We start from the raw sequence: 56,488 nt of genomic DNA on the forward strand, positions 1-56,488 counted from the left end.
CTCGACGTCCGTGCGGAGGATCAGCCCGTCCCGTCCGGAACCCGCCAAATCCCGCAGGTCCAGGCCGTGTTCCCGGGACTCCGCGCGCGACTCCCGGCGGTTGTCGCGGAAGGTGTTGACCCGCCGGGCGGTCGCGAACAGCGGGATCATCGCGCCCAGGACCACCTGGAGGGAGCAGCCGGTCTGCAGCAGCAGCTGACCACCGGGAGCGTCCAGCGCCCAGGCGGCGAGCATGCCCATGCTGAGCACGATCCAGCTGAGCATCGCCACCGCGAGGCGGCCCCGCGGCTTGGGGTACTCGACCCGGCTCACCATCAGCCAGGCCACCCCGATGATCGCCAGCAGCGTCGGCAGGAACGGCAGCTCCAGCAGCACGATGGCGACGACGGTCAGGGCGCCGAACGGGCTCGGCATGCCCTGGAAGATCCCGTCACGCAGCGTGACACAGGAGAACCGCGCCAGCCGGAGCACCACCGCCAGCAGCACCACCACCGCCGCGACGACCGACACCCGCTGGTGCGCGTCCTGGGCGACCATGCCCCAGGTCACGACGAAGTACGCGGGCGCCAGGCCGAAGCTGATCAGGTCGGAGAGGTTGTCGAGCTCCGCCCCCATCGCCGAGGCCCGCAGCTTGCGTGCCACCAGCCCGTCGAAGAGGTCGAAGACCGACGCGAGCAGCATCAGGATCACGGCCATCGCCGCGCTGTGCCGGGCCATCCCGCCGTCCTCGTTGCCCGTCAGATGCGGGATGAGGACGCCGGTGGTGGTGAAGTACACGGCCATGAAGCCGCAGATCGCGTTGCCGAGGGTGAGGGTGTCCGCTATTGACAGCCGCGTGGACAGCGGCATGTCGTCCTCGTCCTCGTCGGTCTCCGGCGCCCAGCCGGCCTGTGTCTCCGGATCAATCACGGTCAAGGCGAGTCACCCCCGCGGTAGTGGCCTGGCCGACCTCGACCGCCGCCTCGACGCCCTCCGGGAGGTACACGTCGACCCGCGAGCCGAAGCGGATCAGTCCGATCCGCTCGCCCTGCTCGACCTTGGTGCCCTGGGGCACGTACGGGACGATGCGGCGGGCGACCGCCCCGGCGATCTGCACCATCTCGATGTCGCCGAGCTCGGTGTCGAAGTGCCAGACCACCCGCTCGTTGTTCTCGCTCTCCTTGTTGAACGCCGGAACGAACCCGCCGGGGATGTGCTCCACGGAGGTCACCGTGCCGGCCAGCGGCGCACGGTTGACGTGAACGTTCAGCGGGCTCATGAAGATCGCGACGCGGGTCCGTCCGTCCTTCCACGGCATGATGCTCTGCACCACGCCGTCGGCCGGGGAGATGACCCGCCCCTGAGCGATCTCCCGCTCGGGGTCGCGGAAGAACCACAGCATGCCCGCCGCCAGTGCGGTGGTGGGCACGGCAACGGCGGCCCAGCGACCCGACCGGCGGGACCGGGCGAGGCTGACCGCTGCCGTGGCAACGGTCGGCAGGAGCCACGGCGACGCTCCGCGCGCGAGGCGGACGCGACCGCGTGGTGCAGGAGATTGGCTGTGGGGCATGGATGACCTTCGTAGCGGAGGATGCCGCTTAGGGATACGGGGGACGGCGGCTTTCCATGGATGCTATCGGTTACGAGCGGCAACTGGCCAAGAGCCAGAGCCAATCCGTGGCCGAAGAACGATGACGGGGTGTGATCTTTGTCTAGGCCAAAAGGGCCCAAACGGGACGTTCACCCCTGGATTCGGTACTCCTCCAGTAGCCGTCGGCCAATGATCATTTTCTGGATCTCGGCCGTACCTTCACCGATCAGGAGCATCGGGGCCTCGCGGTAGAGACGCTCGATCTCGTACTCCTTCGAGAAGCCGTAGCCACCGTGGATACGGAACGCGTCCTCCACCACCTCCTTGCAGTACTCGGAGGCCAGGTACTTCGCCATGCCGGCCTCGAGGTCGTTTCGCTGGCCCGAGTCCTTTTTGCGAGCGGCGTTAACCATCATGGCATGGGCCGCTTCGACCTTTGTCGCCATTTCCGCCAGTTTGAACTGGATGGCCTGGTGCTGGGCGATCGGCTTGCCGAAGGTGTGGCGCTGCTGGGCGTACGAAACACCCAGTTCGAAGGCGCGCTGTGCGACACCGCAGCCGCGCGCGGCGACGTTCACCCGGCCGACCTCGACGCCGTCCATCATGTGATAGAAGCCACGTCCGGTCTCGCCGCCGAGCACGCGATCGGCCGGGATGCGCAGCCCGTCCATGATCAGCTCGGTGGTGTCGACACCCTTGTAGCCCATCTTGTCGATCTTGCCCGGAATGGTCAGGCCGGGCCGCACCTCACCGAAGCCGGCCTCCTTCTCCACGAGGAAGGTCGTCATCGACTTGTGCGGCGCGGTGCCCTCCGGGTGGCCCTCGTCCGTACGGCACAGGACCGCGACGAGCGTGGACGAACCGCCGTTGGTGAGCCACATCTTCTGGCCGTTGAGGACGTACTCGTCGCCGTCCCGCACGCCCTTGGAGGAAATGGCCGAAACATCCGAGCCCAGTGCGGGCTCCGACATCGAGAAGGCGCCCCGGATCTCACCGGCCGCCATCTTCGGGAGGAAGTAGTCCTTCTGCTCCTGCGTGCCGTGCTGCTTGAGCATGTACGCCACGATGAAGTGGGTGTTGATGATGCCGGAGACGCTCATCCAGCCGCGGGCGATCTCCTCCACGGTGAGCGCGTAGGTGAGCAGGGACTCACCCAGACCGCCGTACTCCTCGGGGATCATCAGGCCGAACACGCCGAGTTCCTTGAGGCCCTCGACGATCTGCGACGGGTACTCGTCGCGGTGCTCCAGTTCCGTGGCGACCGGAATGATCTCCTTGTCCACGAAATCGCGGACGGTGGAGAGGATTTCCCGCTGGATGTCGGTCAGGCCCTCGGTCTGCGCGAGACGGGTCATGGCTACTTCTCCTTCTTGGCCGGCGGGGCCTGCAGCTCAGGGCGGCCGGGCTGCTCGCCGCCGCGCTCCTTGATGTAGGTGGCCGTGGGGACCATGACCTTGCGCCGGAAGACGCAGACCAGGGTGCCGTCCTGCTTGTAGCCCTTGGTCTCGACGTACACGATGCCGCGGTCGGACTTGGACTTCGACGGGGTCTTGTCGAGCACCGTCGTCTCGCCGTAGAGAGTGTCGCCGTGGAAGGTGGGCGCCACGTGCCTCAGCGACTCGATCTCCAGATTGGCGATGGCCTTTCCGGAGACATCGGGCACCGACATGCCCAGCAGCAGGGAGTAGATGTAGTTCCCGACGACGACGTTCTTTCCGAAGTCGGTGGTCTTCTCCGCGTAGTTGCTGTCCATGTGCAGCGGGTGATGGTTCATCGTGAGCAGACAGAAGAGGTGGTCGTCGTATTCGGTGACGGTTTTCCCGGGCCAGTGCTTGTACACATCGCCGACGGTGAACTCTTCGTAGGTGCGGCCGAACTGCATCGCGCTTATGCCTCCGGGGCCTCGAACTTGGATGTGCGGATCATGCCGGCGGCCCGGCCCTTGCCGGCGACGACCAGTGCCATCTTCCGGCTCGCCTCATCGATCATCTCGTCGCCGAGCATCGCGGAACCCTTGGCTCCGCCCGCCTCCGAGGTGTGCCACTCGTAGGCGTCCAGGATCAGCTCGGCGTGGTCGTAGTCCTCCTGGGAGGGCGAGAACACCTCGTTGGCGGCCTCGACCTGGCCCGGGTGGAGGACCCACTTGCCGTCGAAGCCGAGGGCGGCGGCGCGCCCGGCGACCTCGCGATAGCCGTCAACATTCTTGATCTGAAGGTACGGGCCGTCGATCGCCTGCAGATCGTAGGTGCGTGCCGCCATCAGAATGCGCATCAGAATGTAGTGATACGCGTCCGCCCCATAGCCGGGCGGCTGCTCGCCGACCACCAGGGACTTCATGTTGATGGACGCCATGAAGTCGGCCGGGCCGAAGATGATGGTCTCCAGGCGCGGCGACGCGCCGGCGATCGCGTCGACGTTCACCAGACCCTTGGCGTTCTCGATCTGTGCCTCGATGCCGATCCGGCCGGCCTCGAAGCCCATGGTCTTCTCGATCTGCGTCAGCAGCAGGTCCAGCGCCACGATCTGCTGGGCGTCCTGGACCTTCGGCAGCATGATGCAGTCGAGGTTCTGCCCCGCGCCCTCGACGACCGTGATGACGTCCCGGTACGTCCAGTGCGTCGTCCAGTCGTTGACCCGTACGACCCGTGTCTTGCCGGTCCAGTCGCCCTCGTTCAGCGCCTCGACGATGTGGTGCCGGGCGCCCTCCTTGGCGAGCGGCGCGCAGGCGTCCTCCAGGTCCAGGAAGACCTGGTCCGCCGGGAGGCCCTGGGCCTTCTCCAGGAAGCGCGGGTTGCTGCCGGGGACCGCGAGGCAGGAGCGCCGCGGCCGGCCGCCGGGCGGGCGGTTCGCCTGGGTCATGCGGGGACCTCCAGAGGGTCGAGCTGGTTCGCTTTCCGGATCTCGTCGACGATACGGCCGATGATCTCCGTAATACCGAAGTCCTTGGGGGTGAACACGGCCGCCACTCCGGCTTCCCGGAGGGCTGCCGCATCGGCGGAGGGAATGATGCCGCCGACGATGACCGGCATGTCGTCGACACCGGTGCGGCGCAGCCGGGCCAGTACGTCCGGCACCAGCTCGGCGTGCGAGCCGGACAGGATCGACAGCCCCACACAGTGCACGTCCTCGGCGACCGCGGCCGAGACGATCTGCTCCGGGGTCAGCCGGATGCCCTGGTAGATCACCTCGAAGCCGGCGTCCCTGGCCCGTACGGCGATCTGCTCGGCGCCGTTGCTGTGCCCGTCCAGGCCGGGCTTGCCGACCAGCAGGCGCAGCTTTCCGCTGCCGAGTTCGGCGGCGGTCTTGGCGACCTTCTCGCGGACCGCGGCGAGCGGGCTGCCCTCCTCGGCGGCGACCGCCAGCGGGGCGCTGGAGACGCCCGTGGGGGCCCGGAACTCGCCGAAGACGTCCCGCAGCGCCCAGGCCCACTCGCCGGTCGTGACACCGGCGCGTGCGCACTCCAGGGTGGCCGCGAAGAGGTTGCCGTCGCCCGCCGCGGTCTTCTTCAGGCCCGACAGGGCGTCCTGGGCGCGGGACTCGTCGCGGTTGTCCCGCCACTCGTGCAGTGCCTGGACGACGCGTGCCTCGTTGGCCGGGTCGACGGTCATGATCGCCGTGTCGAGGTCCGCGGTGAGCGGGTTGGGCTCGGTGCCCTCGAAGCAGTTGACGCCGACGATCTTCTCCTCGCCGGCTTCGATCCGGGCCCGCCGCTCGGCGTGCGCGGTGACCAGCTGCGACTTGAGGTAGCCGGACTCGACGGCGGCCATCGCGCCGCCCATCTCCTGAATCCGCTCGATCTCGGTGAGGCATTCGGTGACCAGGGCGTCCACCTTGGCCTCGATGACATGCGAGCCGGCGAAGATGTCCTCGTACTCCAGCAGGTCGCTCTCGTGGGCGAGGACCTGCTGGATACGCAGGGACCACTGCTGGTCCCAGGGGCGCGGCAGCCCCAACGCCTCGTTCCAGGCGGGGAGTTGCACCGCGCGGGCGCGAGCGTCCTTGGAGAGCGTGACGGCCAGCATCTCCAGGACGATCCGCTGGACGTTGTTCTCCGGCTGCGCCTCGGTCAGGCCGAGCGAGTTGACCTGGACGCCGTAGCGGAACCGGCGCTGCTTCTCGTTCTCGATGCCGTAGCGCTCGCGGGTGATCTTGTCCCAGATGCGGCCGAAGGCGCGCATCTTGCACATCTCCTCGACGAACCGGACACCGGCGTTCACGAAGAACGAGATACGGGCCACGACATCGCCGAACTTCTCCGGCGGTACCTGCCCGGAGTCCCGCACCGCGTCCAGCACCGCGATCGCGGTGGACATCGCGTACGCGATCTCCTGGACCGGCGTGGCGCCCGCCTCCTGCAGGTGGTAGCTGCAGATGTTGATGGGGTTCCACTTCGGGATGTGCGCCACCGTGTACGTGATCATGTCGGTGGTGAGCCGCAGCGAGGGGCCGGGCGGGAAGACGTGCGTCCCGCGCGACAGGTACTCCTTGACGATGTCGTTCTGCGTCGTCCCCGACAGCTTGGAGATGTCGGCGCCCTGCTCCTCGGCGACCACCTCGTACAGCGCCAGCAGCCACATGGCCGTCGCGTTGATGGTCATCGAGGTGTTCATCTGGTCCAGGGGGATGTCCTGGAACAGCCGTCGCATGTCACCGAGGTGGGACACGGGGACCCCGACCCGGCCGACCTCGCCGCGGGCGAGGATGTGGTCGGGGTCATAACCGGTCTGCGTCGGGAGGTCGAACGCGACCGACAGGCCGGTCTGGCCCTTGGCGAGGTTACGTCGGTACAGCTCGTTGGACGCCTCGGCGGTGGAGTGGCCGGCGTACGTCCGCATCAGCCACGGACGATCCTTCTGACGCTCAGTCATATCAGGCCCGTATCTTCGTGGTCCGGTGTCCGAGTTGCCTCAGACGTTCCGGAACCGGTTGATGGCGTCGAGGTGCTTGGCGCGCATTTCCTCGTCGCGCACGCCCATCCCCTCCTCGGGGGCCAGTGCCAGCACGCCGACCTTGCCCTGGTGGAGGTTGCGGTGCACGTCGTACGCCGCCTGTCCGGTCTCTTCGAGGGTGTACGTCTTCGAGAGGGTCGGGTGGATCTTGCCCTTGGAGATCAGGCGGTTGGCCTCCCACGCCTCGCGGTAGTTGGCGAAGTGCGAGCCGACGATCCGCTTCAGCGACATCCACAGGTAGCGGTTGTCGTACTGGTGGTTGTAGCCCGAGGTGGAGGCGCAGGTGACGATGGTGCCGCCCTTGCGGGTGACGTAGACGGACGCGCCGAAGGTCTCCCGGCCGGGGTGCTCGAAGACGATGTCCACGTCCTCGCCGCCGGTCAGCTCGCGGATGCGCTTGCCGAAGCGCTTCCACTCCTTGGGGTCCTGGTTGTGCTCGTCCTTCCAGAACTTGTAGCCCTCGGCGTTGCGGTCGATGATCGCCTCGGCGCCCATCTTCCGGCAGATCTCCGCCTTCTGGTCAGAGGAGACCACGCAGATCGGGTTGGCGCCACCGGCCAGCGCGAACTGGGTGGCGTACGAGCCGAGTCCGCCGCTGGCGCCCCAGATCAGGACGTTGTCGCCCTGCTTCATTCCGGCGCCGTTCTGCGAGACGAGCTGGCGGTAGGCGGTGGAGTTGACCAGACCGGGCGACGCCGCCTCCTCCCAGCTCAGGTGCTTGGGCTTGGGCATCAGCTGGTTGGACTTGACCAGGGCGATCTCGGCCAGGCCGCCGAAGTTGGTCTCGAAGCCCCAGATGCGCTGCTCGGGGTCGAGCATCGTGTCGTTGTGGCCGTCGGAGGACTCCAGCTCGACGGACAGGCAGTGCGCGACGACCTCGTCGCCGGGGCCCCAGGCGTTGACGCCGGGGCCGGTGCGCAGGACCACGCCGGCCAGGTCGGAACCGATGACGTGGTACGGGAGGTCGTGCCGCTTGGTGAGCGGGGAGAGCTTGCCGTAGCGCTCCAGGAACCCGAACGTCGACACCGGCTCGAAGATCGAGGTCCACACGGAGTTGTAGTTCACGGAGGAGGCCATGACGGCCACCAGTGCCTCGCCCGGGCCCAGCTCGGGCACCGGAACCTCATCGACGTGCAGCGACTTGCGGGGGTCCTTCTCCTTGCTGTCGAGGCCGGCGAACATCTCGGCCTCGTCCTTGTGCACGGTCACCGCGCGGTAGGACTCGGGGATGGTCAGGCCGGCGAAGTCGGCGCTGGTGGTGTCAGGCGCGAGGATTGCGTCCAGGATTTCGTTCACGGGGTGCCTCCGGCGAAGCGCGTCGGGGAAACGGCTTGAGGGAACGTCGGGGTGGTGCGGGAGGTGGTGCCGTCGGTTCGGCCGGGGTGGCGCCGTTGCCGTCGCCTCTGCGGGGGTCGCAGAGCCGTCGGCCGCGGTGCCTGGCAGCGCTGGGTGAGCGCGGTGCCCAGCGGCTGCTGGGAGGTGCCTGTGACGCAGGCGTCCGGGCGGACAGCCACGTAGGGCTGGTGGGACAGCCGGCGCGCGTGGGTTCTCAGCACGCCGGCCGCCCGGACACCCTCAACGTATGACACCGCGTGCCAGTCGACAAGACACTGAGTGCCAAGAATTTCTCTCAGATGTCATCTGGTCGGCACGCATGAGCAAAAGAAGGCCGATGGGAGGCCTGGGGGTGACGCAAAGGAAGGGAATATGCACGGAGAGTGCGGGGTGTGGGGGTTACGCCATCCGGGTCGCGGCCCGGCCCGCCCATGGGCGCCGGGCCGCGTACTGCCCTGATCCGGCCGGAGGGCCGCTACCCGCGTTCTTTGATCGCCTTGCGGATGGTGCGCATGACCTCGTCCAGCGGGGCGTCCGTACGGGCCACCGCCACCAGCACCTCGCCCTCGCGCGAGACGGACGCCGCGGGGGTCTCGTCGCTGCCGGTGCGGCCCGCGCCGATACCGGCGCCGAAGGTCTCCCGGACGATCTCGAAGGCGTGGTCCAGCTGGGCCTCGACATCGCCCTCCGCGCCGGCCCGCAGCCAGCGCCGCAGCACGTGGTTGTGTGCGGTGACCACGGCGGACGCCGCGACCTCGGCGAGCAGCGGGTCGTCGTCGCCCTCGCGGTGCGCGCCCTCGTCGAAGTGGCCCAGGAGGTAGCGGGTGAACAGCCGCTCGTAACGGGCCACCGAGGCGATCTCGGCCTCGCGCAGCGTGGGGACCTCACGGGTCAGGCGGTAGCGGGCCACCGCGACGGCGGGGGAGGCCGCGTACATCCGCATGACCTCCTTGATGCCGCGGCAGACCGTGTCGAGCGGGTTCTCGTGCGGCGGGGCGGCGTCCAGGACGGCCTCCGCGCGGACGAGGGTGTCGTCGTGGTCGGGGAAGATCGCCTCTTCCTTGGAGCGGAAGTGGCGGAAGAAGGTCCGCCGGGCGACGCCGGCGGCGGCCGCGATCTCATCGACCGTCGTCGCCTCGTAGCCCTTGGTCGCGAACAGCTCCATCGCCGCGGCCGACAATTCACGGCGCATTTTGAGCCGTTGCGCGGCCGCCCGGCGGGTGCCGGGAGTCGCGGTGTCGGGGTCGGCGGACTGCGTACGAGCGGGCTGGGACATGTGGGGACGGTACTGCATATTTACGCGACCTGCGGCATGAGGTGCCACCTCCGCCCCGGTGAGCGGGGGTGGACCGCCGTCGGGTTCCAGCAGTCCACCCCATCCTCCCCCCGCAGGGCGGGGGTGCCGCCACGCCTCAGCGCCGGGCGTACTCACGGAAGCCGCGGCCGGTCTTGCGCCCGAGGCAGCCGGCGGCGACGAGGTGCTCCAGCAGCGGCGACGGGGCCAGCCCCGGGTCGCGGAACTCCGCGTGCAGCACCTTCTCGATGGCCAGGGACACGTCCAGGCCGACCACGTCGAGGAGTTCGAACGGACCCATCGGGTAGCCGCCGCCGAGCTTCATGGCGGCGTCGATGTCGTCCAGGGTCGCGTAGTGCTCCTCGACCATCTTGATCGCGTTGTTCAGGTACGGGAACAGCAGCGCGTTCACGATGAACCCGGCCCGGTCGCCGCAGTCCACGGGGTGCTTGCGGACCTTGGCGCACACCGCCCGCACGGTGGCGTGCACGTCGTCGGCCGTCAGGACCGTACGGACCACCTCGACCAGCTTCATGGCGGGCGCCGGGTTGAAGAAGTGCATCCCGATGACGTCCTGCGGGCGCGAGGTGGCGCGGGCGCAGGCCACGACCGGCAGCGACGAGGTGGTGGTGGCCAGGACGGCACCCGGCTTGCAGACCTTGTCCAGGGTCTTGAACAGCTCCTGCTTGACCGCCAGATCCTCGGCCACCGCCTCGACCGCGAGGTCGACGTCGGCGAACGCGTCCAGCGAACCGGCCGGGGTGATCGCCGCCAGCGCGGTGTCCCGGGCCTCGGCGCTCATCCGGCCCTTGTCCACCGAGCGGCCCAGCGACTTGGCGATCCTGGCCTTCGCCTTCTCGGCCTTCTCCAGGCTGCGGGCGGCCAGCACGACCTTGTAGCCCGCCTTGGCGAAGACCTCGGCGATGCCGCTCGCCATCGTCCCGGAACCGGCCACGCCGACGCCGGTGACATTGCGTCCGCCGGCCTGCTCGTCGGCGGCCGCCGGGCTCTCCGCGTCCGGCACGGCCGTGGCGCTGCCCGGCGCGTCGTAGGTGTAGAAACCGCGGCCCGCCTTGCGGCCGGTCAGCCCCGCCTCGGCCAGCTGGCCCAGGATCGGCGCGGGCGCGTGCAGCCGGTCCTGGGACTCGGCGTACATCGCCTCCAGGACCGTACGGGCGGTGTCCACGCCGATCAGGTCCAGCAGCGCCAGCGGGCCCATCGGCAGACCGCAGCCGAGCTTCATGGCGGCGTCGATGTCCTCGCGGGTGGCGTACCTGGACTCGTACATCGCCGCGGCCTGGTTCAGGTAGCCGAACAGCAGGCCGTCCGCGACGAAGCCGGGGCGGTCACCCACCGCGATCGGGTCCTTGCCCAGGTCACGGGCGAGTTCGGTGACGGCCGTGACCACGGTCGGCGCGGTGAGCACCGAGGAGACCACCTCGACCAGCTTCATGGCCGGCGCGGGGTTGAAGAAGTGCACGCCGAGCACCCGCTCGGGGCGCTGGGAGTCGGCGGCCAGCCGGGTCACGGACAGCGCGTTGGTGCCGGTGGCCAGGATGGTGTCGGGCCGGACCACCGCGTCCAGCGCGGCGAAGACCTGCCGCTTGAGCTCGTAGTCCTCGGGCACGACCTCGATGACGAGGTCGGCGTCCGCGGCGGCCTGGAGGTCGGTGAAGGTGCGGAAGCGGGCCAGGGCGTCCTGGCGCTCCTGCTCCGTGAGGCGCTCGCGCTGCACGGCGCGGGCGGTGGTGGCTTCGAGGGCCGCGACGGCGTGCCGGGCCGCGGCTTCGTCGGTGTCGATACCGATGACCTCGCGGCCGGCCCGGGTCAGCACCTCGGCGATGCCGGTGCCCATGGTGCCGAGACCGATCACGGCAACGGTGGAAAGGGACAGCGAGGAGGCGGGAGTTGAGAGATCAGGGGTGGACTGAGGGTCCATCGCGAGACTCCTGAGGGTGTTCCCCGAGAACAGGGGAGAAGTGACGACTGAGGGGTATCCGCGCGGACACGGGGCCTGCGGTCGCAGCGGCGGCAACGCGGCGGATAGCCACGGGGAGCCGCAGCGCCGTAGGGGCGCCGGCGGTGCGGGAGACCCGGCGAAAGCCCTGTCCCGGGGCCCTGCCGTGTGCTCCGTACTGTGTCGTGCTGTGCCGAACCGACTTCACTCTGTGGCGGCTGCGTCACCAGGCCGCCCGAGCAGTGGTGCTGCTCGTTCCAGCAGGTTAACCGGTGAGTAACCAGAGCGCCAGGGGTAGCGGGGGTCACTAGGCTGTGGCGCGGGCCACGTCGCGGGAACCGGGGCGGCCCGGCGGGAGGGGAGCGGCAAATGGAAGAGGAATTCCACGAGTTGACCGACCGGGTGCGGGCCGAACTCCGCTCCCCACAGGATCTGGTCGCCTACGAACGGTTGCTGGGACTGGCCCGCAAGAACACCCCGGCCGGCCGCGAGGAACTGGCCCGGATGCTGGTCGCCGTCGAACGTCCGCTGTGGGCCCGGGAGATCGCCGCGTTCGTCCTCGGCTGCGCCGGCGACAAGCGGGCCTTCGAGACGCTCGTCCTGTTACTGAACCACCGCGACCCGGCGCGCTGTGCCACCGCCGCACACGCGCTGGGGCGGCTCGGCGACCCCCGCACCGCCCGCGCCGCGGCCGCGCTCGCCACCAACCCGCTGCGCACCGCCTACGCCCTGTATCCGGTCCGGCTGCTCGCCGAACTCCGCGCACCGCAGTCCGTCCCGGCGCTGATCGCGACCCTGGAGCGGCTGCTGACCCCGCACAACCCCTACTGGCGGGTGGCGCTCGCCTGCGTCGAGGGCCTGGGCGCCCTCGGCGACCGGCGCGCCGTCCCCGCGCTCACCACCGCCGCCACCCACCCCCGGCTGGCGGCCGCCGCGGCGGCGTCGCTGGCACGGCTGGGAGTGCACGAGGACGTGACGGCGGCGGACGGGGCCGGGACGGCGGACGGGGCGGAGTAGCGGCGGGACGGCCGCGCGGCCCTCTGCCGGAACGGGCCGGGGGCCCGGCCGGGCGGTTGGGTGCGGGGCCGGGCGGCGGGCGGCAGCTGTCCGGCCGGCACGGAACGGCCCCGGCCGACGGACGTGGCCGGGGAGCCTGCGGCCCGCACCGCGACACTCCGCCGCCGGGCCGCTCCGGCCGTCGGATGTCAGTGCCGGAGGCTATAAGTGGGAACCATGACCGCAACCCCGCTGCACTGGAAGCTCGTCGTCGACGCCCACGATCCGCACGCCCAGGCCGACTTCTGGGCGGCCGCGCTCCACTACGAGGTCGAGGACCACAGCGTCCTCATCGGCAAGCTCCTCGGCCTCGACGCCATCCCGTCCGAGATCCTCATCGCCCACCACGACCGCCGCGCCTGGCGGGACGCCGCGGCGGTGCGCCACCCCGACGACCCCTACGACCCGGAGAGCGGCACGGGGCTGGGGCGCCGGCTGCTCTTCAACCGCGTACCGCGGACGGAGGAGAAGACCGCCAAGAACCGCCTCCATATCGACCTGCACGGCCCCGCGGGCGAGCGGGTCAGCGAGGTCGAGCGCCTCCGCGCCCTCGGCGCCCGGGTGCAGAGCGAGGTCAGCGAACCGGCCGGCGAGTGGGTGATCATGACGGACCCGGAGGGGAACGAGTTCTGTGTGCACTAGGGGGCGAGCTCGGACCCGTCCGGGGTCAGCGAGCGCCGGTAGCGCAGTTCGGGGACGTTGCTGCCGCCCACCTCGTACGCCTCCTGGGCGCCGTCCGGGGTGAAACCGGCCCGCTCGTAGAAGCGGCGGGCGCGGGTGTTGCCGCGTACCACCCAGAGGTACAGCGTGTGGAAGCCGTGCGTCCGGGCGCGGGCGGTGCCGGCGGAGAGCAGGGCGCGTCCGATGCCGGTGCCGATCAGGCCGGGCGTCACATAGAGGGCGAGGAGTTCGCCCGCGGTGGGCCTGGGCGCGGGCAACTCCTCGGCTCCTGGGGCGATATCGGGGTCGCGGGCCGGGCCGACGCAGGCCCAGCCGACGACCTCGCCGTCCCGCTCGGCCACCAGGTCCGACACCTCCGGGGACCGGCGGCCGAACCACGACCGTCGCTGCTCGGCGTCGGCCGTCACGCTCATCACGTCCAGATACGTCTGTGGCATCAGCCCGCGGTAGGCCGCCTGCCAGCCGTGGACCCGGACCGCGGAGACCGCGTCGATATCGGCCTCGGTCATCTCCCGTATCCGTACGGGGTGCGGCGGCGGTGCGGGGGTGCGCTGAACGGTCCCATCCATGCCGGAGAGGTTAGGAGCCTCGTCAAGGGGTTTTGCCGTAGGCGGGTGCCGGTCACACAGGGCAGGGGGTGGCGGCCGGGCGGATCAGAGGCGGGCCGGAGGGGGCGGGAGCCGGGGGCGGATCGGGGCGAGGTCGGGGTCAGATCAGGGTCAGCTGGGTGGGTTCCGAGGGTTGGGGGGAGGCGGGGGCGGCGGCCGGGCCGGGGGCGGTGTCCGGTGGTGGAGTCCTGCGGGCCCCGCCGGGCCGGGCGGGCCCGATGCCGTACTCGGTGGCCAGCTCGTGGACCTGGCGGGTGATCCGCCGCTGGTACCACTTGGGGGCGTAGGCGCCGTCCGCGTACATCGCCGCGTAGCGCCGCACCAGATGCGGGTGGTGCCGCTCCAGCCACGCCAGGAACCATTCGCGGGCGCCGGGCCGCAGATGCAGCACCAGCGGGGTGACGGAACCGGCGCCGGCCTCCGCGATGGCCCGGACCGTGGCCCGCAGCTGCTCCGGTGCGTCCCCGAGGAACGGGATCACCGGCGCCATCAGCACACCGCACGGGATGCCGTGCGCGGTGAGGGTCCGTACCACGTCCAGTCGGCGGTCCGGTCCGGTGCGGGCGTGCCGGGCTCGACGGTGCGCCACAGCTCGTGGTCCAGGAAGCCGACGGAGACCGAGATGCCGACGTCGGTGACCGCGGCGGCCTGCTGGAGCAGCGGCAGATCGCGCAGGATGAGCGTGCCCTTGGTGAGGATCGAGAACGGGTTGGCGTGGTCGCGCAGGGCCGCGACGATGCCGGGCATCAGGCGGTAGCGGCCCTCGGCGCGCTGGTAGCAGTCGACGTTGGTGCCCATCGCTATGTGGTCGCCGCGCCAGCGGTGCCCGGCCAGCTCGCGGCGCAGCAGCTCGGGGGCGTTGACCTTCACCACGATCTGCGAGTCGAAGTCCAGCCCGGTGTCCAGGTCGAGATAGCTGTGCGTCTTGCGGGCGAAGCAGTAGACGCAGGCGTGGCTGCAGCCGCGGTAGGGGTTCACGGTCCATTCGAACGGCATCCGGGAGGCGCCCGGAACGCGGTTCACGATCGAGCGGGCGCGCACCTCGTGGAAGGTGATTCCGCGGAACTCGGGGGTGTCGATGGTCGTGCTGACGACATCCGTGCCGAACAGCGCGGACGGGCTGTCGCCGAGATTGCTCCAGCGCATCGGGCCTCCTTCTGATCCTGCCGGGCCCCCCTTCGCAATAATAGAACAGATGTTCCCATCGGGGTCGAGGCCCCTGGATTTGGGCGCGTCGCCGCGGGGTGGTTGGCTGGGCGGCGCATCGCAGGACCGGCAGGGCCGACTACTGGAGGAAGACGCACATGGCGCAGGTCGAGGCCATCACGCAGCGCGAGATCGCGGCGGACGCGGAGGACGTGTTCGACGCGCTCGCCGACTACACCGGCACCCGCCGGCAGCTGCTGCCCGAGCACTTCAGTGAGTACGAGGTCCGCGAAGGCGGCGACGGCAAGGGCACCCTCGTCCACTGGAAGCTCCAGGCCACGAGCAAGCGGGTGCGGGACTGCCTGCTGGAGGTCGACGAGCCGACCGACGGCCAGCTCGTCGAGAAGGACCGCAACTCCTCGATGGTGACCACCTGGGTCATCACCCCGGCCGGTGAGGGGCGCGCCAAGGTCGTCGTCACCACCACCTGGCAGGGCGCCGGCGGTATCGGCGGCTTCTTCGAGCGGACCTTCGCCCCCAAGGGGCTCGGCCGGATCTACGACGCCCTGCTGGCCAACCTCGCCACCCACGTGGAGAAGTGAGCGGCGGTCACTTCCGTCACCCGGCATGCATGCCGTCACACTCACCGGTTCGGGTGGTTTCCGGTGAGCCGACGGGTAAGGCCCGCCGGGCCGCGTCCGTACGGAAAGCCCTGATGGGAGCCCAAGAGGCGCTCCAGGCACCGTACTTGACGCCCGGTCCCGCCCCGCCCGCACCCCTTTGTCGCGCTTGATCGGTGTTGTCGCCCAATGCGAGAACTTGGGCGGCAACAGGCGTGACGAGGGGAGCAGCACGTGGGCGGGACCACCCTGAGCGATCGGGTCGGGCACACCGGTCCGCCCGTATCCGGTGCGGCAACGGCACCGGAGCCGGCCGCCGCGCCGCCGGCCCCGAATCCGGCCCCGAATCCGAGTCGGGCCCCGGCCGCGTCTACGGATCAGGCTTCGGTCCCGGCCCCGGCCGTGAGCGGAGGGCCCGAACGGCCCGCCCCCGGTGCGCCGTTGCCGGCCGGTCCCCGCCGCCCCCGCCTGGCCTTCGCCGGTCTGCTGCTCACGCTGCTGCTCGCGGGCCTCGGCCAGACCGTCGTCGTCACCGCGCTCCCGGAGATCGCCGGTGAGCTGCCCGGGCCGGGCGCGACGTCCTGGGTGGTGACGTCCGCCCTGCTCGCCTCGGCGCTCGGACTGCCCCTCCACGGCAGGCTCGGCGACCGCTTCGGCCGTAAGCCCGTCTTCCTCTTCGCCCTCCTCGTCTTCACCGCCGGCTCCGCGCTGGCCGGCTGGTCCCGGACCATGGACGAACTGATCGCCTTCCGGGCCGTCCAGGGCTTCGGCGGCGGCGGACTGGTCATCGGCGTCCTGGCGATCCTCGACGCGACCGTTCCGCCACGGGCCCGCGGCCGCACGCTGGGCCTGGCCGCCGCCTTCGGTCTTGCCGCCGCGGCCGGACCGCTGCTCGGCGGCCTCTGCGCCGACCACGCGTCCTGGCGCTGGGCTTTCCACCTCACCGTCCCGCTCGGTGTGCTGACCTTCCTGCTCCTCGCCGCCGTGCTGAGACTGCCCCGGCCCGCGCGGCGCGGCAGGCCGGACCTCGTCGGAGCGCTGCTGCTCGCCGCGTGCGCCGGCTGTCTGGTCCTGCTGGCCGGTTGGGGCGGCACCGCCCACGCCTGGAACTCGCGGGTCGTCCTCGGCCTCGGCGCCGGAGCGCTCGGCACCGCCCTGCTGTTCCTCACGGTCGAGCACTTCGTCACCGAACCGCTGCTCCCGCTACGGCGGTTCCGTGACACGGTCTTCCATGTCACCGGGCTGACCGGCGCCGCCCTCGGCCTCGCGCTCTTCGGCGCCGTCGGCTTCCTGCCGGCCTTCCTCCGGTGGGCCGACGGCGTCACCGCCACCGGGGCCGCACTGCTGATGCTGCCTCTCACGGGCGGCCTCGTCCTCGCCTCTCTCGTCTCCGGCCGACTCCTCAGCCGCACCGGCCACCGCTGGGTCCTCCCCGTCCTGGGCTGTGCGCTGGCGGGGGTGGCGATGTGGCTGCTGACGCGGCTGCCGCAGGACACCGCGCCGGAGGTCCACAGCCTCTGGGCGGGCCTCCTCGGTCTCGGTACCGGCTGCGTGCTGCCGGTGCCGGTGCTCGCCGTGCGGAACTCCGTACGGACCGCCGGCTCCGGCACCGCGACCCGCGCCACCCGCTCCGTCCGGCGGCTCGGCGGCTGCGTGGGCGCGGCCCTCTTCGGCCTCCTCCTCGCCGACCGGCTGATCCACCGGCTCGGTGACCGGCCGTCGGCGCGGCTGTCCGATCCGGACTTCCTCACCCCGCACCTGGCACGTGTGCTGCCCGCCGCGCTGCGCGACAGCCCGCTCGTCGCCTACCCCGACGCCGTGCCGGGGGCCTTCTTCCTTCTCGTGCCGGTGCTCGTCCTGGGCCTTGTGCTCGCCTTCTCCCTGAAAGGGAAACCGCTGGTGTCCCACGCCTCTCCTGCTCCGCAGGCCTCCCCGTCCCCGCTGTCGTACGGCGACCCGGCCGACCCCGCCGCGGTCCCGCAGGCGCGATCCGCCGCGGAGCCGGCCACCGTCAACTCCCGTGACTCCGCAGCCCCTTACGCCCGCGCGCACAGCCACCCCGCCACCGGGCACGCGCACGCCCCCGTCGCGGCCGGTGTCCCGGTGTGCGGCACCGTCCAGCACCACGACGGCAGCATCGTGCCGCGCGCCGCGCTCACCCTCATCGATGTCGCCGGCCGGCAGATCGGCCGCGGCGCCACCTGGGAGGACGGACGGTACGCGCTGAGCACCCCGGGCGCCGGTGCGTATGTGCTGATCGCGGCGGCGGGCGGTCATCAGCCGCAGGCGGTCACCGTCACCGTCGGCGAGCGGCCGGTGGAGCTGGACGTCGTACTCGGTGGCGCGGGGCGGCTCGCCGGCACCGTCACCACCGGCGACGGCACCCCCGTCCGCGACGCCATGGTCACTCTCACCGACGTCCGCGGCGAGGTCGTCGCCACGACCCGCAGCGGGCGCGAAGGCGGCTATGTCATCGGGGAGTTGGTGGCCGGCGAGTACACCCTGGCCTCCAGTGCCCCGGCCTTTCGCCCGGCCGCGCTGCCGGTGACCGTCCAGGCCTCCCGGGAGACCCGCCAGGACATCGAACTCGCCGGTGGCGCGGTGCTGCGCGGGACCGTACGGGCCGGCGGCGGCCGGCCCGTCGAGGACGCCAGGGTCACCCTGCTGGACGCCGCAGGCAATGTCGTCGACACCGCGACCACCGGACCCGACGGGCTGTTCCGCTTCGTGGACCTGTCGGCCGGCGAGTACACCGTGATCGCCGCCGGATACCCGCCGGTGGCCACCGTCCTCCAGGTGGCGGGCGGCGGCCGCACCGAACGCGACCTCCAGTTGGGGCACGAGGACTGAACGCGCGGCGGCCGTTTCCGGAACAAGCGAGCTGACGCCACTTCAAATATCAATCTGGCAAGGGGACATGGGTTGTGGGCCGGGCCCCCGGGCGGCCGTGATGGGATGGCCCCATGGCGGAGATCAGCTTTCCGGAGCCGCGCGTCGGGCCGGAATGGGCGCGGCGGCGCATCGGGGCGTTCCGTGACAGGGCGGCGTACGAGCGGTTCGCCGCGGTGTACCGGGAGGCGATGGACACCCTGCCCGAGCCCGATGAGCAGCGGACCGTGGAGACCTCGTACGGGACGGTGCGGGTGTACCGGTTCGGTACGGGGGACGGGGTGCCGCTCGTCCTGATGCCGGGGCGGCAGTCGTGCACCCCGTTGTGGCGGACGAATCTGCCGGGGCTGATGCGGACCGGACGCCCCGTGTACGCCGTCGACGGGCTCGGGGAGCCGGGGTGCAGTGTGCAGTCGGCACCGATGACGTCCGGCGCCGACCAGGCGGCCTGGATCGACGAGATGCTCGCCGGGCTCGGGCTGCCGCGGGTGCATGTGCTGGGGGTGTCGATCGGGGGCTGGCTGGCGCTGCAGGTGGCGCTGCACCGCCCGGAGCGGATCGCGTCGGTGATCGCGCTGGACCCGGCGAACACCTTCGCCCCGCTGACCTGGAAGATGCTCGTGGTCTCGCTGGGCAGTGTGCTCCCCGGGATGCCCGAGGGGCTGCGCAACCGGCTGCTGGGCTGGATCTCGGGCGGGATCGGCAATGCCTCGGAGCACGTCGAGGGCCGGCTGGTCGCCTCCGGTATGCGGGACTTCAAGGTCTGCTTCCCGGCCCCGGCCCTGCCCGGCGAGGACGCGCTGCGCTCCCTCGGCGTACCGGTGCTCGCGCTGATCGCCGGGAAGAGCATCGTGCACGACGCCGGGAGGGCCGCGGCCCGCGCCCGCACCCTGCGCGAGGGCACCGTGGAGATCTGGGCGGAGGCCTCCCACGCGCTCAACGGGGAGTACCCGGACAGGCTCGCGGAACGGGTGCGCACCTTCCTCGACGAGGTGTCCGGCGACCGTCAGGGCTGACCCGTGAGGGAGGCGGGCGCGGCGCCGAACCGCAGCCGGGTGATGAGCGGGCGGTCCGTACGGAGCAGGGGGACGACGGCGGCGCGCGGTGCGAGACGGCCGAGGAAGCCGCGGCCCGCGGGGAGCGGCACCTCCGACACCTCGCTGATGGCCGGATGGGCCCGCCACAGGCGCCCCCGGTCGGCGGCGTCCATGCCCCAGGGCATCGGGGGCAGACGGTGGCCGCCCGGCCCCTTCGCGCCGATGCGGGTGCGGGCGCTGAAGCGCCGCGAGACGGTGTCGAACACCATCGTGCCGCCGGGGAACGCAGCGGCGCAGTCGGCGATCAGCCGGGTGGCCTGCGCGGGCTCCAGATACATCAGCAGGCCCTGGGCGGTCACCAGCACACCCCGCGAGGGATCGATGCCCGCCATCCACGCGCGGTCCCGGACGTCGCAGGCCACCAGCCGCTGCCGCGCCCCGTGGGGGAGCACCCGCCTGCGCAGCGCCAACGGGGCGTTGAGGTCGACGGTGACCCACCGGGCCCGGCCGTTGTCCACCCGCCAGAACTGGGTCTCCAGGCCCTCGCCGAGCGCGACCACGGTGCCGTCCGGCCGGTCCGCGAGAAACGCGCGCACCACCCGGTCGAAGCCGAGGGCGCGCAGCGCGATGGCCTGCGCCAGCCAGGGACGGGCGGCGCCCATCCGCTCCTCGAAGGGGAAGACGAGGTCGGTGCGGAGCTGCACGGCGCGGGGGTCGGGCAGCACGGTGTCCGGGCGGGCGGCTTCGGCGGCGCGGTGGTGGAGCGTCCACAACGCCGTTTCGGGAACTCCCCTGAGGTCTGCTGTGACGCGGCCTGGCACCGGGTTCCTCCCAGAGTGCGGGGTGGGGCGGTGAGCCGGCGGCGCGGAGGCCCGGCGGACCACCGGGCACACCGGCTCGCTCATGCCGCGTTGATATCCCGGCCCCGCCCCGTACGGGGCCGTTCGGGGGACCGGTCACCCGGGGGAGTGCAAAGTCCTACCGCCGCGTCGAACGGCGGGCGGGACGGGCCGCGAGCGCCGGTGACCCGTCAACGGCCCCTGTACGCAGGGCGCGTAGGGTGCTGCCGCGGGTTCGGGGGAATCCGCCGCGGTACCGAGGGGGCGGTGCTGCACCCGAAGGCCGTGCCGCCGGCGCGGGGCGCCGCCGGCTGCGGCCGGCCGGCCCGTACCCGGCTCCCGGAGAACCCGGCGGGCGGGCCCTGGCGGGTCGTCGCACGCTCCGACGCCCGTGCGGCGATCACCCGCTGCGCGCTCGTCGACCGCACGGGGACGGAGTACGCCGAGCTCAGCGCCTGGTACGGAGACTGGACCGACGAGCCGTTCACGACGCTGATCACCGGCAACGTCCGCCTTCCGCGCGGCTTCCCGCCCGGCGGCCAGGTGATGAGCGAGGACTTCGGTACCGCCGCCGCCCGCTGTGCCGGCGAGTCCGCCCACTACGAGGTGAGCGGCTCCCGGGCACCGGAGGGCCGGCGCCTGGCCGGGCGTGAACTGCGGCCGCTGCTGGTCGCGTTCGCCCGGGAGCAGGCCGAGCGGCGGGGCTGTGACCGTCTGGCGCTGCCGGGGAAGCGGATCTTCCCGAACGGGAGGCCGGGGGAGCCGGTCCTCCCGGAAGAGGAATGAGCCGGGCCGCCGGAGGTCAGTGCGTCAGATCGCGGTGGATGACCCGGGCGGCGCGCTCGACGGCCTCCACGCCGTCGTCCATGGTGTGGTTGCCGGTGGAGAGGACGGCCATGCCGTAGTCGTTGCCGTGGCCGTCGAAGGTGCCGACGCTGTTCACCCGCCAGCCGTCGGTCTTGCGCGGCAGCCAGCCGTTCTTGACGTGCACGGTGGCGGAGCCGGGGGCGCCGGCCGGGACACCCCACCGCTGGTCGGCGACGACCCGGTGCATCAGGTCGAGGGCGTAGCCGCGGGAGGGGGTAGTGAGCACCCGGTTGTCCGTGCTGAGCAGCTTCATCAGGGTGAGCTGGTCGGCGGCGGTGATCTGGGTGAGGCCCCAGGCGCCGTGCGCGCCCGGGACGGTGTGCCGCATACCGGCCAGGGACAGGAAGTGCTTGATGCCGGCCGGGCCGACCCGGCGCCAGAGCTTGGTGGTCGCGTCGTTGTCCGACTTGGTGATCATGGCGGTGGCCAGCCGCTTCTCGTGCGGGGTCAGCGGGTGGCGGGTCTCCTGGGCCTTCCGCAGCAGCGCTCCGAGCACCGTGACCTTCACCACACTCGCCGAGTCGAAGTGGGCACCGGCCTGGAACTCGCAGTGGGTCCTGGTCCGCCGGTCGTAGATCGCCAGCGCCGAGGCGCCCTCCCGCCCGTGGAGGGCGTCGGCGAGGTCCTGGGACAGTTCGGGCGCCAGACCCGGCTGCTGCGAGGTGCACACGACCTCGGAGCGGCCCACCGGCGCGCTGGCGGAGCCGGCCGCGGCCGGGGTCGCCGTGGTGAGCACCGTGAGCAGCGATCCGGCAGCCACGGCCGCGGCCAGTCCGCGGCGCGCGCAGCTCGATATGCGTGATCCGTGCATGGAGGTGGTGTCCTGTCCCGCTGTGTATCGGAGGCGCCGCCGGGCGGCCGGCCTCGGGCGGCCGGCCTCGGGCGACCGGCTCCGTCGGGTCACCGAGGCCGTGCGGCCGGCCGGTGTCCCGCTTCCTGGGTCACGGCGACGATACGGGGCAGGGTGCGGACACCCCGGGCATTATGGGGTGGATTGTCCATATTTGGTGGGTGGGGTCAGGGTGTGACATTCGCCAAATCCGAGGGCGAATGACACCGGGTCTCTAGGGCGTGTCCGCAAAGTCCCGTCGTCCGCCCGGAGGGCGGGGCTCGCGGCGTCTGGTGCGTGCGCTCGCAAGGCGGAGGGTCGTCCTCGTAGTGGGCCTACGTGGACGATCCCGACAACGCAGCGAGCGTGCGTGCCAGACGCCGCGAGCCAGGCGGGACTTTGCGGACACGCCCTAGGGGCGTGGCAGGGCCTTTCGGGGCTTGGCGGTGGCGCGTGGGCGGCGGGTGGCGGCCGCGCGCCGTCGGCGGGCGCCGGCCATCAGCTGGCGGGTACGGAGTGCCATCTCGATCTCGAAGCGGGTCCGCGGGTCCCGGAGGCGGGCGCCGAACAGCTTCTCCAGCTGGCGCATCCGGTAGCGGACCGTCTGCGGGTGGATGCTCAGCGCCTTCGCCACCTCCGGAGCCCCCATGCCGCCGAGCCAGGCGAGCAGGGTGGCCTCCAGGCGCTCACACCGCTCCGGCGTCAGCCCCGCGAGCGGGCGCAGACGGCGGGCGATCAGGGTGTGGGTGAGCGACTCGTCCTGGAGCAGGACGAGGGAGGAGAGATGGTCGTCGACGAACATCACGCCGGCTTCCGGGCCGTCGTGCGTCGCCGCCAGGTCCAGCAGCCGGGACGCGGCGCGTACGGACGCGGCGGCCTCCGTCGGCGACACGGCATGGCCGACGACCGCGGCGCGATGGCGCAGGACGCCCTTCAGCCGTGCCCGTCCGCTCCGGCCGTCGGCCAGCTCGGCGGGGATCAGCAGTCCCGGCGCCTCGTCCGGTGCGCTGACGAGGCAGTCGCCCAGTGCGGACGCCACCAGATGGATGTCGGTGTCGCTGCGCAGCATGACCGCGCGCACCTTCTCGGGCAGTGGACGGCCGGACCGCAGGACGCCCTCGATCAGCCGTGCCACCTGCTGGTGGCCGCCCCGCTCGATGACTTCCTTGAAGTTCGGGTTGCGATCGCAAAGGGCTTGCGCGATCAGTTCAGTCAAGATCGCGAGTTGGTCTTCACTGTCGGCTCGCGTGTCACCGCATTGCAGTAACTGGTCGCCATGGAGTGCCTCGCTCACCATTCTGCCTCTGTTTCCTTGCGTGGAAAGCTGGTCCGGCCTGTTGTACCCCACCTGGCATGTGCCGTCGGCAGCTGACAGAACTCGTTCGGAAGTCCTTACGGATTCCGTCAGAAGTCCTTCCGCTTTGCGACAGAAACTGTGCGAGATGCGGTGGGACACGAGCGTACCCCCAGCTTCCGCTTGGAAGGAATCGTGGTGCTGAGATGAAGAAGTTGTGCGCTTGTGCACAACGGGGCGCCCCTGGAACGCGCTGGACGGGGCGTCAGGCCGAAGGCCCTGGTTAGGCTGGGCAATCCGTTCGGGATCGCCGAGACTGGGGCGACCGGACGGCGTCGGGTGTCGTGCGTACCGCCTTCTAGCTGCGACGGGACTGGTGCATGTGAAAATCCTCATCTCCGCGGACATGGAGGGCGCCACGGGCGTGACCTGGCCGGCCGACGTGCTGCCGGGGACGCCCCAATGGGAGCGCTGCCGCGCCATGTTCACGTCCGACGTCAACGCGGCGATCGCCGGGTTCTTCGACGGCGGGGCCGACGAGGTGCTGGTCAACGAGGCGCACTGGACGATGCGCAACCTGCTGCTGGAACAGCTCGACGAGCGCGCGCAGATGCTCACCGGGCGGCACAAGTCGCTGAGCATGGTCGAGGGCGTGCAGCACGGAGACGTCGACGGGATCGCCTTCCTCGGCTACCACACCGGCGCGGGCACCGAAGGCGTCCTCGCGCACACCTACCTCGCCAACACCCTCACCGGCGTCTGGGTCGACGGCACCCGCGCCAGCGAGGGTCATCTGAACTCCCTGGTGGTCGCCGAGTACGGGGTGCCCGTGGTGCTGGTCACCGGCGACGACCGCACCTGCCAGGACGCCCTCGGATACGCGCCGCAGGCGCCCGGGGTGGCGGTCAAGGACTATGTGTCGCGCTATGCGGCGGTCTGCCGGCCGCCGGCTCGTACGGCGGCCGAGATCCGGGCCGCCGCCCACAAGGGAGCGGCGCTGGCGGTGCGTCACGAACCGGCCCGGCACGGCCCGTTCCGCCTGGAGCTGGAATTCGACGCCGAACACCTGGTGGGCGCGGCGACCTGCGTGCCCGGTGTGGAACGCTGCGGGGAGCGCCGTATCGCCTACACCAGCCCGACCATGTACGAGGCCATCCGGTGCTTCAAGGCGGTCACCACCGTCGTGTCGTCCGCCGTGGAGGAACAATATGGCTGAGGTGGAGTCCGCCGGGGAGCCCGGGACCGGAGCGGGCGCCGGCGTGGACCGGCAGGCGCTCGACGAGGTGGTGCGGTTCACCTCCGACCTGATCCGGATCGACACCAGCAACTCCGGTGACGGCACCTGCCAGGAGCGCCCGGCCGCCGAGTACGTCGCCGAGCGGCTGGCCGGGGCCGGGCTGGCGCCGACGCTGCTGGAGCGCAGCAGGGGCCGGACGAACGTGGTCGCCCGCATCGAGGGCACCGACCCCGCGGCCGACGCGCTGCTGGTGCACGGCCACCTCGACGTGGTGCCGGCCGAACCCGCCGACTGGAGCGTGCACCCCTTCTCCGGGGAGATCCGCGACGGTGTGGTCTGGGGCCGCGGCGCCATCGACATGAAGAACATGGACGCGATGGTGCTCGCCGTGGTCCGCCGGTGGGCCCGCGACGGGGTGCGGCCCCGGCGGGACCTCGTGCTCGCCTTCACCGCCGACGAGGAGGCCAGCGCCGAGGACGGCTCGGGCTTCCTGGCCGACCGGCACCCGGGACTCTTCGACGGCTGCACCGAAGGCATCAGCGAGTCCGGGGCCTTCACCTTCCACACCGGCGACGGCACCCGGCTGTACCCGGTCGCGGCGGGGGAGCGCGGCACGGCCTGGCTGAAGCTGACCGCCCGGGGGCGGGCCGGGCACGGCTCGAAGGTCAACCGCGAGAACGCCGTCAGCCGGCTGGCCGCGGCCGTCGCCCGGATCGGCACGCACGACTGGCCGGTCCGGCTCACCCCGACGGTGCGCGCCGCGCTCCGCGAACTCGCCGCGCTGCGCGGCATCGAGGCCGACGTCGACGCGCCGGACTTCGACGTCGACGCGCTGCTCGGCCGGCTCGGACCGGCCGCCGAGCTCGTCGAGCCCACGGTCCGCAACAGCGCCAACCCGACGATGCTGGCGGCCGGTTACAAGGTCAACGTGATCCCCGGAACGGCCGTCGCCCATGTCGACGGCCGGGTGGTCCCCGGCGGCGAGGCGGAGTTCCGCAGCACCCTGGACGACCTCACCGGACCCGACGTGAGCTGGGAGTACCACCACCGCGAGGTCGCGCTCGAAGCCCCGGTCGACGCCCCGGCGTTCGCCGCGATGCGGGCCGCGATCGAGCGCTTCGACCCGGGCGGCCGGGTCGTGCCGTACTGCATGTCCGGCGGCACCGACGCCAAGCAGTTCTCCCGGCTGGGCATCACCGGCTACGGCTTCTCCCCGCTGAAACTGCCCGAGGGCTTCGACTACCAGGCACTCTTCCACGGCGTGGACGAACGTGTGCCGGTCGAGGGGCTGCACTTCGGTGTCCGGGTGCTCGATCATTTCCTGCGCGCGGCCTGACCTGCCGACGCGTGCCCGACCGGTGGTGGAGAGGAACGACAGCATGGTGACCACGGCTCCGTACGGTGGCTGGACATCCCCGATAGCGGCCCGGACGGTCGCCGCGCACGACGGCCGGCCCGCCTTCGTCGGCTTCGTCGGCGACGAGGTGTGGTGGACCGAGCCGCGGCCCGCCGAGGGCGGCCGGCGCGCGCTGGTGCGCCTCCGGCCGGACGGCACCGAGGAGTCGGTACTGCCCGCGCCCTGGAACGTCCGCAGCCGGGTGCTGGAGTACGGCGGCCAGCCCTGGGCCGGTACGGTCACCGACCGTGGACCGCTGGTCGTCTTCAGCGACTTCGCCGACCAGCGGCTGTACGCCTACGCACCGGACAGCGACGAGGCGCCGCGCCCGCTCACCCCGCACTCCGCCGTCGGCGACGGGCTGCGCTGGGCCGACCCGGTGCTGTGCCCGGAGCGCGGTGAGGTGTGGTGCGTCCTGGAGGAGTTCACCGGCGACCGGCCGACCGATGTGCGCCGGGTGATCGCGGCCGTGCCGCTCGACGGCTCCGCCGCCGAAGACCGCTCGTCCATAAGGGAGTTGACCGACGACCGGCACCGCTTCGTGACCGGCCCGCGGCTCTCCCCGGACGGCCGGCGGGCCGCCTGGCTCGCCTGGGACCACCCCCGGATGCCCTGGGAGGGCACGCTGGCGATGGTGGCCCGGGTCACCGGGGAAGGCGAGTTCGCTGACATCCGGCCGCTCGTCGGTGACCTCGGTCCCGAAGGGCCGCACGGCGGCGCGGCCGGGGAGTCCGTCGCCCAGGTCGAGTGGGCGGCCGACGGCTCCCTGCTCTTCGTCTCCGACGTCAGCGGCTGGTGGGAGCTGCAGCGCATCGACCCCGATGCCCAGGGCGACGGCGTGGTGGCGAGCCGGGCGCTGTGCCCGGGCCGGCAGGAGGAGTTCGGCGGACCGCTGTGGACCGTCGGCCAGCGCTGGTTCCTGCCCCTGGACAACGGCACCCTCGCGGTGATCCACGGCCGCGGTGCCACCCGCCTGGGCATCCTCGACACGGTGAGCCGCGAACTGGTCGACGCGGCGGGCCCCTGGACCGAATGGGCGCCCAGCCTCGCCGTGCACGGCAGCCGCGTCATCGGCATCGCCGCCGGTGCCCACAGCTCGTACGAGATCGTCGAACTGGACACCTGCACCGGACGCGCCCGGGTGCTCGCCTGCCGGCACACCGACGTCCTGGACCCGGCCTACTACCCCCGGCCGGTCGAGCGGACCTTCACCGGCCCCGACGGGCGCGCCATCCACGCCCACCTCTATCCGCCGCACAACCCCGACCACCGCGCCCCCGAAGGTGAGCTGCCGCCCTTCGTGGTGTGGGCGCACGGCGGCCCCACCGGCCGGGCCCCGCTGGTGCTCGACCTGGAGATCGCCTACTTCACCACCCGCGGCATCGGCGTCGCCGAGGTCAACTACGGCGGCTCGACCGGCTACGGCCGTACCTACCGCGAGCGGCTGCGCGGCGAGTGGGGCGTGGTGGACGTCGAGGACTGCGCCGCCGTCGCCCGCACCCTGGCCGACGAGGGCACTGCCGACCGCGCGCGGCTGGCGATCCGCGGCGGCAGCGCCGGCGGCTGGACCGCCGCCGCCTCCCTGACCACCACCGACCTCTACGCCTGCGGCACCATCAGCTACCCGATCCTGGACCTGACCGGCTGGGCCACCGACGAGACCCATGACTTCGAGTCGCGGTATCTGGAGTCGCTGGTGGGCCCGCTCGCCGAGGTGCCCGACCGCTGTCGCGAGCGCTCGCCGCTGCACCGCGCGGACCGGATCACCGCACCGTTCCTGCTGCTCCAGGGCCTGGACGATGTGATCTGCCCGCCCGCGCAGTGCGAACGGTTCCTCGCCGAGGTCGCCGGGCGCGCCGTACCGCACGCCTATCTCGCGTTCCCCGGTGAGGGACACGGCTTCCGCCGCGCGGAGACCATCGTGCGCGCCGTGGAGGCCGAACTCGCCCTCTACGTCCAGACCTTCGGCATCTCCCGCGGCGATGTCCCGGCGCTGGAGCTGCGCGGATGACGGGGGCCGGGCTGGTCAGGCCCCCGCGGCTGCGGCCCGGTGACCGGGTGGCGGTGGTGGCGCCCAGCGGCCCGCTCGTGGCGGAGCGGCTGGACCGGGGGCTCGACGTGCTCCGCGGCTGGGACCTCGACCCGGTCGTCGCGCCCCATGCCCGCGGCACCCACCACACGCTGGGCCATCTCGCCGCCACCGACGAGGAGCGGGCCCGCGATCTCCAGGAGGCGTGGTGCGACCCGTCCGTCAGGGCGGTGTTCGCGGCACGCGGTGGCTACGGCGCCCAGCGGATGGTCGACCTGCTGGACTGGGACGCGCTCCGCGCCGCGGCCCCCAAACCGCTGGTCGGCTTCAGCGATGTGACGGTGCTGCACGAGGCGTTCGCGGTCCGGGCCGGGGCGTCCACCCTGCACGGCCCGGCCGCCGCGGGGGAGGTCTTCCTCAAGGACGACGCCACCCGGGACCATCTGCGGCGCACGCTGTTCGCGCCGGAGACCGTACGCACCCTGGCCTCGCCGTCCGCCCGGCCGCTGGTGCCGGGCCGGGCCCGCGGGGTCACCCTCGGCGGCTGTCTGGCCCTGCTCGCCGCCGAGCTGGGCACCCCGTGGGCCAGGCAGGGTGCGGCGGGCGGGCTGCTCCTGCTGGAGGACGTCGGGGAACCGCCGTACCGCATCGACCGGGCGCTGACCCAACTCCTGCGCGCGGGGTGGCTGGACGGCGTCGCCGGGATCGTCCTCGGCTCCTGGGCCCGCTGCGGTCCCTACGAGCGGGTGCGGGAGGTGCTGGCGGACCGGCTGGCCGGGCTCGGGGTACCGGTGGCCGAGGAGTTCGGCTTCGGGCACGGTGAGTCCGCGCTGACCGTGCCGCTGGGCGTCCCCGCCGAGCTGGACGCGACGGCCGGCACACTGACCTTCGAGGCACCGGCGACGGTGTGAGCCCCCGCCAGGCCTGAGGGCAGGTCCCCCTGCCGTACGGGGCGTCCGCGGCCCCTCCCCGCCCGTGGGCGCCTCCGCCTCCGCCCGTGGACGCCCCTGAACGCACGTCCTAACCCCGACGCGGCTACGGAGCGTTGACTCGCCGTCACCCGTGCCGCAGCATGAGCGCGCCGCTACCGACTGGTTGGTACGACCTGTGTGGAGGTCCTCGTGCCCAGCGTGTCCCGAGCCGTGTCGCGCCCCGTGCTCCGCGGGTCCCTCGCCCTGCTGGCCTGCTCCGCCCTCGTCGCGCCGCTCGCCCTGACCGCCCCCGCGGTCGCCGCGGCCGACCCGTACACCGTCACCGCGCTGAAGGTCACCGTCCCGGCCGGGGACCGCAGTTGCACCCTGGACGCGGACGTCTACCGCCCGGCCGCGGTGGACGCCGCGCACCCGGCGCCGGCCGTGCTGACCACCAACGGGTTCGGCGGCAGCAAGAAGGACGGCTCCACCGACGGCCTCGCCAAGGCCCTCGCCGCCCGCGGCTATGTGACGCTGGCCTACTCCGGACTCGGCTTCGGCAAGACCGGCTGCCCGATCTCCCTCGACGACCCCGGGGTCGACGCGCGGGCCGCGAGCGGACTGGTCGACCTGCTGGCCGGTACCCGTACGGCCGACGACGGGACCCGGGTCGACTACGTCACCAAGGACGGCGCCCGCGACCCACGGGTCGGGATGATCGGCGGCTCCTACGGCGGCGCCATCCAGCTGGCCACCGCCGCCGTCGACCACCGGGTCGACGCGCTGGTCCCGCTCATCACCTGGAACGACCTCTCCTACTCCCTCGACCCGAACAACGCGGGCCGCACCCACGGCGTCACCGGCCCGCTGCCCGGCGCCTACAAGTGGCAGTGGACGAACGGGTTCTTCCTGATCGGCGAGGCACAGGGGCTGCTGCATCCACAGCTCGACCCCTCGCGGACCGGCGGCTCCGGCTGTCTGCACTTCGTCGCGCGGGCCTGCGAGACCAAGCGGCTGCTGGACTCCGGGAAGTACCCGGCGGAGCGCACCGAGGCCGTGCTCCGCTACACGCGCAGCGTCTCCCCGGTCTCGTACCTGTCCGCGGTCAGGGCGCCGACACTGCTCGTACAGGGCCAGAACGACAGCCTGTTCAACCTCAACGAGGCCGCCGCCACCTACCGGACCCTCGCCGCGCAGGGCACCCCGGTCAGGATGATCTGGCAGTCCTGGGGCCACAGCGGCGGGATGCGGAAGCCGGCGAAGGGCGAACTCAACCTGGCACAGGGCAATCTGGACACCAGCTACGTCGGGCAGCGCGTCCTGGCGTGGTTCGACCACCACCTGCGGCACCGGACGGCGACCGGAACCGGCCCGGCCTTCGCCTACCACCGGGACTGGGTGACCGACGGGTCCGCCTACGCCACCTCGCCCGCCTTCCCGGCGGGCACCACCCGGCGGCTCTACCTCTCGGGGGACGGCACGCTCGTCACCCGTCGCGGCGCGGTGACCCGCGGCAGCCGGGAGTACCGCAACCTGCGGATGCCCACCAGCCATTCGGAGAGTTCGCTCTCCGGGATGCTGGGCCTGCCGGACGTGGCGCCGTACGACGCCAGGGGCACCCACCTCGACTGGACCTCGAAGCCGGTGGCGGGCGGACCGGTGGACGTGGTGGGCGCGCCGAAGGTGACCCTGAAGGTCGCCTCGCCGCAGGCCGAGCGGGCACAGCGCTCCGCGGACGCGGCCGACCGGCTGGTGCTGTTCGCCAAGCTCTACGACATCGCGCCGGACGGCCGGAAGACGCTGGTGCACCGGCTGGTGGCCCCGGCCCGGGTGCCCGATGTGACCCGGCACTTCACCGTGGAACTGCCGGGCATCGTGCACCGTTACGCGCCGGGGCACCGGCTGCGCTTCGTGATCGCCGCGAGCGACGACGCCTATGTGGGCAATCGCGGCGTGAAGCCGGTGACGGTCAGCAGCACGCCCGAGGACACCGGCGTCCTCGAACTGCCCGTCACGCAAGGGGTGTTGCGGTAGCGGATGGGGTGGAAGCCGTAGGGACGGGGGGGAAGGGCGGAGCGGCGCGGGCGCGCCCCGGGTGTCAGGTGCCGGGTGCGTCGGCCGGGTCGTCCGCGAGGAGGCGGCTCAGTCGTCCGTGACCGCGAGGGCCTGCACGGGGCAGGCCCTCGCGGCCTCCCGCACCAGCGGGTCACCCGCGCCGTCCTCACGGCCGGGCAGCAGGGCACTGAAGCCGTCGTCGTCCTGGGTGAAGACCCCCGGCGCGGTGAGGGCACACTGCCCCGCACCGATACAGCGGTCGGTGTCGATCGCGATCCGCATTCCGGACCCCTTTCGTCGGTCTGCCGGCCCGGCCGCTACCAGGCCAGCGGCAGTTCGATCATTCCTTGCAGGGTGTCTCCGCCCTTGAACGGAATCCCCTCGGCCGGCACCGCGAGCCGCAGGTCCGGAATCCTGGTGAACAGCGAGCGCAGCGCGATCTCCATCTCCGCGCGGGCGAGGTTCTGCCCCAGGCACTGGTGAATCCCGAAGCCGAACGCCACGTGATGGTGGGCCGAACGGTCGAGGTCCAGCTCGTCCGGTGACGGATAGGCGGCGTCGTCCCGGTTGATCAGCGAGGTGGGGAACAGCACCCCGTCATCGGCGCGGATGACCTGCCCGCCGACCTCGATGTCCTCGGTGGCCACCCGCAGCAGCCCGTCCGCGATGGACAGGAACCGCAGCAACTCCTCGACGGCGGCCGGCATCAGCCCCTCCTCGGCCCTGAGCTGCGCCAGCTGTTCGGGGTGCTGCAGCAGGGTGAAGGTGCCGAGCGAGATCATGTTGGCGGTGGTCTCGTGACCGGCCACCAGCAGGATCATGGCGAGCCGGACCAGCTCCTCGCGGGTGAGCGAGCCGGCCCGCAGCCGGTCCTCGATCAGCTCGTCCAGCAGCCCGTCGCCCGGCCGTTGCTCCTTGGCGGCGATCAGCCCGGTGAGGTACTCCTCCAGCTTCAGCCGGGCGTCCTCCGCCTCCTCGGCCGTCCGGCCGCTCAGGATGCGGCGGGACTCCTCCTCGAAGAACTCGTGGTCGCCGTACGGGACACCGAGCAGGGAGCAGATGACCATGGAGGGGACCGGCAGGGCGAACGCGGAGACCAGCTCGGCGGGCGGGCCCTGGGCCAGCATCCGGTCGAGCAGCCCGTCGACGACCCGCTGGATCTCGGGGCGCAGTGCGGCGACCCGCTTGACGCTGAAGCTCGGGATCAGCATCCGGCGCTGGGTGTTGTGCTCCGGGTCGTCGACCCCGATCAACGGGGTCCGCACCCGGCGGATCGGCGCGAAGCGCTCGACCGGTATCGGGAAGGCCGGGTTCTGCCGGTCGGCGGAGAGCCGCTGGTCGGTGAGCAGCGCCCGGGCCTCGGTGTGGCCGGTGACCGCCCAGACCCTGCGCCCGTCGTAGAACGTGACCTGGGACAGCGGCCCGGCCTCGCGCAGCGGCTGGTAGCCGGCGGGCGGGTGATAGGGACAGGTGCGGTCCTGAAAGTAGGGGACAGCTTCGGTCATGGAGTTCCTCCCGTACGAGGCTCGCGTGGCGCGAGTGGCTCGTGTCTGAGATGGCCCTGCTGCGGCGCGCCGTGCTCACCGCGCCGATCTCACCTCATGCCGGGGATGCCGGGCATGTCTACGCGCAGATCGGCCAACTTCGGTGCAGACAGGGCGTGTTCGGACCGCTGCGCTCCGTTCGCGGCGGGGTCAGGGTGTCGCCCACGCCGTCCGGAGAGCGGTCGCGGCCGGCCGGGTCACCGGCCCCCGACGGCGCCCCGTACGACCCCGCCGACCACCTCCGGGAGACCGACAGCCCCGCCGGCCGGCTCCGCCACGCCCTGCCGCCCGTCTCCTTCACCGGCGCACCGGCCACCTGGGCGACCCCGCCCGGCCGGTGCGGCGCGGACGCTCCGGTGTGGCGGTAGCGCGCCGGCGGCGTCCCGCCGGTGGTCTGCGTACGATCTTCCGGTGACGAGCAACGACCGCTACCTCGCGCGCGGCCCGCGGGTGGGCATCCGGCACTTCACCGCCGCCGACCGGGACGAGTTCACCGCGCGGGCACGGGAGAGCGCGGAGCTGCACCGCCCCTGGCTCTTCCCGCCCGTCACGGACGCCGCGTACGACGGCTATCTGCTGCGGCTCCAGGAGCCGCAGCGCGAGGGCTTCCTGATCTGTGAGGCGGCCGACGGGCGGATCGCCGGCTACCTCACGATCAACAACATCGTGCACGGCGCGTTCCGCTGCGGTGCGATCGGCTACGGCGCCTTCGCGCACGCCGTCGGCCGCGGCCTGATGAGCGAGGGCCTGCGGCTCGTGCTGCACCACGCCTTCACGGCGCTGGGCCTGCACCGGCTGGAGGCCAACATCCAGCCGGCCAACGAGCAGTCGCTCGCCCTGGTCCGGCGGGCCGGCTTCCGGCTGGAGGGCTTCTCCCCGGACTTCCTCTTCCTCGACGGCGCCTGGCGCGACCACGAACGCTGGGCGATCACCGCGGAGATGGCCGGCGGACCGCCGAAGTGATGCAATGTCCGTCATGAGCATCGACTTCCACCGCACCGTCCCGGTCTTCCGGATCTTCGACGTGGCCAAGGCCCATGAGTTCTACGTCGGCTACCTCGGCTGCACGGTCGACTGGGAGCACCGCTTCGAGCCCGGTATGCCGCTCTACACCCAGGTGTCGCGCGGCGACCTCGTGCTCCACCTGTCGGAGCACCACGGCGACGCGACGCCCGGCTCCACGGTCTACACCGAGCTGAGCGGGGTGCGCGCGCTGCACGCCGAGCTGGCCGGGAAGGACTACCCGTATCTGCGCCCCGGCCTGGAGCAGGACGAGATCGGCACCTCACTCACACTGACCGACCCGTTCGGGAACCGGCTGCGCTTCAACGAGCCGAGTCCGAGGCGATGACACGGCGGTAGCTGAGGGCGCGCAGTGCGTGTCGTACGCCGGGTCCCCGAAGGCCGCGGGCGGTCATCCGGGGACGCTTCGCACGGGACGGATCAGGGCTGATACTCGTAGCCGATCGTGAACCGGGGCGGCAGGCACCACTCCCCGTACTCGATGACCCCCTCCGCATCCGACCAGCGGTGAGCACCGGCCAGGATGGGAGAGCCGACCGGCAGGCCGAGGGCGCTCGCCTCGCGGGCATCGGCGGGACGGGCGTGCATGTCGTCACGGGCGTGCGTGATCGTGCGCGCGGTCGCCTCCAGAACCCGGGCCGACAGCCCGTGGTTGCGCCCTGGGGCAGTGTTCAGCAGGTCCGGCACGAGGGCGGCGAAGGGGGCCGGATACCAGGTCACCGCGAACACCGTCCGCGTCTTGCCCCGGCCGCCCAGCCACTCACGCCGCACCACCTGATCCCCGGGCTCCAGGTCGAAGATCTCCGCCACGTACAGCGGCGGGACGATCAGTTCGGCCGCCGTCACCCGGCTCGTTTCACCCTCCGCCAGAAACGACTTCACCCGCTGGACCCGGGCCAGCCGGTCCCGCGCCGACAGAGTCCAACGCGGATCATCGGCGACATAGGTGCCCCGGGGGGTGGTGCGGATGAAGTTCTCCACCTGAAGGGCCTGCAAGGCGCGGGACACCGTGGCGGCCGCGGCCTGCCACTGCCCGGCGATCTCCCGGTTCGTCGGCAGCCTGGCGCCCGGCTCGAGCTCCCCCGACAGGATGCGCTCGCGGAAGTGATCCGCGATCTTCGTGAACGTCTTGGGACTGGGCATATGGCCTGCCCCTCCAGTGAGTTGACGTGTCATCAGCGGCAGCACACTAGTGCACTGTGAACCGTAGCGGAAGTGCTTCGGCCGCTCGAATACTGAACTAGAGCACCGACCTGTCAAGGGGTTGGTCATGTGACGTTCGAAGGTGGCGATGCGTAATGACGGAGCCGACCAGGCACTCGACCCATCCGGTCGAACTCCCCTTGCGGCTGGGCCCGGAGCCGGCACCCGCCGAAGGCTGCGCGGGCTGCGCCGAGCTGGTCAACGTACGTAACCGGGCCCGCATGGTCGGCGATATGACCACCGTCACCGACTGCAACGTCTACCTGCGACGCCACCCCGAGGGGCACCAGTGAGCCTCCGAGCCGTCTACCGGCACATCACCCACACCATCCGCCACGCCCCCGAAGTCGGCATCACCTACGAGACGTTCTGCGTCACCGCCGGATGCGGCGCCGAATCCGGCCCCCACGACGCGCAAGAGGGCGCACAGGACTGGGCGCTCCGCCACACCGGACGCACTGGCCACGACGTGTTCAGGCGCGTCGTCACCGACCATGCCAAGGTCATCCGAACCGAGTAGCACCCCACCGGCAGTGGGAACAGGACGGCGAGGCGGGGCGCTGGGCCGCCATGGAGCCCCGCATTCCGTTCCGCGCGGGTCAATGAGCCGAAGAACAGGGCTCTTTCGCCGGATCTCTCCAGCCCTCCCCATAGCCGCCGCCGCTGTGTGACGATCAAGGCATGCGCCGTACCGTACTGATCGATGCCCCCTCCAATCTGGGACTGCGGCCGCCCGCGCCCGGGACCGTGCCCGGGTGCTACAAGCTCGCGGGTGCCCTGCGTGAGCAGGGACTGCTGCGCCGGCTCGGTGCGCTGGAGGGCGGTGTGGTGGTGCCGCCGCGCTACGACCTGGGGGACTGGAAGGAGGGGGACGGCGACTTCAACGCCGCCGCTCTCGCTGGCTACACGGTCCGGCTCGCGAACCGTGTCGAGGGGCATGTGGGCAGCGGTGACTTCCCGGTGGTGCTGGGCGGGGACTGCTCGATCCTGCTCGGCGCGGTGCTCGCGCTGCGGCGGCTGGGGCGCTACGGCGTCGCCTACCTCGACGGGCACGGCGACTTCCGGCACCCGGACAACGAAGCGGTCTCCGGGCCGGTCGGGGCCGCGGCCGGGGAGGGCCTGGCGCAGATCACCGGCCGGGGCCAGGCGGATCTCACGGACCTCGACGGGCTGCGGCCGTACGTCCGCGAGGAGGATGTGTGCGTCCTCGGCATCCGCGACGCCGACGAGGACCAGGCGGAGCTGACCGGGCTCGGGATCAGCCACGCCCCGGTCGGTGAGATCCGGCGGCGCGGCCCGGAGGTGGTGGCCCGCGACGTCCTCACCCACTTCCAGCGCGCGCACCTCGACGGCTTCTGGATTCATCTCGACGCTGACGTGCTCGACCCGTCCGTGATGCCGGCCGTCGACAGCCCCGACCCCGGCGGTCTGCTCACCGGGGAACTGCGGGCGCTGCTGGGCCCGTTGGCCGCCTCACCGCGCTGCGCCGGCATCGACGTCACCATCTACGACCCGGACCGCGACCCGGAGGGGACCGGTGCGGCGCTGCTCACCGCCCTCCTTGAGGGGGTCTTTGCGCAACCCTGACCTCGCCCGGCACCACCAGGGCCTGTGCAGGGCGGCGGACACGCGGTTCCATGGTCAACAGGAGGCCGCCGCAGCCGGGGTGGCCCGGTCCAGCATTGCGAGGCAGCCGTGGCCACGAGTGTGCGACGCACCACCCTGACCCTTCCCGCCGCCTCCCTCGGCCCGGACAACCCGCTCCCCGCGCTGTGCACCGGCCCCGACCCGCATCGCGTCGCGGTCCCCCGGGACTCCGGGCTGCCCGCCGACATGGCGCGGCAGCTCGGCTGGGAACCGCTGCACTCGGTCCTGCCCGCCCCGCTGCGCGACGGCTACGGCCGGGCCCGCCGCAGCACCGACCTGGACGCGCTGGTCGTCGAGAACGACCGGCTGCGCGCCACCGTCCTGCCCGGCCTCGGCGGCCGCGTGTACTCCCTGCTCCACAAGCCCAGCGGCCGTGAACTGCTCTACCGCAACCCGGTGTTCCAACCCGCCGCCTTCGCCCTGAATGGCGCCTGGTTCTCCGGCGGCATCGAGTGGAACATCGGCGCCACCGGGCACGGCACCCTCTCCTGCGCCCCCGTGCACGCCGCCCGCGTACCGGCGCCGGACGGCGGGGAGATGCTGCGGCTGTGGGAGTGGGAGCGGCTGCGCGACCTGCCCTTCCAGGTGGACCTGTGGCTGCCCGAGGGCTCCGACTTCCTCCACGTCGGCGTGCGCATCCGCAATCCGCACCACCACACCGTGCCGGTCTACTGGTGGTCCAACACCGCCGTCCCCGAAGGGGAGCGCACCCGCGTCCTGGCCCCCGCCGAAGCGGCCTGGCACTTCGGCTACGCACGGACCCTGCGCCGGGTCCCGGTCCCCGACGCGGACGGCGCCGATCGCAGTTACCCACTGCGCAGCACCCACCCCGCCGACTACTTCTACGACGTGCCCGACGGCGCCCGCCGCTGGATCGCCTCCCTCGACGCGGACGGCCGCGGTCTGGTGCAGACCTCCACCGACACCCTGCGCGGCCGCAAGCTCTTCCTGTGGGGCGCGGGAGCGGCCGGGCGGCGCTGGCAGCGATGGCTCACCGAGCCGGGCACCGGCGGCTACGCCGAGATCCAGGCCGGGCCGGCCCGTACCCAGCTGGAACACCTGCCGCTGGAGGCCGGCGGCGCGCTCAGCTGGCTGGAGGCGTACGGACCGCTGGAGGCCGACCCGGCGGCGGTGCACGGCGCGGACTGGGGCGCGGCCCGTACGGAGGTCGCGGACCGGCTCCAGGCCGCCCTTCCCCGGGCGGACGTCGAGGCCGCCCACGCCGCCTGGCTGCCGTACGCCGACCAGGAACCGAAGGAGGCGCTGGCGGCCGGGTCCGGCTGGGGCGCACTGGAGGCGGTCCGTACGGGACTCGACCTGCCCGGCACGCCCTTCGGCCCGGCCACACTGGGCGCGGAGCAGGAGCCGTGGCTGACGCTGCTGAGGACCGGGGACCTGCCGGCCGGCGGCCCGGTACCCGGTCCGGTGCTGACCGCGCCCGCCTGGCGCGAGCTGCTGGAGTCCGCACCGCCCAGCCCGTCCACCGACTACCACCTGGGGCTCGCCCAGTGGCGGGCCGGCGACCGCGCGCAGGCCGTCCGCAGCTGGGAGCGGGCCGTCGGGCACGGCGCGGGCTGTCTGCCGCTGTACTGCCTGGCCGTCGCCGAGGCCGCGGCGGGCGAGCCGGCCCGCGCCGCCGACCGGTTCGGGCAGGCCTGTGCCGAGGCGGCGCGGGCCGCCTCGGCACCGGACCCCGCCGCGCGGGCCTGGCGGGTGGTGCTGCCGGCCCTCGCCCGGGAGGCGGTGCCCGCGCTGCTCGCGGCCGGCCGTACCGAGGAGGCCGCGCGGCTGCTGGCGGACCTGCGGCCGGCCGAACCGGCCGATGGCCGCTTCCCGTTGCTGACCGCACAGGTGCTGCTCGCCCAGGGGCGGCCCGCCGAGGCCCGGGAGATCTTCGAGACCGGCTTCGAGATCGCCGCTCTGCGGGAGGGCGACGAGGTGCTCGGGGACACCTGGTACGCGATCGCCGAGCAGCTGGTCGCGGGCGGCGGTCCGGTCACCGAGGAGGTCCGTGCGGCGGCCCGCTCCGCCCACCCGCTCCCGGAGCGCTACGCCTACCGGATGCGGCCGGAGTAGCCGCGCCCGGTGCCGTCCGCCGTCAGGCCAGCGGCTTGTCGAGCACCGCCTTGGTGTGGCTGAAGGTGTCCAGCGAGTACTCGCCGTGGTAGCGCCCCATGCCGCTCTCGCCGACCCCGCCGAACGGCAGGCCGGGCGCGGTGAGATGGGCGACCGGCAGCCCGAAGGTGAGCGCACCGGAGGAGGTCTCGGCCAGCAGCCGGCGCTTGGTGTCCTCGGACGCGGTGAACGCGTAGAGGGCCAGCGGCTTGTCCCGTTCGTTGATGAAGGCGATCGCCGCGTCCAGGTCGGGCACCGGGACGAGGGGCAGGATCGGCCCGAATACCTCCTCCTGCATCACGGGTGCGTCCGGGGCGACGTCGGCGAGGACGGTGGGCGCCAGATAGCGCGCGGCGCGGTCGTGTGTGCCGCCGAGGACCGTGCGTCCGCTGTCCAGCAGGGCGGTCAGCCGGTCGAAGTGCCGTACGTTGACGATCCGTCCGTACTCCTCCGCGGTGGCCGGGTCGGCTCCGTAGGCCTCGCGCACCGCCGCGGCGAGGTGCGGCTCGATCTCCCGCGCGGTGTCACCGATCGCCAGGACGTAGTCGGGTGCCACACAGGTCTGGCCGGCGTTGAGGAACTTGCCGGTCACCAGCCGCCGGGCGGCCGCGGCCAGATCCGTGCCCGGGTCGAGGACGACCGGGCTCTTGCCGCCCAACTCCAGGGTGACCGGGGTGAGATGGGCCGCGGCGGCGGACATCACGATCCGGCCGACGGTGCCGTTGCCCGTGTAGAAGATGTGGTCGAAGCGCTGGGCCAGCAGGGCGGTGGTCTCCGGGACGGCGCCCTCGACGACGGCCACCGCGTCGCCGTCCAGGTGGCGCGGCAGCAGCCGGGCGAGGGCGGCCGAGGTGGCGGGGGCGAGTTCGCTGGGCTTCACGACGGCGCAGTTGCCCGCGGCCAGCGCCCCGACGAGCGGGGCGAGCGCCAGTTGCAGCGGGTAGTTCCAGGGCGCGATCACCAGGACGACGCCGAGCGGTTCCCGGACGGTGTGCGCGGTCGCCGGGAGCAGCCGCTCGGGCAGCTCCGCCGGGCGGGGCGCCAGCCAGCCGTCGAGCCGGTCCAGGGTGTGGTCGATCTCGTGGAGGGTGAAGCCGATCTCGGTGCGGTACGCCTCCTGGGGGCCCTTGCCGAGGTCGTCGGCGAGGGCGGCGAGGAGCTCGTCGCGGTGCTCGGTGAGCAGGGTGCGCAGGGCCGTCAGCTGGCCGCGCCGCCACTCCGGCGAGGCGGTGCGGCGGGTGGTGAACGTGCGGCGGAGCCGGTCGACGACGGCGGCGGCATCCAGGTCGGGGGTGAGGGTGGGAGAAGCCATGCCGCCGAGGCTACACGAAACGAAAATATTTCGTTTCGCAATGCGTGGCCGGTAGACTCCCGGTGTGGCCGAACACACCGAGAGCAACCAGACCGCGACCCCCGGGCGGCAGCCGTCCCGTGGCCGGCCGCGGGACGCCGAACGCGACCGGGCGCTGCTCGCGGCCACCCTCCAGGTCCTCCAGGAGAGCGGCTACGGCGGCCTGACCACCGCGGCCGTCGCCAAGCGCGCCGGGGTGTCCACCGCGACCCTCTACCGCCGCTGGCGCTCCAAGGAAGACCTGGTCGTCGGCACCGCCGTCAGCTGGGCGAGCGACCTCGGCCCGCAGCCCGACACCGGCAGCCTCCGGGGCGACCTCGCCGTCCTGCTCCGGGACAAGGCGGCGACGCTGGAGGGCCCCGGCGGACGGCTGCTGCACATCCTGATCGGCGAGGCCGCGCACAACGAGGCGCTGGCCCGGGTCCTGGACACCGCGATCGTCCAGCCGGTCCGCGACCGGGCCGCCGACGTGGTGCGCCGCGCGGTCGCCCGCGGCGACATCCCGCCGCTGGAGAACGCCCATGTACTGGCCGATCTCGTCGTCGGCTCCATGGTCAGCCGCCTCTTCCTGACCCCCGACGTGACGTACCGGGGCACCGCCGACGGCCCCACCTCCGGAGAGGCGGCGATCAGCGAACTCCTCCCGTTCCTGCTGCGCGCCCTGGGGACCCAGCCGGGCTGAGGGGCCCGGGGCGAGCCCGTCCCGCCCGCTCGTACGCCATTGCGGTGACCGTCCCCGCGACCGTGGAATGAACCCGTACCGTCACGCGTTGTAGCGGATCATGAAGGCAATCATCGCGAACAGCTACGGCGGCCCCGAGGTTCTCGACTACACCGACCACCCCGATCCGAAGGTGGGCCCCGACTCCTTCCTGGTCCGGGTCAAGGCGGCCGGGGTCAATCCGGTGGACTGGAAGATCCTCGCGGGCTATCTGGACCCCATGATGGACGCGCACTTCCCGTTCGTCCCCGGGTGGGACGTGGCGGGCGTGGTCGAGGCGGTCGGCGCGGACGCCACCGAGTACGCGATCGGTGACGAGGTCATCGGCTATGTCCGCAAGGACGAGGTGGCGCACGGCACCTACGCCGAACTGGTCGCCGCGCCGGTCCGGACCCTGGCCCGCAAGCCGGTGTCGCTCAGCTGGCAGCAGGCCGCCGGACTGCCGCTCGCCGGGCTGACCGCCTGTCAGGCGCTGGACCGGGTCGGGGTGACGAAGGGCGAGACCGTGCTGGTGCACGCCGCCGCGGGCGGTGTCGGCTCGCTCGCCGTCCAGGTCGCGGTCGCGCGGGGCGCACGGGTCATCGGCACGGCCGGCGAGCACAATCACGCGTTCCTGCGGTCCCTGGGCGCGGAGCCGGTCACCTACGGTGACGGTCTCGCGGGCCGGGTGCGGGAGCTGGCGCCCGAAGGCGTCGACGCGGCAGTGGACTTCGTCGGCGGCGGCGTCGTGGGCGTCTCGCAGGAACTCCTCGGGGACCGCGGCCGGGTGGCCTCCATCGCCGACGGCGAGGTGACGGCGAAGGGCGGCCACATGGTGTGGGTCCGGCCGGACACCGCGGACCTGACCACACTCGGCGCGCTCGCGGACGCCGGCAAGCTGACGGTGCCGGTCGCCTCGTCCTTCCCCCTGCCCGAGGCGGCCGAGGCGCTCCGGCAGAGCATGACGGGCCGCACCCGCGGAAAGATCGTGCTGGACGTGTCCTGAGACCCGCTTCCGCGCCTCGCGGCAGGCGTGCCGCACGGGCCTCCGCCGGGGGGCGGCGCGTCAAGTCGGCTGTGGGCAGGGCAGGATGGCGCTCCCGGCAGACCGCACGAGAGAAGAGATCGCCAGCCATGCCCGCACCGTCCGCGTCGGAGGCCCCCGCGGCACCGTGGAGACCCGCACCCACGCCCCGCGTCCCCGCCCGGCCGCTGTCCCTGGCGCTCCTCACGCCCCTGGTGCTCACCGCGCTCACCGGCTGCGGTCTCACCGGTCCCGCCACCTACGACCCCGACGAGACCGCCGTCGAGGCCGAACCGGGCGAGGAGTTCACCCTCTCCGTGCCGTCCAACGCCTCCCTCGGAGAGCGCTGGTACGTGGCATCGCCGCGGCCCGACGGGGACGTGGTGCGGGCGACCCGCGAGGACCACGAGTACCCGGACAGCGACGCGGACGGAGCGTCCGGCGGCTCCCAGCTCTTCGGCTTCCGTGCCGTCGGCCCGGGGAGCACCACGATCCGGCTGATCCACTGCCCCGTGAGCGCGTGTGTCACCGAGGGCGGCTCGGCCACCGCGTCCCCGGCCCCCTCCGACGGGCCCACGGGCGCCCCGGCCCGCAGCCGACCCGACTACCGCACCTACACGGTGACCGTGGGCTGACCGGCTCCGGGAGACGCTCCGGGGCCCGCCCGCCCGGGGCCCGCCCGCCCGAGGCCCGTCCGCCCGGGGGCCGCAGTCCCGCGCCGACCCTCTGCGGAGGTCTCAGGCCTCCGGGCCCTGCTGCCGGTCGACGTACTCGAAGATCGAACCGTCCGGATGGCGGGCCACCAGGTTGCGGCCGATCGGGGTGGGCAGCGGGCCGGCGATGATGTCCGCGCCGACCGCCTTGAGATCGGCCACCGCCTCGTCCACGTCCTTGACGGCGAGGGTCGCCGTGATCTTCCGCAGTACCGACAACTCCGCCTCGGGGCCGCTCATCAGGAAGAAGCACCCGACCGCGGCGACCGCCACCCCGCCGCGCTGGAAGCGGATCGCCTCGGCACCGGTCAGCCGTTCGTAGACGCCGATCGCGGAATCGAGATCACCGACGCACACCCGCAAGGAGGTCCCCAGAATGTCCATACGGGCCACCCTAGTTGGGGGACCGGCCCGGACGCGATCACTTGGCCATCATCAGACCGCTGTCCGCCGCGCCCCGGGACAGCACGATGTCCCGGATGCTGTCCCGGGCCCGTGCGTAGTCGCCGCGACCGGGCTGTCCGGCCAGCGCCGCGTTGAGGTTCACGACCCGGAACCCGTCGTTGACATCGGTGAGTTGGGGCAGGAACTCCGCCTTGCGGACCGTCCAGCGGCCGCCGGGAGCGGCCGGGCCGGCGAAGGTGAAGCGGGCCATGGAGCTCTGGTTTCCGCGGCCGTCCGGCTGGTCGCTGTGGTTGAACATATGGCCCGCGAGCTGGTCGCCCATCCCGTAGACGACCCAGGTGCCGTTGACCTTCTCGTACGCCTGCGGGACATGTGCGTGGGTGCCGAGGATCAGGTCGACGTCGGGCCGTCCCCCGGTGCGGGCGGCGGTCAGCGCGCGGGCCAGGGTGCGCTGTTGCTCGTCCGGCTGCTGCTGCCACTCCGTGCCCCAGTGGATGCTGACGACCACCACGTCCGCGCCCGCCCGGCGGGCCGCGCGGGCGTCCGCGAGGATCTTCTTCGAGTCGATCAGGTTGACCGCCCAGGGGGCCTTGACGGGCAGCGGGATGCCGTTGGTGCCGTAGGTGTACGAGAGCTGGGCGACCTTCGCGCGGCCGGCCCGCAGCAGCGTGACCCGGGAGGCCTCGGTGGCGGAGCGGGCGGAGCCGGCATGGCGCAGGCCGACCGCGTCCATGGCGCCGAGGGTGCGGTGCACCCCGTCGGCGCCGTCGTCGAGGGTGTGGTTGGAGGCGGTGGAGCAGGAGTCGTAGCCCGCGTCCTTGAGGGCCGCGGCGACCTCGGGCGGGGACTTGAAGCTGGGGTAGCCGGTGAACGGTCCGCCGTCCCGGCCGTAGATCGTCTCCATATGGCAGATCGCCAGGTCGGCGCCGGAGACCACCGGTTTCACCCCGGCGAACATGGCACGGAAGTCATGGCCGCGGCCGTGCGCGTCATCGCCGGACCGCCGGATGATCTCGTTGTGCGGCAGGACGTCGCCGGTCGCCAGGAGGGTGAAGGACGAGGCGGCCAGGGCCCGCGCGCCGCCCGGCGGGGCGGACCGCGCGGAGCGGGCGGGGCCGGTGGGCTGCTGGGTGCCGCAGCCCACCGCCAGGAGGGTCAGCGCGGCTATCGCGGTGAGGCGTCGTTGTGGGGTCACGCCCCATCCATATCGGGATTAATAGGATTTATCTGCCGGGGAGGGGGTGTGGCTGGGCCGTCGGAGCGACGTGCCGGGGGCGGCCCCGTGGAGGCCGGGCCGGGCGGGCCTCGATGCGCGCGGTCAGACGCGGCAGAGGATCTCGCCGTGCAGGATGCCGAACCAGCCGTCCTCCTCGGCGCCCCAGGCCCGCCAGGCCCGCGCGATCCGGTCCAGCTGCTCCGCCGTGGCGTGCCCGCCGTCCACCGCGGTCCGCGCGTACGCGGAGTGGACCGTGCGGTCCGCCCACAGCTCGCTCCACCAGGAGCGCTCCTCGGGTGTGCGGTAGAGCCAGGTGCCGGCCGTGGCGGTGATCGCGCCGGGGGCGAAACCGGCCTGCCGGGCCCAGGCGTGCAGCCGGCGCCCGGCGTCCGGCTCGCCCCCGTTGGCGCGCGCCACCCGCCGGTACAGCCGCAGCCAGTCGGCCATCCCGTCGGTCTCCGGATACCAGGTCATCGCGGCGTAGTCCGAGTCGCGGACGGCCACGATCCCGCCGGGCCTGGTGACCCGGCGCATCTCGCGCAGCGCCTGGACGGGGTCGCCCACGTGCTGGAGGACCTGATGGGCGTGCACCACGCAGAAGGTGTCATCGGGGTGGTCCAGTGCGTGGACGTCGCCGACCGCGAAGCGGACGTTGGTCACCCCGCGGGCGGCGGCCGTCGCCCGGGCCTGTTCCAGGACGTCCGGCGCCTGCTCCAGGCCGGTGACCTGCCCGTCCGGCACCAGCGCTGCCAGATCGGCGGTGATGGTGCCGGGGCCGCAGCCGATGTCCAGAATCCGCATGTCCGGGCGCAGTGCGTCGAGCAGGTATCCGGCCGAGTTGGCGGCGGTGCGCCAGGTGTGGGAGCGCAGCACGGACTCGTGGTGGCCATGGGTGTAGACGGCGGATTCCTGCGGCATGGTCGGCTCCTTCGCGTGCGTCGGAGGGCGACCGGGCGGCGCGCTGCGGCACCCCCGGCCACCGCCGGGCGGCCGTCCGCACCGCGCCGCGGCCGCGCCTCGGCGTGGAGCTCACACCGTACGCGGCCATCCCGAATGATGAGAGTGGCGTCTCGTCATTCGGGCAGAAGGCGGTAGACCGTCAGCGCCTCGTTCTGCTTCTCCAGTGTCAACTCGCCCGGAGCGGGCGCGACTTCACCGTCGAAGGCCAAGGTGGTGCCCTGCGGGAGGTCGCTGATCCGCAGCCGGGACAGCCGCGCCTCACCGAGCACCGGAGAGCTGCGCGGGGCGCCCGTCAGGGCCGCGAGGAGCAGCCGGGTGCGGGCCAGCCGGCCGCCGTGCACCACCCGCACATCGAGCACCCCGTCCGCCAGGTCGTGCCGCCGCACCGGAGCGAAGCCCAGCCCCCGGTACTGGCTGTTGCCGACGAAGAGCAGCCACACGGCGCGCCGCTCGCCGTTGATCCGCAGCGTCAGCGGCTCGGCGGTACGCAGCACCTCCCAGGCCGCCAGCACCCCGGCGGGCCAGGCGCCGATCCGGCCCGCCCAGTGCTCACGGATGCGCACCAGCTCCGGATACGCGCCGATCGAGAAGGTGTTGAGGAACTGCCGTGCCTCCAGATGCGGCCCGGCCCGGAAGCGCGCCACGTCCACCGCGACGGCCTCACCGGTCTCCACGGCCCGTGCCGCCGACGCGTACGTCTCGATCCCCAGGTCGTACGCGAAGTGGTTCAGGGTGCCGCCGGGCAGCACCGCGAGCGGCAGCCCGTGCCGTACCGCGACCGCCGCCGCGGCGTTGACGGTGCCGTCCCCGCCGAGCACCCCCAGCGCGCCGCCCAGCTCCCTGGCCCGCTCGGCGGCGTCTTCGAGGGCCTTGTCCAGCGACGGCCCGTCCGGATCGCCGCACACCGTCACCTCGGCCTTCGGCAGCACCCCGTGCACCTCCTCGGCCCGGTCCGGGCGGGCGCCGGAACGCTGCCCCGACCCCTGGTTCGCCACCACGACCAGCCCGCGGCCGCCGGGCAGCGCGGGCGCCTCGGCGCGCGGCCGGGCGGGCGGCGCCAACTGGGCGCGGGTCGGTGCGAACCCGCGCACCGCGAACGCCGCACCGGCCCCCAGCGCGGCGCCCGCCAGCACATCACCCGGATAGTGCACGCCCGTATAGACGCGGGAGAACGCCACTGACGCGGCGACCGGCGCCAGCGCCAGCCCCCACCACTTGTTCTCCATGGCCACACCGGTCGCGAACGCCACCGCGGAGGCCGCGTGCCCGGAGGGGAAGGACGAGGTGAGCGGCTGGCGGTGCAGCTGCCGTATCACCGGCACCGTGTCCAGCAGCGGGCGCTGCCGCCGTACGGAGCGCTTGCCGAGGGTGTTCACCGTCGCCGACGCCACGGCCAGCGAGGCCACTCCGCGCAGCGCGGCCCGACGCATCGGCCGGCCCCCGACGGCGGCCGCACCGGCCGCGAGGCCGAACCACAGCAGCCCGTGGTTGGCGCTCCGGGTCAGCCGGGGCAGCACCCGCTGCGCGCCCGGCCATTCGCGCGCCGCAATCAGGTCGAAGGTCCGCCGGTCGAGATGGGTCAGTAGCGATCGCATGCGCCACCTTGTACCCCAGACGGCCCGGAACAGGCAGCATCCCGCCGCGGCGGCCCGCGCGGCGCCGCGGAGCGCGTCCCCCGCGGATACCGCTCCGGCCGCTGTGCTTCCATGCCCGGATGATCAGGAGACGCCATGACCGCGACCTCGACGCCTGTGTGGCCGTGCTGGCCGAGGTGCACACCCACAGCGGCTATCCGCACCACTGGCCCGACGAGCCGGCGCGCTGGCTGACCCCCGACGGGCTGACCGCCGCCTGGGTCGCCGAGACGGACGGCGCGGTCGCCGGTCATGCCGCGCTGTGCGGCGCCGAGGTCAGCCGGCTCTATGTCGCGCCCGCGGCACGCGGCGCGGGCCTCGGCGGACGGCTGCTGCACGCCGTCGAGGAGGAGGCCGCGGCCCGCGGACTGCGGCCCGTACTGGAGGTGAAGGCCACCGACACCGCGGCCATCGCCCTCTACGAACGGCGGGGCTGGCTCCGCCGCGCCACCGAACGGCAGGACTGGGGCGCCGGCGAGACGGTCATGGTGCACCACTACGAGGCGCGGCCGGTGCGCCCGGCGCATTGAGTGCCGGTCCCTCCCTCCGCTGACGTGTCGCCCCCGGTCGCCACCCCGGTGATCTGCCAAGGTGGACGGGGCCGCCCGTCCTGTGGGCCCACGATCGACCCGCCGTCGTGGAGTGGAGGAACGGATGCAGCGGACCGCCCCCGGATCTCCGCGGCCCGAGCCGGACCCGGAGCCGCCGGTGGGCCTGCCGGTCCTCCCGGAACTCGCCGCCCACCTCGCCGCGGCCGCCGACCGCACCGAGGCCGAGCCCCTGGGCGGCGCCGCGCCGCTGCGCACCGCCGCCTGCGGCTACTGGGAACGCCGCGGCCTGGCCACCACCCCCGACCGGGTGCTCGCCGCCCCCGGGGCGCCGGCCCTGCTTCTCGCGCTGTACGCCGCGGCCGGCGGGGCGGTGGTGCTGTCGCGGCCCTGCTCCGCGTCGTACGCACCCCCCGCCCGGCTGCTCGGCCGCCCGGTGCACCTCGCCCCCGTACCGGCCGAATCCGGCGGGATGCCCGACCCGTTCGCGCTGCTGGAGACCGTCCGCCGGGCCCGGATGCACGGCGACACCCCGCGAGTGCTGGTGCTGTCCGTCGCCGACGACCCGACCGGCACCTGCCCCGCGCCGGAACAGCTGCACGAGGTCTGTGAGGCGGCGGCGGACGAAGGGCTGTGGGTCGTCAGCGACGAGACCCGCCGCGATCTGCTGCACGATCCGCACGACACCGTGGTGCTCAGCCCCGCCGAGATGCTGCCCGACGGGGTCGTGGTGCTCACCGACCTGCGGGCCACCCTGGTGCCCGCCTCCTGGCCCGCCGCGCTGGCCCGCTTCCCCGACACCGGTCGCGGCGCCGCCCTGCACGCCGCCGTGCTGGACGCGCTCACCGCGCTGCGCACACCGCTTCCCGGCCCGCTCGGCTGCGCCGTCACCCATGCGCTCGGCGAGCCCGGCGAGGTGCGCGCCAGGACGGCGACCGCCGCCCGGGTCTACGGCGTGCTCGCCACGGCGCTCCACCACCTCGTCACCGGGGCCGGCGCCGTCTGCCGCCCACCGCACTCCGGCAGCCACCTGTACGCCGACTTCGAGCCGCTGCGCCGTCCGCTCGGGGCCCGCGGGATCGTGGAATCTAACGCGCTGGAGCGGGCGTTGGCGCCCTGGGGTGCGCGCGGCGGCCACCGTTTCGGAGACGCGCCGGGCGCCCTGCGGGTACGCCTCGGCGCCGAGGCCCTGCTGGGCGACGGCCGGGAACAGCGGCAGCGCGCCCTGACAGCCCCCGACCCGCTGGAACTTCCGCACATCGCCGAGGGGTTGACCGCCCTGTCCCGCACTCTGGCCGGGCTCACGGGCTCCTCGCACGGCTGATCGCCGCCACCCCGCACCCGCCCCGGTTCCGCCCACCGAAAGGAGCCCCTCGATGACCGAGCGGACCGAGCGCCCCCTCGCCGAGCAGCCACCCGACACCGAGCGGCTCACCGACACCGAACGGCTCCCCGGCGCCGGGCCGCCACACGACACCGAGCGGCTCCCGCCCGCCGCCCCCGGCGATGGTGCCGGAGCGGGCGGGGGAGCGGGTGGAGGAGGGGACCACACCCCGGCTCCGGCCGCCGGGCGGCCCACCGTGGACGCGCCGGTCCTCCCACCCGCCGCCCCGCCCCCGCACACCACCCCGCCCCCGCTCACCGCGCCGCGCCCACTGGGCGAACCCCGCACCTGGCCACGCGACTTCACCCACCGGCTGACCGCGCCGCTGCCCGGTGTCCGCGCCCTGGCCCGGATCGCCCGGGAGGGCAAACTGCGCCCGCCGCCCGGGACGCTCCCCGACATCCAGCAACTCCCCTTCGCACCGGGCCCGATGCCGGCCGCCGGCCCCACCACCCTCGCCCTCACCTGGGCCGGACACGCCAGCTGGATCATCCGGATCGGCGGGCTGACCGTACTGACCGACCCGGTCTGGTCCCGCAAGATCCTCGGTACGCCCGCCCGGGTCACCCCCGTGGGCGTCCGCTGGGAGGACCTGCCGCCCGTCGACGCCGTCGTCATCAGCCACAACCACTACGACCACCTCGACGCCCCGACCCTCAAGCGGCTGCCACGGCACACCCCCCTGCTGCTCCCCGCCGGGCTGGCGCCCTGGGCCCGCCGCCGCGGCTTCACCCAGGTCACCGATCTCGACTGGTGGGAGGCGGTCGAACTGCCCGCCCCCGGCGGCCCCGTACGCTTCGAATTCGTCCCCGCCCACCACTGGAGCAAGCGGACCCTGACCGACACCTGCCGCTCCCTGTGGGGCGGCTGGCTGCTGACCGCGCCCGACGGGCGGCGGGTCCACTTCGCCGGCGACACCGGCTACGGCCACTGGTTCGAGGAGATCGGCCGCCGCCACCCCGGCATCGATCTCGCGCTGCTGCCCATCGGCGCCTACGACCCGCGCTGGATGCTGCGCCCGGTGCACACCGACCCGGAGGAGGCGGTCAGGGCCTGTCGGGACCTGGGCGCCCGCGCGCTGGCCCCGATGCACTGGGCGACCTTTCTGCTCTCCGGCGAGCCGCCCCTGGAACCGCTGCACCGGGTCCGCGCCGCCTGGGCCGCCACCGGACGCCCCCGCGAGGACCTCTGGGACCTTCCCGTCGGCGCCTCGCGGGTGCTGGACGGGCGCTGAGCGGCGGGCGGACCTGAGCGGCGGCGCGGGCCGGAACGGGCGCCCCATGGCGGGGACTTCGGCGGGCGGGCCTGGGGACGGGGCTTCGGTGGACGGGCCCTGCGGACCGGGCTTGGGCCGACGGGCCCTACGTACCGCCCCCGTCCCGCGTGGGTCCGACCCGCCGCCAGGCCGCCGGTGCCACCGCGATCACCATGGTCACCGCGATCGCCGCCACCACCCCCTGCCACGCGGAACGGAACAGCGAGCCGCTCAGCAGCCCGATCAGCTGGTACGTCGCCGCCCAGGCCAGACACGCCGGAACGTCGCCCCGCACGAACCGTCGCAGCGGCATCGCCGCGAGCAGACACGCCAGCATCACCGGAATCCGCCCGGCCGGCACCAGCCGGGACAGCACCAGCACCAGGACCCCGTGCTCCCGCAGCCTGAGCCGGGCGCGGGCCAGCCGCTCCGGCGCGGCGCGGGCGCGCAGCCGCGCCAGCCAGCGCGACCCCTGGGGGGAGTGACTGCCGCGCCGCCCGAGCGCGTACAGCCCCACATCGCCGAGGAACGCGGCGGACGACGCCACCGCGAAGACCATCAGCAGCGCGAACGGCGAGGCGTGATGGAAGGCGACCACCGCCGCCGAGCTGACCAGCGCCCCCGTCGGCACCACCGGCACCAGCGACCCGAGCACCACCAGCAGGAACAGCGACGGATAGCCGACCGCCTGCTGCGTCGACTCCGGCGGCACGGTCCGCGCCAGCTCAGCGAGTTCACCAAGGAGCGTCATCACACGGCCTTCGGCCGGACCGACTCGCCGTGCCCGAGCCGGTGCACCGTCACCTCGGGCGCCAGCAGCGCCACCTGCCGCTCGAACTCCTGGCCCGGCGCATGGAACTCATGCGGCCGCACGGCGTCCAGACCGATCGGCCAGTACGTGCCGTAGTGCACCGGGACCACGCAGCCCGGCGCCAGCCGCGCCGCCGCCTGTGCCGCCCGCCGCGCGTCGAGATGGCCGGGCCCGAGGAACGGCCCCCAGCCGCCCACCGGCAGCAGCGCCACCTCGCACGGCCCCACCTCCGCCGCCATCGCCTCGAACAGCCCGGTGTCGCCCGCGAAGTACGTCCGTGCCGTGCCCCGTACGACATAGCCGAGCGCCGGCACCCGGCGCGGTCCGCAGGGCAGCCGCCGCCCGTCGTGCGCGGCGGACACCGCGCGGACCGTCACCGCACCGGCCGCGCACTCCTCACCCGCCCGCAGCTCGGTGATCCGCAGCGCACGGGCCGCGGCCACCCGCCGCAGCCCCGGCACCGCGGCCGTCGCCCCGCGCGGCACCACCAGCCGGGTCCCCGGCGCGAGCCGGGCCAGTGAGGGCGGGTGCAGATGGTCGGCGTGCAGATGTGAGACCAGGACGACATCGGCCCGTGCGGCCTCGGCCGGCGGCAGCGCGCCCCGCCGGCGCCGCAGATGGGCCAGCCGGCGCACGAACAGCGGGTCCGTCAGCACCCGCACGCCGGAGTCCTCGACCGTCACGGTGGCATGCCCCCACCAGGTGACCTCCACCGACACCGAGCACCTCCCGTCCCGACGGGCCGGCTCGCTCACCGCGGGCGGCCGTCTCGCTTCCCGTGCGCGTCCTCTCGATCCTCCACCATCCGGGCCGGAAAGCGGCCGATAGGGAGCAGCGACGGCGAGCGGCCGATGGGGAGCGGCCGACGGCGAGCGGTCGCCGGGGGAGCGAACCGCCCGGCGCGGCGGGCCCGGGACGCCCGACCCGGCCGACTCCGGCCTCGGGGAGAGCCGGGGGCGCCGGGGAAGCCGGGAGGGGCCGTACCGACCGCGGCGCGCGGTGCGTTCCCGCGGGCCGCGGTGCCATGCTGGCGGCAGGCCCGCCCCGCCGGGCGGGCCGGAGGGTGAGGTGGAACGGCGTGCGGATGCCGCGGTGGAAGGCCCTCAGCGGAGCCCTGTTCCGGGTGCTCGCGGTCTGGCTGGTGTCCACCCTCACCCTGCTCGTGCTCGCCGGTCTGCTGCCCGACTTCCGGCTCCAGTCGCCGGGCGGCGACAGCCTCACCCGCACCGCCCTCACCGCCGCCCTCGGCGCCGGCGCGTTCGGCCTGCTCAGCGCCCTGGTGTGGCCCCTTCTTGTCCGTGCCCTGCTGCTGGTGCCGGCGCTCGTCCTCGGCCTGCTGGTCTTCTTCCTCAACGGCTCCCTGCTGCTGCTCGCCCTCGACCTGGTCCCCGACGCGCGCGGACAGGCCGGACCGGAGACCGCGGTGATCGTCGCGGCCGCCATGTCCGCCGCCTCCTCGGCCACCTCCGGCTTCCTCGCGGTACGCAACGACGAGGCCTACCACCGCCGGCTGGTCCGGCTCGCCGGCCGCCGCCGGGGCCACCGGACCGGCCGGTCCCGCGGCCCGGACACCCCCGGCACGCTCTTCCTCCAGCTCGACGGGGTGGGCCACGACCTGCTGCGCGAGGCCGTCCGGGGCGAGCGGCCGCTGATGCCGACCGTCGCCCGCTGGGCCGCCGCCGGCCACCGCCTCACCCCCTGGCGCACCGACTGGTCCAGCCAGACCGGCGCCAGCCAGCTCGCCCTCCTGCACGGCAGCAACGAGGACCTGCCGGCCTTCCGCTGGTACGAGAAGGACACCCGCACCGTCGTCGTCAGCAACCGGCCCAGCAGCGCCGCCGAACTCCAGCGCCGCGCCGTCGAGCGCACCGGCGACGGCGGACTGCTCGCCCACGACGGCGCCAGCCGCGGCAACCTCTTCAGCGGCGGCGCCGACCAGGTCGCCCTGGTGATGTCGGTGGCGGCCCGGCGCGGCAGACACAACCGCTCCCGCGCCGGCTACTTCGCCTACTTCTCCGACCCGGCCAACGCGACCCGGACCGCCGTCTCGTTCGTCGCCGAGGTCGTCCGCGAGATCGTCCAGTCGCTGCGCACCCGCTTCCGCCGCGAACTCCCGCGGGTCAAACGCGGCGGCCTTTACCCCGTCATCCGGGCCTTCGCCACCGTCGTCGAGCGCGACGTGGTGGTCGCGGCCGTCATCGGCGACCTGCTCGCCGGCCGCACCGCCATCTACGCCGACCTCGTCGCCTACGACGAGGTGGCCCACCACTCCGGACCCGCCCACCCCGACGCGCTCCAGGTCCTGCGCGGCCTCGACCGGGCCCTCGCGCTGATCGCCCGCGCCGCCCGGCACGCACCGCGCCCGTACCGCATCGTGCTGCTCTCCGACCACGGCCAGAGCCACGGCCCGACGTTCCTGGAGCGCTACGGGCTGAGCCTGGGCGATCTGGTCCGCGCCGGATGCGGGCTGCCGGTGCCCCGCCGCGCGGGACGCACCCCCAGCGGGGCCGAGGCCAGGGAGGCGGCGCGGGCCGCGCTGCACCGTCCCGAGGAGGCGGCCGGGCAGCGCCCGGAGCGGACGGCGAAACCGGACCTCGCCCACCCGCTCGTCCTGGCCTCCGGAAACCTCGGTCTGGTGTCCTTTCCCGACGTGCCCGGCCGGATCACCCGCGAGGAACTGGACCGCAGACACCCCGCCCTGCTCTCCACCCTCGCCAACCACCCCGGCATCGGCTTCCTGCTGGTCCGCTCCGCGGTACACGGCCCCGTGGTGCTCGGCCCGGCCGGTGCCGAGCACCATCTCGGCACCTGCCGGGTCATCGGCGCCGACCCGCTGGCCCCGTTCGGCGACGGTGCGGCCGACGCCGTCCGCCGCACCGACCGCTTCCCGCACGCCGCCGACCTCATGGTCAACTCCGCCTGCGACCCGAAGACCGGCGCGGTACACGCCTTCGAGGAGCAGATCGGCTCGCACGGCGGCCTGGGCGGCGCCCAGAGCCACCCCTTCCTCCTCTGGCCCGCCGAGCTGACCCCGCCGGCCCCGGACGGCGAGCCGCTGACCGGCGCGGAGCAGGTGCACCGGGTGCTGCGCCGCTGGCTGGCCGAGGCGGAGGGACCACAACTGCCCCTCGGGCCCGCCGCGGACGAACTCCGGCGCGGGATGCGTCCGCCCGGAGGTTTTCCACCCCCGGACCCCACCCCGCAGGACGATCCCCGCTGATTTTGGGCGGAGGCCACCGATCGCCGACGATGGGACACCGCTCGGTAACCCCGGGTGCACAGCGCACGACGAGAGGCCCACCACGCCATGAACGACCGGCACACGCGCCGCTTCGGTCTGGGGACCGCCACCTGCCTAGTGATGGGCAACATCATCGGTGGCGGCATCTTTCTGCTGCCGGCTTCGGTGGCCCCGTTCGGCACCATCAGCCTCGTCGCCTTCGGCGTCCTGACCGTCGGCGCCGTCGCCCTCGCCCTGGTCTTCGGGCGGCTCGCCGAGCGCCACCCGGACACCGGCGGCCCCTACGTCTACGCGCGCGAGGCGTTCGGCGACTTCGCCGGATTCCTCTCCGCCTGGTCGTACTGGACCATGACCTGGGTCAGCAACGCGGCGCTCGCGGTCGCCATCGTCGGCTACGCCCACGTCCTCCTCCCGGGCCGTCCCAGCGACGCCGGCGACCTCGCGATCGCCCTCGGCGCGCTCTGGCTCCCGGCCCTCGCCAACTTCGCCGGCACCCGCTACGTCGGCCTGGTCCAGACGGTCTCCACGGTCCTCAAGTTCGTCCCGCTGCTCTTCATCGCGGTCGTCGGCCTGTTCTTCTTCGACCCGGCCAACCTCGGTTCGTTCCACGAAGGCAGCGGCAGCGCGCTCGGCGGGATGTCCGCGGCCGCCGCGATCCTGCTCTACTCCTACGTCGGTGTGGAGTCCGCCGCGATGAGCGCGGGCGAGGTCCGCGACCCGGAGCGGAACGTCGGCCGGGCCACCGTCCTCGGCACCGTCGGCTCCGCCGTCGTCTACCTCCTGGGCACCGTCGCCGTCTTCGGCACCGTCGCCCACGACAAGCTGGTGAAGTCCCAGGCGCCGTTCTCCGACGCGGTGAACGCGATGTTCGGCGGGCACTGGGGCGGCACCGTCGTCGCGATCGCCGCCGTCGTCTCGATCATCGGCGCCCTCAACGGCTGGACCCTGATGAGCGCCCAGTCCCCGTACGCCGCGGCCAAGGACGGGCTGTTCCCCGCACCGTTCCTGACCAAGCGGCGCGGGGTGCCGACCTTCGGCGTCCTGGCCGCCGTGGTGCTGGCCAGCGCCCTCACCGTGATCAACTACCTGATCGGCTCCGGCGGCGTCTTCGAGATCCTGGTGCTGATCACCACCTTCTCGGCGACCGTCCCCTACCTCCTCGCCGCCGGCGCCCAGGTCTACTTCCTCCTCACCGGCCGCCGCGACAAGGTCCGCCCCGCCCGCTTCGCCCGCGACATGACCCTCGCCCTGACCGCCTTCGGCTTCACCTTCTGGCTCGTCGCCGGCGCCGGCTACGCCGCGATCTACCAGGGCGTCCTCTTCCTCTTCGCCGGCATCCTCGTCTACGCCTGGATGGCCGCCCGCCGCACCACCCGCCAGGAAAACCCGCCGGCCACCCACTCCACACCCGCGGACGACGAGGCAGCCCTTGCCGCATCCGCCGCGAGCGCCACAACACCTCCGCGAACGAGCTGACGGGCCGCGGCCTTCCGGCGCGGGCGCGGCGTCAGTGCCGCCTCATTGGCCCTGGCCGGGTATGCCTGGCTGACGTCCCTGTGGCCGGGGGCCGGACGGCGGTTGAGCGGCAGCTGACCAGGCCTGACCGAGATTCCTCCCCAGGCACCCCCAGCCGTGCATCCACGGGCGGGCATGCACCCCTTCCGGTCGAGTTCAGTCGCAGTTGTTCACTGTGCAACCATCTCAGTCCTTCGCAAGTCCTTCACATGCAACACAAGGTCATCAAACTGTGGAGGGATCTCTCATGCGTAAGCGTCCTGTCGTCGCTGCCGCCGCCGCTGCCACTGCCGGCGCGCTGGCCTTCCTTGTCGCCGCCCCGGCTCAGGCCGCGGAGTACCACTCGGCGTTGAAGGTCCGCGGGGTCCAGTACGACGCCCCCGGCCGGGACTCCAACAGCTGCTCCTCGGGCAACACCGACGAGGAGTACGTCACGATCAAGAACTACTCGTCGGCGACCATCAACCTCAAGGGTTACGTGGTGAAGGACGCCACCGGCAATCGCTTCACCTTCACCGCCAGCCACTACCTGGAGCCCGGGGACTATGTGAAGCTCCGCGGCGGCCACGGCAGCGACTCCGACACGTACAACGTGGTCTACCGCGACAACTGCAACTTCCTGTGGAACAACGACCGCGACACCATCTACCTGTACAAGCCCTCGGGCAGCCGCTCGGACGTCCACTCCTACACGAAGCGCGGCTCCGACTCCGACGGCAACGGCTACATCCGCTATCACAGCTGAGCGAGGTGGAGTGCGTGGGGCGGCGCCCTCCGTCCCCACCACAGGCAACCTGCCCTGAGGGCTTCGCCATTACCTCTCGCGTAATCGCCTACCGCCTCGCCGCCCGGCAAGGTGAAGGCACCGGTTCACGGGCCGGCGCACTCCGGCCCGTGGATCGGCGTCAGGGACGTGGTGCTGTTCCGGCATCACGGGTTCACGGCATGTGAGGCGAGGAGTGGAGAGCGTCATGACGCAGCAGCAGGAACAGGGCGGGCGGCAGGTATCGGGCGAGGCGGACCGGTACGTGGTCGCTGTGGTGCGGTACCTCGAGGCGTGGAACGCGCGAGAGGAGGGGGCGTTGGGTGAGGCCGTGGGGGCGGCGTTCTGCGAGGGCATCACCTACACCGATCCGTTGGCCGATGTCGCGGGGCATGACGGGCTGGCGGCTGCGATCGCGGGGGCGCACGCGCAGTTCCCCGGTTATGTGTTCCGGCAGGTGGGGGACGTGGACGGGCACCACGACATCGCGCGGTTCGGGTGGGAGCTGGTGAGTGTGGCGGACGGGTCGGCGCCGGTGGCCGGGTTCGATGTGGTGCGGCTGAGGGAGGACGGGCGGATCGGGGCCGTGCTCGGGTTCCTGGACCGGGTGCCTGCTGTGTGAGGCCCGTTCGCCGCGCACGGGCCGGGCGGGTGCTCGGCCCCTACAGTCGCACCTCCCGCAGATAGGCCGCCGTCTCCGGATCAGCCGGCAGGAGGGTTTCCACGGCGAGTTCGGAGACGGTCACGTCCATGGGGGTGTTGAAGGTGGCGATGGTGGAGGTGAAGGACAGCACGGTGTCGTCGTGTTCGATCACCATGGGGAGGGCGAAGGGGGCG

At 73.0% G+C, this 56,488-nt stretch carries 52 protein-coding genes and 1 pseudogene (1 of these 53 cut by a window edge); 28 read left to right on the forward strand and 25 right to left on the reverse strand.

The features are described 5' to 3' along the window. From pssA to ACWC9R_RS07830, 9 genes are all read right to left on the reverse strand, one after another. The coding region (gene pssA, locus ACWC9R_RS07790) for a CDP-diacylglycerol--serine O-phosphatidyltransferase (RefSeq protein WP_450729489.1) at positions 1–915 on the reverse strand (915 nt) is incomplete at its 3' end. Then, on the reverse strand, positions 902–1,549 hold the full coding sequence (locus tag ACWC9R_RS07795) for a phosphatidylserine decarboxylase (RefSeq protein WP_362601279.1): 648 nt from the start codon (positions 1,547–1,549) through the stop codon (positions 902–904). The genes ACWC9R_RS07795 and pssA, both read right to left, overlap by 14 nt. 170 nt (positions 1,550–1,719) lie before the next feature. Next, on the reverse strand, positions 1,720–2,925 hold the full coding sequence (locus ACWC9R_RS07800; protein ID WP_086716538.1) for an acyl-CoA dehydrogenase family protein: 1,206 nt from the start codon (positions 2,923–2,925) through the stop codon (positions 1,720–1,722). A 2-nt stretch (positions 2,926–2,927) separates the two neighbouring features. After that, positions 2,928–3,452, reverse strand: coding sequence for a MaoC family dehydratase (locus ACWC9R_RS07805; RefSeq protein WP_450729490.1), 525 nt, complete (start codon positions 3,450–3,452; stop codon positions 2,928–2,930). Between the two features lie 5 nt (positions 3,453–3,457). After that, positions 3,458–4,429: an HpcH/HpaI aldolase/citrate lyase family protein gene (locus tag ACWC9R_RS07810; RefSeq protein ID WP_362601273.1), complete on the reverse strand. Its 972-nt coding sequence runs from the start codon at positions 4,427–4,429 to the stop codon at positions 3,458–3,460. Continuing rightward, the gene (locus tag ACWC9R_RS07815; protein ID WP_450729491.1) at positions 4,426–6,438 is read right to left on the reverse strand and encodes a protein meaA; all 2,013 of its coding nucleotides are present in this window, start codon (positions 6,436–6,438) and stop codon (positions 4,426–4,428) included. Before ACWC9R_RS07815 ends, ACWC9R_RS07810 begins: the two co-directional genes overlap by 4 nt. 39 nt (positions 6,439–6,477) lie before the next feature. Next, a complete protein-coding gene (gene ccrA, locus ACWC9R_RS07820) occupies positions 6,478–7,815 on the reverse strand; it encodes a crotonyl-CoA carboxylase/reductase (protein WP_450729492.1) in 1,338 nt (445 codons plus the stop codon). 514 nt (positions 7,816–8,329) lie between these two features. Further along, positions 8,330–9,130, reverse strand: a complete 801-nt coding sequence (locus tag ACWC9R_RS07825; protein WP_450729493.1) for a TetR family transcriptional regulator — start codon at positions 9,128–9,130, stop codon at positions 8,330–8,332. A gap of 136 nt (positions 9,131–9,266) precedes the next feature. Further along, positions 9,267–11,087: a 3-hydroxyacyl-CoA dehydrogenase family protein gene (locus tag ACWC9R_RS07830; protein ID WP_450729494.1), complete on the reverse strand. Its 1,821-nt coding sequence runs from the start codon at positions 11,085–11,087 to the stop codon at positions 9,267–9,269. Positions 11,088–11,474: 387 nt separating this feature from the next. Between ACWC9R_RS07830 and ACWC9R_RS07835 the strand changes: the two genes are divergently transcribed. Then, a complete protein-coding gene (locus ACWC9R_RS07835; protein ID WP_450729495.1) occupies positions 11,475–12,122 on the forward strand; it encodes a HEAT repeat domain-containing protein in 648 nt (215 codons plus the stop codon). Between the two features lie 216 nt (positions 12,123–12,338). After that, positions 12,339–12,803, forward strand: a complete 465-nt coding sequence (locus ACWC9R_RS07840) for a VOC family protein (RefSeq protein WP_450729496.1) — start codon at positions 12,339–12,341, stop codon at positions 12,801–12,803. Here the strand turns inward: ACWC9R_RS07840 and ACWC9R_RS07845 are convergent. Then, positions 12,800–13,351, reverse strand: a complete 552-nt coding sequence (locus ACWC9R_RS07845; RefSeq protein ID WP_450729644.1) for an N-acetyltransferase family protein — start codon at positions 13,349–13,351, stop codon at positions 12,800–12,802. The two genes, ACWC9R_RS07840 and ACWC9R_RS07845, sit on opposite strands and share 4 nt — an antisense overlap. A gap of 199 nt (positions 13,352–13,550) precedes the next feature. Continuing rightward, positions 13,551–14,596 (reverse strand): annotated as a pseudogene (locus ACWC9R_RS07850) (Rv2578c family radical SAM protein). Between the two features lie 158 nt (positions 14,597–14,754). On the opposite strand from ACWC9R_RS07850, the gene ACWC9R_RS07855 reads away from it, so the two are divergent. The 3 genes from ACWC9R_RS07855 (at position 14,755) to ACWC9R_RS07865 (ending at position 19,121) form a co-directional block, all read left to right on the forward strand. Next, the gene (locus tag ACWC9R_RS07855; RefSeq protein WP_362601248.1) at positions 14,755–15,198 is read left to right on the forward strand and encodes an SRPBCC family protein; all 444 of its coding nucleotides are present in this window, start codon (positions 14,755–14,757) and stop codon (positions 15,196–15,198) included. A 252-nt stretch (positions 15,199–15,450) separates the two neighbouring features. Beyond that, complete coding sequence (locus ACWC9R_RS07860) at positions 15,451–18,066, forward strand: MFS transporter (protein ID WP_450729497.1); 2,616 nt, start codon at positions 15,451–15,453, stop codon at positions 18,064–18,066. A gap of 113 nt (positions 18,067–18,179) precedes the next feature. Continuing rightward, entirely contained in the window at positions 18,180–19,121 is a 942-nt protein-coding gene (locus ACWC9R_RS07865) for an alpha/beta fold hydrolase (RefSeq protein ID WP_450729498.1), read from the forward strand. On the opposite strand, the gene ACWC9R_RS07870 is transcribed toward ACWC9R_RS07865, so the two are convergent. Beyond that, positions 19,112–19,963, reverse strand: a complete 852-nt coding sequence (locus ACWC9R_RS07870) for a class I SAM-dependent methyltransferase (RefSeq protein ID WP_450729499.1) — start codon at positions 19,961–19,963, stop codon at positions 19,112–19,114. The two genes, ACWC9R_RS07865 and ACWC9R_RS07870, sit on opposite strands and share 10 nt — an antisense overlap. A gap of 285 nt (positions 19,964–20,248) precedes the next feature. On the opposite strand from ACWC9R_RS07870, the gene ACWC9R_RS07875 reads away from it, so the two are divergent. Next, the gene (locus ACWC9R_RS07875; RefSeq protein WP_450729500.1) at positions 20,249–20,767 is read left to right on the forward strand and encodes a hypothetical protein; all 519 of its coding nucleotides are present in this window, start codon (positions 20,249–20,251) and stop codon (positions 20,765–20,767) included. 16 nt (positions 20,768–20,783) lie between these two features. Here ACWC9R_RS07875 and ACWC9R_RS07880 read toward each other — a convergent pair whose 3' ends face one another. Together ACWC9R_RS07880 and ACWC9R_RS07885 are read right to left on the reverse strand one after the other, a co-directional pair. After that, entirely contained in the window at positions 20,784–21,659 is an 876-nt protein-coding gene (locus ACWC9R_RS07880; RefSeq protein ID WP_450729501.1) for a serine hydrolase, read from the reverse strand. A 430-nt stretch (positions 21,660–22,089) separates the two neighbouring features. Next, positions 22,090–22,893 (reverse strand): PucR family transcriptional regulator, encoded by an 804-nt coding sequence (locus ACWC9R_RS07885; protein WP_450729502.1) that lies wholly within the window; start codon positions 22,891–22,893, stop codon positions 22,090–22,092. A gap of 460 nt (positions 22,894–23,353) precedes the next feature. Between ACWC9R_RS07885 and ACWC9R_RS07890 the strand changes: the two genes are divergently transcribed. From ACWC9R_RS07890 to ACWC9R_RS07910, 5 genes are all read left to right on the forward strand, one after another. Next, entirely contained in the window at positions 23,354–24,187 is an 834-nt protein-coding gene (locus tag ACWC9R_RS07890) for a M55 family metallopeptidase (RefSeq protein ID WP_450729503.1), read from the forward strand. After that, complete coding sequence (locus ACWC9R_RS07895) at positions 24,180–25,544, forward strand: M20/M25/M40 family metallo-hydrolase (protein WP_450729504.1); 1,365 nt, start codon at positions 24,180–24,182, stop codon at positions 25,542–25,544. Before ACWC9R_RS07890 ends, ACWC9R_RS07895 begins: the two co-directional genes overlap by 8 nt. Before the next feature lie 43 nt (positions 25,545–25,587). Next, entirely contained in the window at positions 25,588–27,615 is a 2,028-nt protein-coding gene (locus tag ACWC9R_RS07900) for a prolyl oligopeptidase family serine peptidase (protein WP_450729505.1), read from the forward strand. Then, positions 27,612–28,544 (forward strand): S66 peptidase family protein, encoded by a 933-nt coding sequence (locus tag ACWC9R_RS07905; RefSeq protein ID WP_450729506.1) that lies wholly within the window; start codon positions 27,612–27,614, stop codon positions 28,542–28,544. Before ACWC9R_RS07900 ends, ACWC9R_RS07905 begins: the two co-directional genes overlap by 4 nt. A 219-nt stretch (positions 28,545–28,763) precedes the next feature. Further along, a complete protein-coding gene (locus ACWC9R_RS07910; RefSeq protein WP_450729645.1) occupies positions 28,764–30,578 on the forward strand; it encodes an alpha/beta fold hydrolase in 1,815 nt (604 codons plus the stop codon). A 108-nt stretch (positions 30,579–30,686) separates the two neighbouring features. Here ACWC9R_RS07910 and ACWC9R_RS07915 read toward each other — a convergent pair whose 3' ends face one another. Both ACWC9R_RS07915 and ACWC9R_RS07920 read right to left on the reverse strand, forming a co-directional pair. Next, positions 30,687–30,881 carry a ferredoxin gene (locus tag ACWC9R_RS07915; protein ID WP_450729507.1) on the reverse strand — a complete coding sequence of 65 codons (195 nt, stop codon included), beginning with the start codon at positions 30,879–30,881 and terminating at the stop codon, positions 30,687–30,689. A gap of 35 nt (positions 30,882–30,916) precedes the next feature. Next, positions 30,917–32,104 carry a cytochrome P450 gene (locus ACWC9R_RS07920; RefSeq protein ID WP_450729508.1) on the reverse strand — a complete coding sequence of 396 codons (1,188 nt, stop codon included), beginning with the start codon at positions 32,102–32,104 and terminating at the stop codon, positions 30,917–30,919. 41 nt (positions 32,105–32,145) lie between these two features. Here ACWC9R_RS07920 and ACWC9R_RS07925 point away from each other — a divergent pair, with 41 nt between their 5' ends. The 3 genes from ACWC9R_RS07925 to ACWC9R_RS07935 are packed head-to-tail and all read left to right on the forward strand — an operon-like array spanning position 32,146 to position 33,494. Then, entirely contained in the window at positions 32,146–32,511 is a 366-nt protein-coding gene (locus ACWC9R_RS07925; protein WP_450729509.1) for a hypothetical protein, read from the forward strand. 43 nt (positions 32,512–32,554) lie between these two features. Then, on the forward strand, positions 32,555–33,106 hold the full coding sequence (locus tag ACWC9R_RS07930; RefSeq protein ID WP_450729510.1) for a GNAT family N-acetyltransferase: 552 nt from the start codon (positions 32,555–32,557) through the stop codon (positions 33,104–33,106). A 13-nt stretch (positions 33,107–33,119) separates the two neighbouring features. After that, complete coding sequence (locus tag ACWC9R_RS07935; RefSeq protein WP_393362881.1) at positions 33,120–33,494, forward strand: glyoxalase superfamily protein; 375 nt, start codon at positions 33,120–33,122, stop codon at positions 33,492–33,494. Positions 33,495–33,586: 92 nt separating this feature from the next. On the opposite strand, the gene ACWC9R_RS07940 is transcribed toward ACWC9R_RS07935, so the two are convergent. Next, positions 33,587–34,309 (reverse strand): GntR family transcriptional regulator, encoded by a 723-nt coding sequence (locus ACWC9R_RS07940; protein ID WP_450729646.1) that lies wholly within the window; start codon positions 34,307–34,309, stop codon positions 33,587–33,589. 155 nt (positions 34,310–34,464) lie between these two features. Here ACWC9R_RS07940 and ACWC9R_RS07945 point away from each other — a divergent pair, with 155 nt between their 5' ends. The 4 genes from ACWC9R_RS07945 (at position 34,465) to ACWC9R_RS07960 (ending at position 38,092) form a co-directional block, all read left to right on the forward strand. Further along, complete coding sequence (locus ACWC9R_RS07945; RefSeq protein WP_450729511.1) at positions 34,465–34,662, forward strand: hypothetical protein; 198 nt, start codon at positions 34,465–34,467, stop codon at positions 34,660–34,662. After that, positions 34,659–34,889, forward strand: coding sequence for a DUF7848 domain-containing protein (locus ACWC9R_RS07950; protein ID WP_450729512.1), 231 nt, complete (start codon positions 34,659–34,661; stop codon positions 34,887–34,889). Before ACWC9R_RS07945 ends, ACWC9R_RS07950 begins: the two co-directional genes overlap by 4 nt. A gap of 161 nt (positions 34,890–35,050) precedes the next feature. Continuing rightward, positions 35,051–35,956: an arginase family protein gene (locus ACWC9R_RS07955; protein WP_450729513.1), complete on the forward strand. Its 906-nt coding sequence runs from the start codon at positions 35,051–35,053 to the stop codon at positions 35,954–35,956. 108 nt (positions 35,957–36,064) lie between these two features. Further along, positions 36,065–38,092 carry a DUF5107 domain-containing protein gene (locus tag ACWC9R_RS07960; RefSeq protein ID WP_450729514.1) on the forward strand — a complete coding sequence of 676 codons (2,028 nt, stop codon included), beginning with the start codon at positions 36,065–36,067 and terminating at the stop codon, positions 38,090–38,092. Positions 38,093–38,114: 22 nt separating this feature from the next. Here the strand turns inward: ACWC9R_RS07960 and ACWC9R_RS07965 are convergent, their stop codons facing one another. Beyond that, positions 38,115–39,443, reverse strand: coding sequence for an aldehyde dehydrogenase family protein (locus ACWC9R_RS07965; RefSeq protein WP_450729515.1), 1,329 nt, complete (start codon positions 39,441–39,443; stop codon positions 38,115–38,117). A 64-nt stretch (positions 39,444–39,507) separates the two neighbouring features. On the opposite strand from ACWC9R_RS07965, the gene ACWC9R_RS07970 reads away from it, so the two are divergent. The 3 genes from ACWC9R_RS07970 to ACWC9R_RS07980 all read left to right on the forward strand — a co-directional run bounded on the left by ACWC9R_RS07970 (position 39,508) and on the right by ACWC9R_RS07980 (position 41,841). Next, the gene (locus ACWC9R_RS07970; protein ID WP_450729516.1) at positions 39,508–40,164 is read left to right on the forward strand and encodes a TetR/AcrR family transcriptional regulator; all 657 of its coding nucleotides are present in this window, start codon (positions 39,508–39,510) and stop codon (positions 40,162–40,164) included. 100 nt (positions 40,165–40,264) lie between these two features. Continuing rightward, entirely contained in the window at positions 40,265–41,188 is a 924-nt protein-coding gene (locus tag ACWC9R_RS07975) for an NADP-dependent oxidoreductase (protein WP_450729517.1), read from the forward strand. Between the two features lie 128 nt (positions 41,189–41,316). Continuing rightward, the gene (locus ACWC9R_RS07980) at positions 41,317–41,841 is read left to right on the forward strand and encodes a protease inhibitor I42 family protein (protein WP_450729518.1); all 525 of its coding nucleotides are present in this window, start codon (positions 41,317–41,319) and stop codon (positions 41,839–41,841) included. A 102-nt stretch (positions 41,842–41,943) separates the two neighbouring features. Here the strand turns inward: ACWC9R_RS07980 and ACWC9R_RS07985 are convergent, their stop codons facing one another. From ACWC9R_RS07985 to ACWC9R_RS08000, 4 genes are all read right to left on the reverse strand, one after another. After that, positions 41,944–42,303 carry a VOC family protein gene (locus ACWC9R_RS07985; RefSeq protein WP_450729519.1) on the reverse strand — a complete coding sequence of 120 codons (360 nt, stop codon included), beginning with the start codon at positions 42,301–42,303 and terminating at the stop codon, positions 41,944–41,946. 37 nt (positions 42,304–42,340) lie between these two features. Continuing rightward, on the reverse strand, positions 42,341–43,519 hold the full coding sequence (locus ACWC9R_RS07990; RefSeq protein ID WP_450729520.1) for a CapA family protein: 1,179 nt from the start codon (positions 43,517–43,519) through the stop codon (positions 42,341–42,343). Between the two features lie 123 nt (positions 43,520–43,642). Next, positions 43,643–44,458 (reverse strand): class I SAM-dependent methyltransferase, encoded by an 816-nt coding sequence (locus ACWC9R_RS07995; protein ID WP_450729521.1) that lies wholly within the window; start codon positions 44,456–44,458, stop codon positions 43,643–43,645. A gap of 155 nt (positions 44,459–44,613) precedes the next feature. Next, on the reverse strand, positions 44,614–46,095 hold the full coding sequence (locus ACWC9R_RS08000; RefSeq protein WP_450729522.1) for a phosphatase PAP2 family protein: 1,482 nt from the start codon (positions 46,093–46,095) through the stop codon (positions 44,614–44,616). 119 nt (positions 46,096–46,214) lie between these two features. On the opposite strand from ACWC9R_RS08000, the gene ACWC9R_RS08005 reads away from it, so the two are divergent. The 3 genes from ACWC9R_RS08005 (at position 46,215) to ACWC9R_RS08015 (ending at position 49,300) form a co-directional block, all read left to right on the forward strand. Beyond that, a complete protein-coding gene (locus ACWC9R_RS08005) occupies positions 46,215–46,664 on the forward strand; it encodes a GNAT family N-acetyltransferase (RefSeq protein ID WP_450729523.1) in 450 nt (149 codons plus the stop codon). Positions 46,665–46,788: 124 nt separating this feature from the next. Next, the gene (locus tag ACWC9R_RS08010) at positions 46,789–48,006 is read left to right on the forward strand and encodes an aminotransferase class I/II-fold pyridoxal phosphate-dependent enzyme (protein ID WP_450729524.1); all 1,218 of its coding nucleotides are present in this window, start codon (positions 46,789–46,791) and stop codon (positions 48,004–48,006) included. A gap of 52 nt (positions 48,007–48,058) precedes the next feature. Beyond that, the gene (locus ACWC9R_RS08015) at positions 48,059–49,300 is read left to right on the forward strand and encodes an MBL fold metallo-hydrolase (protein WP_450729525.1); all 1,242 of its coding nucleotides are present in this window, start codon (positions 48,059–48,061) and stop codon (positions 49,298–49,300) included. 127 nt (positions 49,301–49,427) lie between these two features. On the opposite strand, the gene ACWC9R_RS08020 is transcribed toward ACWC9R_RS08015, so the two are convergent. Further along, on the reverse strand, positions 49,428–50,072 hold the full coding sequence (locus ACWC9R_RS08020) for a DedA family protein (RefSeq protein ID WP_450729526.1): 645 nt from the start codon (positions 50,070–50,072) through the stop codon (positions 49,428–49,430). Beyond that, positions 50,072–50,851, reverse strand: a complete 780-nt coding sequence (locus tag ACWC9R_RS08025; RefSeq protein WP_450729527.1) for an MBL fold metallo-hydrolase — start codon at positions 50,849–50,851, stop codon at positions 50,072–50,074. The genes ACWC9R_RS08020 and ACWC9R_RS08025 overlap by 1 nt, the downstream gene beginning before the upstream one ends. A 365-nt stretch (positions 50,852–51,216) precedes the next feature. Here ACWC9R_RS08025 and ACWC9R_RS08030 point away from each other — a divergent pair, with 365 nt between their 5' ends. The 4 genes from ACWC9R_RS08030 to ACWC9R_RS08045 all read left to right on the forward strand — a co-directional run bounded on the left by ACWC9R_RS08030 (position 51,217) and on the right by ACWC9R_RS08045 (position 56,273). After that, positions 51,217–53,352: a phage holin family protein gene (locus ACWC9R_RS08030; protein WP_450729648.1), complete on the forward strand. Its 2,136-nt coding sequence runs from the start codon at positions 51,217–51,219 to the stop codon at positions 53,350–53,352. A gap of 87 nt (positions 53,353–53,439) precedes the next feature. Next, positions 53,440–54,849, forward strand: coding sequence for an amino acid permease (locus ACWC9R_RS08035; RefSeq protein ID WP_450729528.1), 1,410 nt, complete (start codon positions 53,440–53,442; stop codon positions 54,847–54,849). Positions 54,850–55,135: 286 nt separating this feature from the next. Next, positions 55,136–55,633 (forward strand): lamin tail domain-containing protein, encoded by a 498-nt coding sequence (locus ACWC9R_RS08040; RefSeq protein WP_450729529.1) that lies wholly within the window; start codon positions 55,136–55,138, stop codon positions 55,631–55,633. Between the two features lie 226 nt (positions 55,634–55,859). Beyond that, positions 55,860–56,273 (forward strand): nuclear transport factor 2 family protein, encoded by a 414-nt coding sequence (locus ACWC9R_RS08045; protein WP_450729530.1) that lies wholly within the window; start codon positions 55,860–55,862, stop codon positions 56,271–56,273. Positions 56,274–56,313: 40 nt separating this feature from the next. On the opposite strand, the gene ACWC9R_RS08050 is transcribed toward ACWC9R_RS08045, so the two are convergent. Further along, on the reverse strand, positions 56,314–56,488 hold the 3' portion of the coding sequence (locus ACWC9R_RS08050; protein WP_450729531.1) for a helix-turn-helix domain-containing protein. 641 nt of this gene lie beyond the right edge of the window; only the last 175 of its 816 coding nucleotides appear in the window; its start codon lies off the right edge, out of view; the stop codon is at positions 56,314–56,316.

The organism is Streptomyces sp. NPDC001219 (genome assembly GCF_053597915.1).

Coding starts and splice junctions, on each gene's coding strand:
- ACWC9R_RS08010 (WP_450729524.1), top strand. CDS start 46,789: ATGCAGCGGACCGCCCCCGGATCTCCGCGGCCCGAGCCGGACCCGGAG.
- ACWC9R_RS07935 (WP_393362881.1), top strand. CDS start 33,120: ATGAGCATCGACTTCCACCGCACCGTCCCGGTCTTCCGGATCTTCGAC.
- ACWC9R_RS07830 (WP_450729494.1), bottom strand. CDS start 11,087: ATGGACCCTCAGTCCACCCCTGATCTCTCAACTCCCGCCTCCTCGCTG.
- ACWC9R_RS08005 (WP_450729523.1), top strand. CDS start 46,215: ATGATCAGGAGACGCCATGACCGCGACCTCGACGCCTGTGTGGCCGTG.
- ACWC9R_RS07845 (WP_450729644.1), bottom strand. CDS start 13,351: ATGACCGAGGCCGATATCGACGCGGTCTCCGCGGTCCGGGTCCACGGC.
- ACWC9R_RS07980 (WP_450729518.1), top strand. CDS start 41,317: ATGCCCGCACCGTCCGCGTCGGAGGCCCCCGCGGCACCGTGGAGACCC.
- ACWC9R_RS08045 (WP_450729530.1), top strand. CDS start 55,860: ATGACGCAGCAGCAGGAACAGGGCGGGCGGCAGGTATCGGGCGAGGCG.
- ACWC9R_RS07940 (WP_450729646.1), bottom strand. CDS start 34,309: ATGCCCAGTCCCAAGACGTTCACGAAGATCGCGGATCACTTCCGCGAG.
- ACWC9R_RS07805 (WP_450729490.1), bottom strand. CDS start 3,452: ATGCAGTTCGGCCGCACCTACGAAGAGTTCACCGTCGGCGATGTGTAC.
- ACWC9R_RS08030 (WP_450729648.1), top strand. CDS start 51,217: ATGCCGCGGTGGAAGGCCCTCAGCGGAGCCCTGTTCCGGGTGCTCGCG.
- ACWC9R_RS07900 (WP_450729505.1), top strand. CDS start 25,588: ATGGTGACCACGGCTCCGTACGGTGGCTGGACATCCCCGATAGCGGCC.
- ACWC9R_RS07825 (WP_450729493.1), bottom strand. CDS start 9,130: ATGTCCCAGCCCGCTCGTACGCAGTCCGCCGACCCCGACACCGCGACT.
- ACWC9R_RS08020 (WP_450729526.1), bottom strand. CDS start 50,072: ATGACGCTCCTTGGTGAACTCGCTGAGCTGGCGCGGACCGTGCCGCCG.
- ACWC9R_RS07920 (WP_450729508.1), bottom strand. CDS start 32,104: ATGACCGAAGCTGTCCCCTACTTTCAGGACCGCACCTGTCCCTATCAC.
- ACWC9R_RS07835 (WP_450729495.1), top strand. CDS start 11,475: ATGGAAGAGGAATTCCACGAGTTGACCGACCGGGTGCGGGCCGAACTC.
- ACWC9R_RS08015 (WP_450729525.1), top strand. CDS start 48,059: ATGACCGAGCGGACCGAGCGCCCCCTCGCCGAGCAGCCACCCGACACC.
- ACWC9R_RS07955 (WP_450729513.1), top strand. CDS start 35,051: ATGCGCCGTACCGTACTGATCGATGCCCCCTCCAATCTGGGACTGCGG.
- ACWC9R_RS07840 (WP_450729496.1), top strand. CDS start 12,339: ATGACCGCAACCCCGCTGCACTGGAAGCTCGTCGTCGACGCCCACGAT.
- ACWC9R_RS07945 (WP_450729511.1), top strand. CDS start 34,465: ATGACGGAGCCGACCAGGCACTCGACCCATCCGGTCGAACTCCCCTTG.
- ACWC9R_RS07810 (WP_362601273.1), bottom strand. CDS start 4,429: ATGACCCAGGCGAACCGCCCGCCCGGCGGCCGGCCGCGGCGCTCCTGC.
- ACWC9R_RS08035 (WP_450729528.1), top strand. CDS start 53,440: ATGAACGACCGGCACACGCGCCGCTTCGGTCTGGGGACCGCCACCTGC.
- ACWC9R_RS07800 (WP_086716538.1), bottom strand. CDS start 2,925: ATGACCCGTCTCGCGCAGACCGAGGGCCTGACCGACATCCAGCGGGAA.
- ACWC9R_RS07905 (WP_450729506.1), top strand. CDS start 27,612: ATGACGGGGGCCGGGCTGGTCAGGCCCCCGCGGCTGCGGCCCGGTGAC.
- ACWC9R_RS07815 (WP_450729491.1), bottom strand. CDS start 6,438: ATGACTGAGCGTCAGAAGGATCGTCCGTGGCTGATGCGGACGTACGCC.
- ACWC9R_RS07855 (WP_362601248.1), top strand. CDS start 14,755: ATGGCGCAGGTCGAGGCCATCACGCAGCGCGAGATCGCGGCGGACGCG.
- ACWC9R_RS07895 (WP_450729504.1), top strand. CDS start 24,180: ATGGCTGAGGTGGAGTCCGCCGGGGAGCCCGGGACCGGAGCGGGCGCC.
- ACWC9R_RS08000 (WP_450729522.1), bottom strand. CDS start 46,095: ATGCGATCGCTACTGACCCATCTCGACCGGCGGACCTTCGACCTGATT.
- ACWC9R_RS07915 (WP_450729507.1), bottom strand. CDS start 30,881: ATGCGGATCGCGATCGACACCGACCGCTGTATCGGTGCGGGGCAGTGT.
- ACWC9R_RS07865 (WP_450729498.1), top strand. CDS start 18,180: ATGGCGGAGATCAGCTTTCCGGAGCCGCGCGTCGGGCCGGAATGGGCG.
- ACWC9R_RS07965 (WP_450729515.1), bottom strand. CDS start 39,443: ATGGCTTCTCCCACCCTCACCCCCGACCTGGATGCCGCCGCCGTCGTC.
- ACWC9R_RS07880 (WP_450729501.1), bottom strand. CDS start 21,659: ATGCACGGATCACGCATATCGAGCTGCGCGCGCCGCGGACTGGCCGCG.
- ACWC9R_RS07995 (WP_450729521.1), bottom strand. CDS start 44,458: ATGCCGCAGGAATCCGCCGTCTACACCCATGGCCACCACGAGTCCGTG.
- ACWC9R_RS08040 (WP_450729529.1), top strand. CDS start 55,136: ATGCGTAAGCGTCCTGTCGTCGCTGCCGCCGCCGCTGCCACTGCCGGC.
- ACWC9R_RS07975 (WP_450729517.1), top strand. CDS start 40,265: ATGAAGGCAATCATCGCGAACAGCTACGGCGGCCCCGAGGTTCTCGAC.
- ACWC9R_RS07985 (WP_450729519.1), bottom strand. CDS start 42,303: ATGGACATTCTGGGGACCTCCTTGCGGGTGTGCGTCGGTGATCTCGAT.
- ACWC9R_RS07795 (WP_362601279.1), bottom strand. CDS start 1,549: ATGCCCCACAGCCAATCTCCTGCACCACGCGGTCGCGTCCGCCTCGCG.